Source organism: Fodinicurvata fenggangensis DSM 21160, assembly GCF_000686045.1.
GTDB classification, from domain to species: Bacteria; Pseudomonadota; Alphaproteobacteria; order Kiloniellales; family DSM-21159; genus Fodinicurvata; species Fodinicurvata fenggangensis.
In genome coordinates, this window is the sequence record NZ_JMLV01000002.1 from 393,550 (window position 1) to 449,826 (window position 56,277).

The 56,277-nt window shown below is 62.5% G+C and carries 54 protein-coding genes (1 of these 54 only partly in view); 30 read left to right on the plus strand and 24 right to left on the minus strand.

Annotated elements, in window-relative coordinates:
- Positions 1-153: 153 nt before the first annotated feature.
- From BP38_RS0105055 to hisB, 6 genes are read right to left on the minus strand one after another with little or no spacing between them, the layout of a single operon-like run.
- The gene (locus BP38_RS0105055; RefSeq protein WP_026986846.1) at positions 154-483 is read right to left on the minus strand and encodes a phosphoribosyl-ATP diphosphatase; all 330 of its coding nucleotides are present in this window, start codon (positions 481-483) and stop codon (positions 154-156) included.
- Positions 484-497: 14 nt separating this feature from the next.
- On the minus strand, positions 498-1,274 hold the full coding sequence (gene hisF / locus BP38_RS0105060) for an imidazole glycerol phosphate synthase subunit HisF (RefSeq protein WP_026986847.1): 777 nt from the start codon (positions 1,272-1,274) through the stop codon (positions 498-500).
- Positions 1,274-2,023, minus strand: a complete 750-nt coding sequence (gene hisA, locus BP38_RS0105065) for a 1-(5-phosphoribosyl)-5-[(5-phosphoribosylamino)methylideneamino]imidazole-4-carboxamide isomerase (RefSeq protein WP_026986848.1) — start codon at positions 2,021-2,023, stop codon at positions 1,274-1,276. Before hisA ends, hisF begins: the two co-directional genes overlap by 1 nt.
- Positions 2,024-2,042: 19 nt before the next feature.
- Positions 2,043-2,603 (minus strand): GNAT family N-acetyltransferase, encoded by a 561-nt coding sequence (locus BP38_RS0105070; protein ID WP_081816461.1) that lies wholly within the window; start codon positions 2,601-2,603, stop codon positions 2,043-2,045.
- Positions 2,600-3,244, minus strand: coding sequence for an imidazole glycerol phosphate synthase subunit HisH (gene hisH / locus BP38_RS0105075; protein ID WP_026986850.1), 645 nt, complete (start codon positions 3,242-3,244; stop codon positions 2,600-2,602). Before hisH ends, BP38_RS0105070 begins: the two co-directional genes overlap by 4 nt.
- 17 nt (positions 3,245-3,261) lie before the next feature.
- A complete protein-coding gene (hisB, locus tag BP38_RS0105080; protein WP_026986851.1) occupies positions 3,262-3,849 on the minus strand; it encodes an imidazoleglycerol-phosphate dehydratase HisB in 588 nt (195 codons plus the stop codon).
- Positions 3,850-3,992: 143 nt separating this feature from the next.
- Between hisB and hslV the strand changes: the two genes are divergently transcribed.
- From hslV to BP38_RS0105120, 8 genes are all read left to right on the plus strand, one after another.
- Complete coding sequence (gene hslV / locus BP38_RS0105085; protein ID WP_026986852.1) at positions 3,993-4,556, plus strand: ATP-dependent protease subunit HslV; 564 nt, start codon at positions 3,993-3,995, stop codon at positions 4,554-4,556.
- 1 nt (position 4,557) lies between these two features.
- The gene (hslU, locus tag BP38_RS0105090) at positions 4,558-5,922 is read left to right on the plus strand and encodes an ATP-dependent protease ATPase subunit HslU (protein ID WP_051608985.1); all 1,365 of its coding nucleotides are present in this window, start codon (positions 4,558-4,560) and stop codon (positions 5,920-5,922) included.
- Between the two features lie 266 nt (positions 5,923-6,188).
- Positions 6,189-8,876 (plus strand): aconitate hydratase AcnA, encoded by a 2,688-nt coding sequence (gene acnA, locus BP38_RS0105095; RefSeq protein WP_026986854.1) that lies wholly within the window; start codon positions 6,189-6,191, stop codon positions 8,874-8,876.
- 332 nt (positions 8,877-9,208) lie between these two features.
- A complete protein-coding gene (locus tag BP38_RS0105100; RefSeq protein WP_155992202.1) occupies positions 9,209-10,045 on the plus strand; it encodes a hypothetical protein in 837 nt (278 codons plus the stop codon).
- A gap of 17 nt (positions 10,046-10,062) precedes the next feature.
- The gene (locus BP38_RS0105105) at positions 10,063-10,743 is read left to right on the plus strand and encodes a hypothetical protein (protein ID WP_026986856.1); all 681 of its coding nucleotides are present in this window, start codon (positions 10,063-10,065) and stop codon (positions 10,741-10,743) included.
- The gene (locus BP38_RS0105110; RefSeq protein WP_026986857.1) at positions 10,740-11,408 is read left to right on the plus strand and encodes a hypothetical protein; all 669 of its coding nucleotides are present in this window, start codon (positions 10,740-10,742) and stop codon (positions 11,406-11,408) included. Before BP38_RS0105105 ends, BP38_RS0105110 begins: the two co-directional genes overlap by 4 nt.
- Positions 11,409-11,557: 149 nt before the next feature.
- Entirely contained in the window at positions 11,558-12,256 is a 699-nt protein-coding gene (locus BP38_RS0105115; RefSeq protein ID WP_155992204.1) for a hypothetical protein, read from the plus strand.
- Between the two features lie 9 nt (positions 12,257-12,265).
- On the plus strand, positions 12,266-12,925 hold the full coding sequence (locus BP38_RS0105120; protein WP_155992206.1) for a hypothetical protein: 660 nt from the start codon (positions 12,266-12,268) through the stop codon (positions 12,923-12,925).
- A 101-nt stretch (positions 12,926-13,026) separates the two neighbouring features.
- Here BP38_RS0105120 and BP38_RS0105125 read toward each other — a convergent pair whose 3' ends face one another.
- Positions 13,027-13,353 carry a DUF3253 domain-containing protein gene (locus BP38_RS0105125; RefSeq protein WP_051608986.1) on the minus strand — a complete coding sequence of 109 codons (327 nt, stop codon included), beginning with the start codon at positions 13,351-13,353 and terminating at the stop codon, positions 13,027-13,029.
- Positions 13,354-13,547: 194 nt separating this feature from the next.
- Between BP38_RS0105125 and nth the strand changes: the two genes are divergently transcribed.
- A complete protein-coding gene (gene nth, locus BP38_RS0105130; RefSeq protein ID WP_026986861.1) occupies positions 13,548-14,186 on the plus strand; it encodes an endonuclease III in 639 nt (212 codons plus the stop codon).
- Positions 14,187-14,198: 12 nt separating this feature from the next.
- On the opposite strand, the gene BP38_RS19110 is transcribed toward nth, so the two are convergent.
- The 4 genes from BP38_RS19110 to BP38_RS0105150 all read right to left on the minus strand — a co-directional run bounded on the left by BP38_RS19110 (position 14,199) and on the right by BP38_RS0105150 (position 16,819).
- The gene (locus BP38_RS19110; RefSeq protein WP_155992207.1) at positions 14,199-14,546 is read right to left on the minus strand and encodes a hypothetical protein; all 348 of its coding nucleotides are present in this window, start codon (positions 14,544-14,546) and stop codon (positions 14,199-14,201) included.
- Positions 14,547-14,603: 57 nt separating this feature from the next.
- Positions 14,604-15,299 (minus strand): bactofilin family protein, encoded by a 696-nt coding sequence (locus BP38_RS21640; protein WP_051608987.1) that lies wholly within the window; start codon positions 15,297-15,299, stop codon positions 14,604-14,606.
- 56 nt (positions 15,300-15,355) lie between these two features.
- On the minus strand, positions 15,356-16,069 hold the full coding sequence (locus BP38_RS19120; protein WP_162175122.1) for an EI24 domain-containing protein: 714 nt from the start codon (positions 16,067-16,069) through the stop codon (positions 15,356-15,358).
- A gap of 87 nt (positions 16,070-16,156) precedes the next feature.
- On the minus strand, positions 16,157-16,819 hold the full coding sequence (locus tag BP38_RS0105150; protein WP_026986862.1) for a Fe2+-dependent dioxygenase: 663 nt from the start codon (positions 16,817-16,819) through the stop codon (positions 16,157-16,159).
- Positions 16,820-16,940: 121 nt separating this feature from the next.
- Between BP38_RS0105150 and BP38_RS0105155 the strand changes: the two genes are divergently transcribed.
- The 6 genes from BP38_RS0105155 to BP38_RS0105180 all read left to right on the plus strand — a co-directional run bounded on the left by BP38_RS0105155 (position 16,941) and on the right by BP38_RS0105180 (position 25,539).
- The gene (locus tag BP38_RS0105155; protein ID WP_026986863.1) at positions 16,941-17,828 is read left to right on the plus strand and encodes a 4-helix bundle domain-containing protein; all 888 of its coding nucleotides are present in this window, start codon (positions 16,941-16,943) and stop codon (positions 17,826-17,828) included.
- Positions 17,829-17,967: 139 nt separating this feature from the next.
- Positions 17,968-18,966: an adenosine kinase gene (locus BP38_RS0105160; protein WP_026986864.1), complete on the plus strand. Its 999-nt coding sequence runs from the start codon at positions 17,968-17,970 to the stop codon at positions 18,964-18,966.
- Positions 18,967-19,006: 40 nt separating this feature from the next.
- Entirely contained in the window at positions 19,007-20,827 is a 1,821-nt protein-coding gene (gene typA / locus BP38_RS0105165; protein ID WP_035723882.1) for a translational GTPase TypA, read from the plus strand.
- Positions 20,824-22,143 (plus strand): AmpG family muropeptide MFS transporter, encoded by a 1,320-nt coding sequence (locus BP38_RS0105170; protein ID WP_026986866.1) that lies wholly within the window; start codon positions 20,824-20,826, stop codon positions 22,141-22,143. Before typA ends, BP38_RS0105170 begins: the two co-directional genes overlap by 4 nt.
- A gap of 55 nt (positions 22,144-22,198) precedes the next feature.
- Positions 22,199-22,723, plus strand: coding sequence for an O-acetyl-ADP-ribose deacetylase (locus tag BP38_RS0105175; protein WP_026986867.1), 525 nt, complete (start codon positions 22,199-22,201; stop codon positions 22,721-22,723).
- A gap of 80 nt (positions 22,724-22,803) precedes the next feature.
- Positions 22,804-25,539: a bifunctional acetate--CoA ligase family protein/GNAT family N-acetyltransferase gene (locus BP38_RS0105180; RefSeq protein ID WP_026986868.1), complete on the plus strand. Its 2,736-nt coding sequence runs from the start codon at positions 22,804-22,806 to the stop codon at positions 25,537-25,539.
- Positions 25,540-25,552: 13 nt separating this feature from the next.
- On the opposite strand, the gene phoB is transcribed toward BP38_RS0105180, so the two are convergent.
- From phoB to BP38_RS0105220, 8 genes are all read right to left on the minus strand, one after another.
- The gene (phoB, locus tag BP38_RS0105185) at positions 25,553-26,245 is read right to left on the minus strand and encodes a phosphate regulon transcriptional regulator PhoB (protein WP_026986869.1); all 693 of its coding nucleotides are present in this window, start codon (positions 26,243-26,245) and stop codon (positions 25,553-25,555) included.
- The gene (gene phoU, locus BP38_RS19125) at positions 26,242-27,012 is read right to left on the minus strand and encodes a phosphate signaling complex protein PhoU (protein WP_051608989.1); all 771 of its coding nucleotides are present in this window, start codon (positions 27,010-27,012) and stop codon (positions 26,242-26,244) included. Before phoU ends, phoB begins: the two co-directional genes overlap by 4 nt.
- A gap of 30 nt (positions 27,013-27,042) precedes the next feature.
- A complete protein-coding gene (gene pstB / locus BP38_RS0105195) occupies positions 27,043-27,852 on the minus strand; it encodes a phosphate ABC transporter ATP-binding protein PstB (protein ID WP_026986870.1) in 810 nt (269 codons plus the stop codon).
- A 24-nt stretch (positions 27,853-27,876) separates the two neighbouring features.
- The gene (gene pstA, locus BP38_RS0105200) at positions 27,877-29,193 is read right to left on the minus strand and encodes a phosphate ABC transporter permease PstA (protein ID WP_026986871.1); all 1,317 of its coding nucleotides are present in this window, start codon (positions 29,191-29,193) and stop codon (positions 27,877-27,879) included.
- Entirely contained in the window at positions 29,186-30,574 is a 1,389-nt protein-coding gene (pstC, locus tag BP38_RS0105205) for a phosphate ABC transporter permease subunit PstC (RefSeq protein ID WP_026986872.1), read from the minus strand. Before pstC ends, pstA begins: the two co-directional genes overlap by 8 nt.
- A gap of 70 nt (positions 30,575-30,644) precedes the next feature.
- On the minus strand, positions 30,645-31,688 hold the full coding sequence (locus tag BP38_RS0105210; RefSeq protein WP_026986873.1) for a substrate-binding domain-containing protein: 1,044 nt from the start codon (positions 31,686-31,688) through the stop codon (positions 30,645-30,647).
- Positions 31,689-31,884: 196 nt separating this feature from the next.
- The gene (locus tag BP38_RS19130) at positions 31,885-33,336 is read right to left on the minus strand and encodes an ATP-binding protein (RefSeq protein ID WP_051608990.1); all 1,452 of its coding nucleotides are present in this window, start codon (positions 33,334-33,336) and stop codon (positions 31,885-31,887) included.
- 155 nt (positions 33,337-33,491) lie between these two features.
- Positions 33,492-35,768 carry an NADP-dependent malic enzyme gene (locus tag BP38_RS0105220; protein ID WP_026986874.1) on the minus strand — a complete coding sequence of 759 codons (2,277 nt, stop codon included), beginning with the start codon at positions 35,766-35,768 and terminating at the stop codon, positions 33,492-33,494.
- 227 nt (positions 35,769-35,995) lie between these two features.
- Between BP38_RS0105220 and BP38_RS0105225 the strand changes: the two genes are divergently transcribed.
- The 10 genes from BP38_RS0105225 to BP38_RS0105270 all read left to right on the plus strand — a co-directional run bounded on the left by BP38_RS0105225 (position 35,996) and on the right by BP38_RS0105270 (position 44,583).
- On the plus strand, positions 35,996-37,102 hold the full coding sequence (locus tag BP38_RS0105225) for an S-(hydroxymethyl)glutathione dehydrogenase/class III alcohol dehydrogenase (protein ID WP_026986875.1): 1,107 nt from the start codon (positions 35,996-35,998) through the stop codon (positions 37,100-37,102).
- A 68-nt stretch (positions 37,103-37,170) separates the two neighbouring features.
- Positions 37,171-38,010, plus strand: a complete 840-nt coding sequence (gene fghA, locus BP38_RS0105230; protein WP_026986876.1) for an S-formylglutathione hydrolase — start codon at positions 37,171-37,173, stop codon at positions 38,008-38,010.
- A 111-nt stretch (positions 38,011-38,121) separates the two neighbouring features.
- Complete coding sequence (locus tag BP38_RS0105235; protein ID WP_026986877.1) at positions 38,122-39,705, plus strand: OpgD/OpgG family glucan biosynthesis protein; 1,584 nt, start codon at positions 38,122-38,124, stop codon at positions 39,703-39,705.
- Entirely contained in the window at positions 39,702-40,673 is a 972-nt protein-coding gene (locus BP38_RS0105240) for an NAD(P)/FAD-dependent oxidoreductase (RefSeq protein WP_035723635.1), read from the plus strand. The genes BP38_RS0105235 and BP38_RS0105240 overlap by 4 nt, the downstream gene beginning before the upstream one ends.
- Before the next feature lie 142 nt (positions 40,674-40,815).
- Positions 40,816-41,124, plus strand: coding sequence for a BufA1 family periplasmic bufferin-type metallophore (locus tag BP38_RS19135; RefSeq protein WP_051608991.1), 309 nt, complete (start codon positions 40,816-40,818; stop codon positions 41,122-41,124).
- Between the two features lie 23 nt (positions 41,125-41,147).
- On the plus strand, positions 41,148-42,032 hold the full coding sequence (bufB, locus tag BP38_RS0105250; RefSeq protein ID WP_051608992.1) for an MNIO family bufferin maturase: 885 nt from the start codon (positions 41,148-41,150) through the stop codon (positions 42,030-42,032).
- Positions 42,022-42,762: an HvfC/BufC N-terminal domain-containing protein gene (locus BP38_RS0105255; RefSeq protein ID WP_026986880.1), complete on the plus strand. Its 741-nt coding sequence runs from the start codon at positions 42,022-42,024 to the stop codon at positions 42,760-42,762. The genes bufB and BP38_RS0105255 overlap by 11 nt, the downstream gene beginning before the upstream one ends.
- Positions 42,763-42,787: 25 nt before the next feature.
- Complete coding sequence (locus tag BP38_RS0105260; RefSeq protein WP_081816463.1) at positions 42,788-43,306, plus strand: DoxX family protein; 519 nt, start codon at positions 42,788-42,790, stop codon at positions 43,304-43,306.
- A gap of 80 nt (positions 43,307-43,386) precedes the next feature.
- Positions 43,387-44,046, plus strand: coding sequence for a peptide-methionine (S)-S-oxide reductase MsrA (msrA, locus tag BP38_RS0105265; RefSeq protein WP_026986882.1), 660 nt, complete (start codon positions 43,387-43,389; stop codon positions 44,044-44,046).
- 15 nt (positions 44,047-44,061) lie between these two features.
- Positions 44,062-44,583 (plus strand): GNAT family N-acetyltransferase, encoded by a 522-nt coding sequence (locus BP38_RS0105270; RefSeq protein WP_026986883.1) that lies wholly within the window; start codon positions 44,062-44,064, stop codon positions 44,581-44,583.
- Between the two features lie 91 nt (positions 44,584-44,674).
- Here BP38_RS0105270 and BP38_RS19140 read toward each other — a convergent pair whose 3' ends face one another.
- From BP38_RS19140 to BP38_RS0105295, 5 genes are all read right to left on the minus strand, one after another.
- Positions 44,675-45,598 (minus strand): hypothetical protein, encoded by a 924-nt coding sequence (locus BP38_RS19140; protein WP_155992209.1) that lies wholly within the window; start codon positions 45,596-45,598, stop codon positions 44,675-44,677.
- 122 nt (positions 45,599-45,720) lie between these two features.
- Positions 45,721-47,808 carry a membrane protein gene (locus BP38_RS0105280; protein WP_026986884.1) on the minus strand — a complete coding sequence of 696 codons (2,088 nt, stop codon included), beginning with the start codon at positions 47,806-47,808 and terminating at the stop codon, positions 45,721-45,723.
- A gap of 2 nt (positions 47,809-47,810) precedes the next feature.
- The gene (locus BP38_RS0105285; RefSeq protein ID WP_026986885.1) at positions 47,811-50,552 is read right to left on the minus strand and encodes a DUF4159 domain-containing protein; all 2,742 of its coding nucleotides are present in this window, start codon (positions 50,550-50,552) and stop codon (positions 47,811-47,813) included.
- The gene (locus BP38_RS0105290) at positions 50,552-51,481 is read right to left on the minus strand and encodes a DUF58 domain-containing protein (RefSeq protein WP_035723638.1); all 930 of its coding nucleotides are present in this window, start codon (positions 51,479-51,481) and stop codon (positions 50,552-50,554) included. Before BP38_RS0105290 ends, BP38_RS0105285 begins: the two co-directional genes overlap by 1 nt.
- Positions 51,482-51,494: 13 nt before the next feature.
- A complete protein-coding gene (locus BP38_RS0105295; RefSeq protein WP_026986887.1) occupies positions 51,495-52,505 on the minus strand; it encodes an AAA family ATPase in 1,011 nt (336 codons plus the stop codon).
- A 34-nt stretch (positions 52,506-52,539) separates the two neighbouring features.
- On the opposite strand from BP38_RS0105295, the gene BP38_RS19145 reads away from it, so the two are divergent.
- The 5 genes in view from BP38_RS19145 to modB are tightly spaced (at most 42 nt apart) and all read left to right on the plus strand, a layout consistent with a single transcriptional unit that may run on beyond the window.
- The gene (locus tag BP38_RS19145) at positions 52,540-53,148 is read left to right on the plus strand and encodes a DUF1285 domain-containing protein (protein ID WP_035723640.1); all 609 of its coding nucleotides are present in this window, start codon (positions 52,540-52,542) and stop codon (positions 53,146-53,148) included.
- Positions 53,082-53,789, plus strand: coding sequence for a CoA pyrophosphatase (locus BP38_RS0105305; RefSeq protein ID WP_026986888.1), 708 nt, complete (start codon positions 53,082-53,084; stop codon positions 53,787-53,789). Before BP38_RS19145 ends, BP38_RS0105305 begins: the two co-directional genes overlap by 67 nt.
- A 33-nt stretch (positions 53,790-53,822) precedes the next feature.
- Positions 53,823-55,067 (plus strand): CCA tRNA nucleotidyltransferase, encoded by a 1,245-nt coding sequence (locus BP38_RS0105310; protein WP_035723643.1) that lies wholly within the window; start codon positions 53,823-53,825, stop codon positions 55,065-55,067.
- A 42-nt stretch (positions 55,068-55,109) separates the two neighbouring features.
- Complete coding sequence (modA, locus tag BP38_RS0105315) at positions 55,110-55,940, plus strand: molybdate ABC transporter substrate-binding protein (RefSeq protein WP_081816464.1); 831 nt, start codon at positions 55,110-55,112, stop codon at positions 55,938-55,940.
- 9 nt (positions 55,941-55,949) lie between these two features.
- Positions 55,950-56,277, plus strand: partial view of a molybdate ABC transporter permease subunit gene (gene modB, locus BP38_RS0105320; protein ID WP_026986891.1) — the beginning only. It continues 341 nt past the right edge of the window; 328 of the gene's 669 nt are visible here — the first part of the coding sequence; the start codon lies at positions 55,950-55,952; its stop codon lies off the right edge, out of view.

Below are 56,277 nucleotides of genomic sequence, written 5' to 3' on the forward strand. Positions count from 1 at the left end.
TGGCTGTGATCCGCGTCGGGCCAGTCTCGACCCGCAGGAAGCGTAGCACGCCCAGCTATATGGGGAAATCTGCAAGAAAACACCACCCCGTCGCGAGAACGGGGCTGGCAGGAAGCTGTGGCTTTTTCCGGACCCGATTAGGGTCCTCAGGGCTTATTCCGGCTTGCGGGCGGCCTTTTCGGCGAGGCCGGATGTGCCCTTGCGATCCTGCAGCTTGTTCCAGACCTCTTCGGGGTCGATGCCTTTTTCCGCCCAGAGAACCAGCAGGTGATAGAGCAGGTCTGCGCTTTCCGAGGCCAGGGCGGCTCGGTCCTCCTTCAAGGCCGCGATCACGGTTTCCACGGCTTCTTCGCCCAGTTTCTGGGCGATCTTCGTTTCGCCCTTGGCAAAGAGTTTTGCCGTGTAGGAGATTTCGGGGTCGGCGTTCCGGCGGGCTGCGATGACCTCGTAGAGTTCGTCCAGCACATGCCTGTTGTCGGGCATTTGGTCCTGCTGGGTCATGATCCGGCCTCCTCCATCGGGCGTACGGGAATGCCGGCGGCCGCCAGGTGGGCCTTGGCCTCGGCAATGCTGTGGGTGCCGAAGTGGAAGATCGAGGCTGCCAGCACGGCGGCGGCATGTCCGTCGCGGATTCCCTCGACCAGGTGGTCCAGATTGCCCACACCACCCGAAGCGATGACGGGAACCTCGACCGCGTCGGCTACCGCGCGCGTCAGCTCCAGGTTGAAGCCCGTCTTAGTGCCATCCCGATCCATGGAGGTCAGCAGGATCTCGCCGGCGCCGTAGTCGGCCATGCGCCGGGCCCAGCTGACGGCTTCCAGGCCGGTGGGCTTTCGTCCGCCATGGGTGAAGATCTCGAAATCGCCGCTGTCGCCAAGCTTTGCGTCCACGGCCACGACAATGCACTGGGTACCGAACTTCTCGGCGGCCTCGCGCACGAATTCGGGATTGTGAACGGCGGTGGTGTTGATGGAGACCTTGTCGGCCCCGGCCAGCAGCAGTTGGCGGATGTCCTCCAGCGTGCGCACACCGCCACCTACGGTCAGCGGCATGAAGCACTGTTCGGCGGTGGCGCGGACCACGTCCAGGATCGTACCGCGGTTCTCGTGACTGGCCGTGATATCCAGAAAGCAAAGCTCGTCGGCCCCGGCGGCGTCATAGATACGCGCCTGTTCCACGGGATCTCCGGCATCGCGCAGGCCGACGAAGTTCACGCCCTTCACCACGCGCCCGTCCTTAACGTCCAGGCAGGGTATGATCCGGACCTTCAGCATCAGGCACCTGTCCTTTCGCGCAGCAGCGCCAGGGCTTCCTTCGGATCCAGGCGTCCGTCATAGAGCGCACGGCCGCAGACAACACCGGCTATGGCTGTCTGCGCCGGCTGCTGTCCGACCTCTGCCAGAGCAGCGATATCCTCTAGCCCGGCCACACCACCCGAGGCGATGATTGGCAGGTTGACTGCCTGGGCAAGTTCGGCCGTCGAGGTGACGTTCACGCCCTGCAGGGCGCCATCGCGGTCGATATCGGTATAGATGATGGCGCTGACCCCGGCGTCCTCGAAACGCCGCGCCAGGTCACTGGCCAGCAGGTCCGAGGTCTCGGCCCAGCCCTCGACGGCCACGCGGCCGTCTCGAGCGTCGATGCCCACGGCGATGCGGCCGGGAAATCGGTGACAGGCCTCGATCACCAGGTCGGGATCCTTGACCGCCACGGTGCCCAGGATCACGCGGGCCACGCCGGCGGTGAGCCAGCGCTCGATGGTCTCAAGCGAACGAATGCCGCCGCCAAGCTGGATGGGAAGGTCGATGTTGCCGGCAATGCGTTCCACGGCCTCGGCATTGACCGGCTTGCCCTCGAAGGCGCCATTCAGGTCCACCAGGTGCAGCCAGGCAAACCCCGCCGCCTGGAAAGCGCGTGCCTGGTCCAGAGGGTCCTTGTTGAAGACCGTGGCCTTGTCCATGTCGCCGCGCAGCAGGCGCACGGCCTGGCCGTCCTTCAGGTCAATGGCGGGATAAAGAATCATGCTGGGTCCGTTCTCGTCTTCAATCCTGTTTGGTCAGGTCCTTATAGTAATAATATCCCTCAAGCCAGCGGCCCTCGGCATAGGCGTAATAGGGGTGCGTGCCCCAGCGTACGAAGCCCATCTGTTCATAGACCTGGATCGCACGGGTCTGGGTCGCGCGTACATCCAGGTTCAACACCTCGAACCCCGCCTCCCGCGCGGCGGCTTCAACACGGCCGACCAGCTTCGGCGCCAGGCCGTGCCCACGTGCCCAGGGCGCTATGAAAAAGGTGGTCAGGCTGCCGCAGGCTGCGCCCGCCTCGTTGTTCTTGGGAGGCTGCAGCAGCTGGGCTGAACCGGCAATCACACCATCCAGGCGGGCCACGAAGATCATACGTTCGGGGATCAGCAGCATGCCCTTCCAATAGGACTCCATGACCTCGCGGGGCGGTGGTTTCAGCCAGCCAAAACCTCCGCCATCAACGATCGCGGCTTCCGCGGCATCGCAAAGATCGTGCAGATCGGATCCGGTAAACTCCGTCAGGCTTTCCACACGGGTTTTTGCGGGCTTGCCCGGATTGATGAAGGAGTTGTTGCTCACGGTGTCCACCTCAGGAAATTTGCTAGCAGGCGCAGGCCGGCGGCCTGGCTCTTCTCGGGGTGAAACTGCGTTCCGATCAGGTTGTCCCGTCCCACCACGGCCGTGATGTCTGTACCGTAGTCGGTCCAGGCCAGGACCTGGTCCGGGTTCTCGGCACGCAGGCTGTAGCTGTGCACGAAATAGGCATGCACCCCCTGTTCCAGCCCATCCAGTACGGGATGGCGCGGACCCGGGCTGAAGCTCAGGTCGTTCCAGCCCATATGGGGAATCTTGTAGCCCGCGGGCACCTCGATCCGCTTCACTTCGCCGCTGATCCAGCCCAGCCCCGGATAGGTGCCATGTTCGACACCCCGTTCGGCCATCAGTTGCATGCCGACGCAGATGCCCAGGAAAGGCTTTCCCTTCTGCCGGACTTCCTCCTCGAGCGCCTCCATCATGTCGGGCACGGCCGCCAGGCCCTGTCGGCAGTCGCCAAAGGCCCCGACACCGGGCAGGACGATACGCTCGGCCTGCGCCAGGTCCTCGGCACGGTCGCTCACCTTGATGGCGATACCAAGGCTGTCCTGCGCGGCTGCGCGTTCCAGCGCCTTGGCGGCCGAGCGAAGATTGCCCGAGCCGTAGTCGATGATTACACAGGTCATTCGGCGATTATCCGAAACTAGAGACTGCCCTTCGTCGAGGGAATGTCCTCGGCCTTGCGCGGGTCGATCTCGACGGCCTCGCGCAGGGCCCGTGCGAGTGCCTTGAAGCAGGATTCGATCATGTGGTGATTGTTGGTGCCATACAGCGTCTCCACATGCAGCGTCAATCCGGCCTTCTGGGCGAAGGCCTGGAACCATTCCTTGAAGAGTTCCGTGTCCATTTCGCCCAGCTTGTCGCGGGTAAAGTCCACTTTCCAGATCAGGTAGGGCCGATTGGATATGTCCAGGGCAGCGCGGCTGAGCGTTTCATCCATGGGAATCAGGGCCGAGCCATAGCGGCGAATGCCGCGGCGCTCGCCCAGGGCCTGTGCGATGGCTTCGCCCAGGGCCAGGCCGCTGTCCTCGGTGGTGTGGTGGAAATCGATGTGCAGGTCGCCATCAGCGCGCAGCGTGATGTCGATCAGGCTGTGACGTGACAGCTGTTCCAGCATGTGATCCAGGAAACCAATACCCGTGGCGATGTCATAATTGCCATTGCCGTCCAGGTTGACGCTGGCGGAGATCCTGGTCTCCTTGGTGTTTCTCTCGACTTGGCCTGTGCGCATGGCCTGCATCCCGCTTTCCAGTATGAGCGGTTCGATCATGAACCGGCGCGGTTTTACCAAGCCGTGGCCGGAAAAGCCACCTCCGCGAAAAAGCGTGACTTGATATCTTGATCCGTCGGCCCTCTGCTGCCATTTGAGGGGCCATGTCGAGTGAAGCAGAACAGAACGGTCCCGCATCCTGGCGGGGCACCACCATCCTTTCCGTACGCAAGGGCGACAAGGCTGTCATCGCAGGTGACGGGCAGGTCAGCTTTGGCAACACGGTCATGAAATCCAACGCGCGCAAGGTCCGGCGCCTGGGACGGGACGGCGACGTGATCGTCGGCTTTGCCGGTGCCACGGCAGATGCCTTCACGCTGTTCGAACGCCTGGAGGCCAAGCTGGAAAACCATCCGGGGCAGTTGATGCGCGCTTCGGTGGAGCTTGCCAAGGATTGGCGCACCGATCGCTACCTGCGCCGCCTGGAAGCCATGATGGCCGTGGCCGACAACGCGACCTCGCTGGTGCTGACCGGCAACGGCGATGTCCTCGAGCCGGAAGACGGCCTGATCGGCATCGGTTCGGGTGGGGCCTATGCGCTGTCCGCCGCCCGCGCCCTGGTGGACATCGACGGCCTGGAAGCCGAAGAGATCGCCCGTAAATCCATGTCCATAGCTGCCGGGATCTGTATCTACACCAATGACAACATCATCGTTGAAAGCATCTGACGTGCAGGAAGAAACCGCCTACCACCCCGAAGCACAGGCGCCCGAGACCAGCGCCAATGCCTTCAGCCCGCGCGAGATCGTCTCGGAGCTGGACCGCTACATCGTCGGCCAGCGCGAGGCCAAGCGCGCCGTGGCCGTGGCCCTGCGCAACCGTTGGCGCCGCCAGCAGCTGCCCGAGGACCTGCGCGACGAGGTGCTGCCCAAGAACATCCTGATGATCGGTCCGACCGGCGTCGGCAAGACCGAGATCGCGCGCCGGCTGGCCAAGCTGGCACAGGCGCCCTTCCTGAAGGTCGAGGCCACCAAGTTCACCGAGGTCGGCTATGTGGGCCGTGACGTGGAATCGATTATCCGCGACCTGCTCGAGGCCTCGCTGAACATCACGCGTGAGCGCATGCGGCGCGAGGTTCATGCCCGGGCCGAACTGAATGCCGAGAGCCGCCTGGTCGAAGCTCTTGTCGGTGAGAAGGCGGGCGACGAGACCAAGGACAAGTTCCGTCGCATGTTGCGCAATGGCCAGCTGGACGACAAGGAAGTCGATCTGGAGGTCCAGGACAGCGCCGGCATGCAGATGCCGACCATGGACATTCCTGGCATGCCGGGTGGCCAGATGGGCATGATCAACCTGAACGACATGTTCGGTAAGGCTTTTGGCGGGCGCACAAAGTCACGCCGCATGACCGTGGCCGATTCCTACGACGTCCTGATCGCCGAGGAGAGCGACAAGCTGCTGGACGAGGAAAAGGTGACGGCCGAGGCGATCCGGAACGTGGAGCAGAACGGCATCGTCTTTCTGGACGAGATCGACAAGATCACCGCGCGATCCAGCCAGCAGGGCGGCGGCGACGTCAGCCGCGAGGGCGTACAGCGCGACCTGCTGCCGTTGATCGAGGGGACGACGGTCACCACCAAGCACGGCCAGGTCAACACCGACTTCATCCTCTTCGTGGCCTCGGGCGCCTTCCATGTGGCGAAGCCCTCGGACATGCTGCCCGAACTCCAGGGGCGCCTTCCCATCCGGGTCGAGCTGCAGGCGCTCACCCGCGACGACTTCAAGCGCATCCTGACGGAGCCGGAGAACAGTCTGATCCGCCAGTACAAGGCCTTGATGGACACCGAGGGCGTGGACCTGGTCTTTTCCGACGAGGCCATCGACGCCCTGGCGGACCTGGCCGCCGAGATCAATTCCTCGGTGGAGAACATCGGCGCGCGGCGTCTGCACACCGTCATGGAAAAGCTGCTGGAGGAAATCTCCTTCACGGCCAGCGATCGCAGCGGCGAGCACATCGAGATCACCGCCGAGATGGTTCACAGTCATGTGGCCGAGCTGGCGCGCAATTCCGACTTGACCAAGTTCATCCTGTAGCCCCTCCCTCCGGGTCTTCGGTTCGGATGGGGGCTTGGCTGAACAGGCCGTGATGCGTATATAAGGCGCATAAATCGTACAAAGCGTCATCCCGCAGACATGGTCGCTACCGGTTGCGGGGCGCTGCGCGGCTCTTGGCAGGCGCCTTTGGCGGCCTGCCCGGCACAACCGGACGAGCCAGCGTGAGCGACCCACTGATACCGGATCGAGGCGACGGGCCCTTCCTGCAGTTCCCGATCCGGCGTCAAGAACGAAGGAGAGATTTCGTGAGCCTCGGACAGGACACCCTCAAGACCCGCCGTACGCTTTCCGTAAAGGGAAAGGACTATGACTATTTCAGCCTGAAGGCTGCCGAAGAGACGCTGGGCGATGTTTCCCGCCTGCCGTCCTCGCTGAAGGTTCTTCTTGAGAACCTGTTGCGCCATGAGGACGGCCAGTCCGTAAAGGTCGATGATATCAAGGCCGTGGCCCAGTGGCTGAAGGACAAACGCTCGGACAACGAGATCGCCTATCGGCCGGCCCGTGTGCTGATGCAGGACTTCACCGGCGTGCCGGGCGTGGTCGATCTGGCCGCCATGCGCGAAGCGATGACCGAGCTGGGCGGGGATCCGCGCAAGATCAACCCCCTGTCTCAGGTCGATCTGGTGATCGACCATTCGGTCATGGTTGATGCCTTCGGCAATGACACGGCCTTCAAGGAAAACGTCGATCACGAGTTCGAGCGCAACGGCGAACGCTATGCCTTCCTGCGTTGGGGCCAGAATGCCTTCGGCAACTTCCGTGTCGTGCCCCCGGGCACCGGCATTTGCCACCAGGTGAACCTGGAGTACCTGGCCGAGGTGGTCTGGAACAAGGAAATCGACGGCAAGCGTGTTGCCTATCCGGATACCCTGGTCGGCACCGACAGCCACACCACTATGGTCAACGGCCTTTCCGTCCTGGGTTGGGGCGTTGGCGGCATCGAGGCGGAAGCCGCCATGCTGGGCCAGCCGGTCACCATGGTCATTCCCGAGGTTGTCGGCGTGCGCCTGACCGGTGCGTTGAAGGAAGGGGCCACGGCCACCGACCTGGTGCTGACGGTTACGGAAATCCTGCGCAAGAAGGGCGTGGTCGGCAAGTTCGTGGAATTCTTCGGTCCGGGCCTTCCCAGGCTGACGCTGGCCGACCGTGCGACCATCGGCAACATGGCCCCCGAGTATGGCGCCACCTGCGGTTTCTTCCCCATCGACGACGAAACTCTGCGCTATCTGGCCTTTACCGGCCGTGACGAGGAGATCGTGGCGCTGGTGGAAGCCTACGCCAAGGAACAGGGCCTCTGGTACGATCCCAGCGAGCCCGAACCGGTCTTCAGTGACGTGGTCGAACTGGACCTCTCGAGCGTCGAACCCTCCCTGGCCGGGCCGAAGCGCCCGCAGGATCGCGTGGCGTTGTCCGACCTGTCCAACAATGCGCGGACGACCATCACGGAGTCCAAGGCCGACCCCGCCAAGTCCGTGCCGGTGGAAGGCGCCGACTACAGCCTGGACAATGGCGCCGTGGTGATTGCGGCCATCACGTCGTGTACCAATACCTCCAATCCCTCGGTCCTGATCGGCGCCGGCCTTCTGGCCCGCAAGGCGCTGGAGCTGGGCCTTGAGACCAAGCCCTGGGTGAAGACTTCGCTGGCACCGGGAAGCCAGGTGGTGACCGATTACCTGGAAGCCGCCGGCTTGCAGGACGATCTGGATGCCCTGGGCTTCGAGCTGGTAGGTTATGGCTGCACCACCTGCATCGGCAACTCCGGCCCGCTGCCCGAGCACATCGCCAAGGCGATCGATGAGGGAGACATGCATGTGGCCGCGGTGCTGTCCGGCAATCGCAACTTCGAGGGCCGCATCCATCCGCAGACACGGCTGAACTATCTGGCGTCGCCGCCGCTGGTGGTGGCCTATGCGCTGGCCGGCAATACCTTGATCGACGTCTTCAAGGAACCGCTGGGCAAGGGCAAGGACGGACAGGACGTCTATCTGAAGGACGTCTGGCCTAGCAATCACGAGATCGAGGAGGTTCTCCGGAAAAGCCTGACGCCGGAGATGTTCCGCAGCCGTTACAGCAATGTCTTCGAAGGTCCCGAGCAGTGGAAGAGCATCAAGACGGCAACCGGCATGACCTATGACTGGGACGACGGAAGCACCTATGTGCGCTTCCCGCCGTTCTTCCAGGACATCTCGCCGGAGCCGGGCAGCTTCTCGAATATCAAGGACGCCCGCCCGTTGGCGATCCTGGGCGACTCGGTCACCACCGACCACATCTCGCCGGCCGGGGCCATCAAGAAGGACAGCCCCGCCGGGCAGTACCTGATGGAGCACCAAGTGCGCCCGCAGGATTTCAATTCATACGGTTCGCGCCGCGGCAACCACGAGGTCATGATGCGCGGCACCTTTGCCAACATCCGCATCCGCAACGAGATGGTACAGGGTGTCGAAGGCGGCGTGACCCTCCACCAGCCCGATGGCACGCAGATGCCCATCTATGATGCCGCCATGAAATACCAGGCCGAAGGGACCCCCCTGGTCGTGGTGGCCGGCAAGGAATACGGCACTGGTTCATCCCGTGACTGGGCGGCCAAGGGCACGCGCCTGTTGGGTGTGAAGGCGGTGATCGCCGAATCCTACGAACGTATCCACCGCTCGAACCTGGTGGGCATGGGCGTCCTGCCCCTGCAGTTCGAGGAAGGCACCACCCGCGAGACCCTGGGCCTGAAAGGCACCGAGACCTTCGACATCCAGGGCCTGGAAGAGGGCATCGAGCCACGCAAGAAGATGCCGGCGCAGATCCACTACGCCGACGGCCAGACAAAGGAGGTCTCCCTGCTTTGCCGCATCGACACGGAGGACGAGGTGGAATACTTCCGCCACGGCGGCATCCTGCACTATGTGCTGCGCAACCTGATGAAGTCCGACAAAGCGGCCTGATACGGCCGTGAAGTCAACCTGAGAACAGGGGCGGATGCGGTGAAGGCATCCGCCCCTTTTTATGGATCTGTTCTCGTCCGTGCTGCCCGTTAAGTTTATCTGTCGCGATTGCCATCACTCTGTGGGATAAGGATAAAAAGGCCTTTAGTGTCAGGGGCACATAATCAGGGGGCATTAGCCACATGAGACAGAGTTCGTCGCATATCATCATCCGATATATGAAAGCAGCGTCGCGTTGGCATCCACATATTGTTGCGCTTTTGATCGCGATTTTCCTTCTCGGGCAGACTGCCGATGTCCGGGCGGAAGATTACAAGGATGCGGTCGCTGGCATGGCCGACCTCTTGGCCCACGAGGAGGTTGATAATCCACGAATCAAGGAGCGGCGATGGCGCGCGCTTGAGGAAAGGGCAAGCGGACGTGATCGGGGATCGGCCATCTACATTACGCCCAAACATTCGCGCTTCGATATGATGACGGCCAACCTCAGATCCAGGGTCCGTTTCGATTTGCCGTCCAAGTGGCTGGATATCCGGGATGGCGGCGACAGGGTCCTGGAGCAGATTGCGGACTGGGGTGATGCGGTCGTTGGGGAATACGAGACCAATCCGGACGGTCCGTTCCTTCCGCCCTTTCCGACGGCACTGGCGGATGCCATGGAGAAATGTGCTGAACTGGGATACGTCAAGCGATCGGAGGATGGCAGAAAACAGCGCGCCTTGTGCTTGTACGGGCAGTCCGTCGGGAAGACCCTCCTGCAATTCAGTTCCTTAGTGCACAAAACGGTACTTGAGAGGCGTGAGTTCTATCTTGCCCGCTTTGAAGGACTCAGACTCGAAGATCAGGCAAGTGAGGATACAACCGAATTTGCGACCCTGTCGCCAGAACAGGCCTGTACCAAGACAGATGGTTTTGCCGTTTGCGCGAGCTGCCACAAGTCCTTCTCGCAGATTGCCGGCGGCAAGTCGGGCCGTGCCATGCCATGTGATCGCGATGATCAGATCATCGCCCTGGATGTCACGGTTTCCTATAGCAAGTTTGCCTTTAATCTTTCCCGGATGCAGGACCCGCGCATTTCCCTGATATTCCGCAAGGACAACGGTGAAAAATATACGCTCTGGTATCGGGTTGACGGCCTCATGGACGCACTCCTTGCGGCAAGAAATTAAGCCTATCTCAAGGAGTAATGATGGTCCGCACCCTGCTGGTGCTTCTTTCGCTGGCGGTCTTTACGCCGAGTTTCCCGCTCGCCGATGATCGGATTCATGGCTACTGGTTTCTCTCTGGTCGCGACGGTTTCCCCGACTTTGCCCGGACAGATACCCTACATGCCCTTCATCCTGATGGACGCCTAGCCATACTTCCAAGGGCCCTGTCTGCTGATGCGGAGTCGATCGCATTCATGGATGTCGAGATCCAGGGTAACATAGCTGTCTTCACCTCATCCGAGGTTCTGTATGACAGCGAATACTACTATGAGCCGCTCAATGCAGATCTGATCCACTTCGTAAACATGAAAGGTGAGTTCTTCCTCCGGCGAATGCCAGAGGATGCACACCTGCATGCTGCTCTTCTGCGTCTGGCCTTGACCGGCGAGGTGGCGCGATACCAACCCGCTGTCACGGATGACTTTTTCGGAGACGCGGAGAGGGTTGTTGTCGATCTGAAAGACGATAATGGGCGGCTTCTGCTGGTGCATATGCCAAATGCTCGACTGGAAGGGGCCATCGAGATTGATGAGGCGCCTTGGGGGAGGCCCCTCGGTCCGAACGTCATGGCCTTCTGGCTCACTCCCGGTTCAGCACCGGCGAAGGTGACGCGCCTGCTTTCCGAAGCCTCGCGTCCTCTTCTCCCGGAAGATGAATGATCAAGGTGAAACGCCGTGCACTGGCGATTGCACTCTGTCTCTTCGCAATGGGGGTCAGTGCCAACGAGGGCATCCAGGGTGCGTGGTTTCGCGTTCCTGATGGGGCGGGGCCCATTGTAGAGAATGCCGAATACATCATGGTGATGAGACCAGGTGGAAACCTGGTCGAGATCTTCATTGACCCAAGCAACCGCATGGAGATCTTCACCGAGAGCCGCTTCGAGGTTACCGGGAAGGATTTGACTTTTGCCTTTCCGGACAGGGACCAAAGCCACCATCAGATCGGGTTCGAGGGGGAGGATACCCTGGTCCTCTCATCGGGTAGTGATCGTTCGATGGAATTCCATGCGCTCTCCGGGAAAAGCGGTTTGTGGTCGGCCGCAGTGAAGCTTGCCGAAAGCGGTGAAGTGCGTTCGATCCAGCTCCTGAACGGCGATGGCCGGCATATTCTGGGGGCACCAAAGGCAGCGCGGGTCTACCTTGATTCTGTGAGGGGGTCGATCCTCCTGCTGGGCTTCGAGGGGGCGCGGAGTGATGGCGCTGTCACACGCCAAGGGCACGATTGGGTGGTTCCGGTCTCACATGATGTCGTCGCGCTGGCCCTTGGACCGGAAAGCTTTCTGCCACGTTTCGAGCGGCTGGTCAGAGGGTTATCGACCCGCTAGGGCATGCCTTGTCTTCATGACAGGCTTCAGTGCCAGAGGGCAAAGATGTGCCATATCCATTTGCCCTGAAGACTGGACTTTTCTCCGGGGAGCTGTAGCTTGTCCGTTGAAATCGAACAAAAAAGGGGTAGGGCTTAATGAGGGGTTTGTTGGGGAGTCTTCTTGTCTGGCTGGCATTGCCAGTATTGACGGCACAGGCCGATGAACAGCTTCTGGGGTATTGGTATCTCGAAGAGGGGGCGCCTGGTTTCACAATAGACGACGTCCATATCGGGGCCCTCTATGCTGATGGTACGATCCTAAACCTGAGCTCCGACGGCAAAGAAGTGAGCAGCTACACCTCTGCAGAGTACAGTGTTGAAGGTGATGAAATCACATTCATCTATCCGCGTGGATCGGATGAGGAGCCTGAACGCCATCCTTACAGATACGAACTCATCGATAGTGATACCCTGCTCTATACGGATGAAGCCGGGGATTATGAAAACCCTGAAGATGCCAAGACGTATTACAGGCGGCTTCCCGATAATGCACATCTAACCCTGGCTCTTCTGGGACTGGCCGAAAACGGCCAGCTCGAGGAAGCGGAGCTCGAGGTCGACAGCGACTTTGGGGAACGTTCCGTACTGGTGACCACTGAAGATCCATTCGCGCAATTCATCCTGTTCAGCGACAGACGTCAGGCCTTCCGCGGGCAAATCAACCGGAATGGCGTGCCTGTGGTTTCCACTGTCTCTAGGCATCTTGCCGCCTTCAGATTGGGCACGGCCTATCCAGACGAAGCCTTCGACGAGATGATCATGATCATGCAAGAGAGCATTGCATCGGCGCAGAAAGCTGCAGACTGAGGAATGGACATGAAAAACTTTGTCAAATTCGCACTTACGACATGCCTCGCGTTTGCGGCCATGCCCGTTCTGGCCGATGAGCGTTTTCAAGGCTATTGGTACGATTCGACAGGCTCAGAAGAATTCGATCTGAGCGAAATCTATTTGATTGAATCACTTGGCGCTGATGGCAGCCTACGTGGCCTTGATGTCAATGTTGATCGGGCGAACGGATTTTCTGGCGGGCATTATGAGGTATCCGGGGATCGCATAATAATCACCTATCCCGAAGATGAAGGTGAATTTACATTAACCTACGAATTCCTGGACGAGAATAGGGTGGTTTATCGCAATGAAGAGGAGGACTTTCAGGCTGTCTTCAAACGGTTGCCCGAGGATGCCTATCTTTCCCAGGCGCTTATGCGGCTTGTCGATACAGAACGCCCGTTACAGGTGAGCCTTGGCGAGAATCCGTCCATCGGCTCTATTATTGCCTTGGTTTCGCTCGACAATGAAGAGGCCAACTTCGAGATAGGCATGGATAAGGCGGCCGTGTACGAGGGTGAAATGACGCAAGGTGGCGATGTCCTGCTTACTGCCCTCCATGATCATCTTCTCATGATACGCACCAATGCGGAGTATCCTGCGGAGCAGTTCTCGGAAATAGTGGAGCTCTTACGCGCCAGGTAGCGTTCCGTTTCCAATGCCTTCTTCAAAGTCTTCAATCAGACCCAGCCTGACTATCTGTATCTGGGGTCTCCAGGAGCCGGGGTTAGCTGCCCGAATTCGGATCACTGCGCCGGAGTGGCCAGTCCCAGGCGGATCAGGCCCTTGATCGGTGCATGCGGGTCCTGGGGGGTGCCGCGGCGATAGATGACGATGTCGCCACGCCGTGCCAGGAACAGCGCCTGCTGCCGTGCGGCCGGCAGGTATCGGCGCCAGAGTTCGCGGCTCTTCTTCGCTTCGGGACGGGTGGCGGCATAGGCGCGCGCGGCATCTGTCGGCGTGATCCGGCCGTCAGGGCCCTTTTCCGCCAACAGCGCCAGAATGGTCTCGGCCAGCGGGTCGAGGCCGTCCTCGGAGGAAGCGTCTTCGTGCCGAGCTGTCTTGTCGTTCATGTGGATCCCGTTTCCTGCTGAGAGCTCCGGAGGTAAAGGAAAGGCAAGCAGGCTGCAAGGCCGACAATCATGCCGGCAATCCGGCCAGGCCAGCGACCGTCCCTGCAGCCCTGCCGCCAGGGGTTTGAACAAGCCGCCATTTCCTGCTCTAAAGGTCTTGGACCAGGGCTGTTGTAACTCAGGACGAATGACCCATGCGCAAGGCTGATATCGCTGCCTTTTTCGACCGACTGGCAGAGACCACTCCCGCACCCAAGGGCGAACTGGAGTTCGTCAATCCCTATACCCTGCTGGTGGCCGTGGTGCTGTCGGCCCAGGCCACCGACGTCGGAGTCAACAAGGCCACGAAACCGCTCTTTGCCGTGGCCGATACGCCCGAGAAGATGCTCGACCTGGGTGAGGAACGGCTGCGCGACTACATCAAGACCATTGGCCTGTTCAACACCAAGGCCAAGAACGTGATCGCGCTCTCCCATCAGCTGGTTGAAGAGCATGGCGGAGAGGTCCCGCGGGACCGTGCGGCACTGGAAAAGCTGCCCGGCGTGGGCCGCAAGACCGCGAATGTCGTCCTGAACATCGCCTACGGCGAACCGACCATTGCCGTGGACACTCATATCTTCCGCGTCAGCAATCGCACGGGCCTGGCGCCAGGCAAGACACCGCTCGAGGTCGAGAAGAAACTGGAAAAGATTGTTCCCGAAGACCGCAAGCAGCACGCTCACCACTGGCTGATCTTGCATGGACGCTATGTCTGCAAGGCGCGTCGGCCGGATTGTGCGGTCTGTGTGGTTGAGCCCTATTGCAGCTACAAGGCAAAGACCACGGCCAACTGACAGCCGATCACGTCAGGTTTTCCGCAGGACCGACTTCATGCAGCGGTCCATTGCCACCGCCTCTGCCAGGTTGTTGCGGCTTTCCAGGTGCTTGACCTTTTCTGCCCCGCCGGGCGCTTCATAAAGGAAGACATCCAGGACACAGCTCTGGCTGCGGTACTGCCAGATCTCGGCTGGAGCTTCGTGGCGCAGCATGCGCGGCTCACCCAGAGTCGAACTCAAGCTTGTCCGGTCCAGGCCGATCAGGCTTTCTGGCTGGTTACGCAGTGTGGAAGCGGGAACCCCCGGGGCTCCTGCTGATCCGGGATCCTGTGTCGTTGCGGCGCAGCCCCCCGCCAACAGCAGGAGGACAAGGGACAAGACGGGGAACTTCACAATGAACGACACTACAGACCCGATCCACGCCTCTGGTTGTTGTTAGCTGGCCGCTGTTGCCTTCTCGTCCTTGCCGGCATCGCTGCTATCCGCAGCAGCAGCGGCCGGTTTGCTGCCGGATGGTGCTTCGCTGCCGCTTGTCTTGGCCGTGGCCGTTGCATTGGCCTTGCTGGACTTTTCTTCGCCCTCGGACACCTTGCCACGAATGCGGCCGCCACGTTCGACCTCGATCTCGGCATAGTGGAGCTCGCCATCGATCTGGCCACTGGAATGTAGCAGAAGGCGGTCGCGAACGGTCAGTTCACCCTCGAAGGTTCCACTGATCTCGGCATAGTCCACCATGGCGCGGCCGCGGAAAAGCCCGTGTTCCGAGATTTCCAGAACCTGGGCCCCACTGAGGTCCGCTTCGACTTCGCCTTCGACCACCAGTTTCTCGCACGCGTTGATCTCGCCAGAGAGCTTTATGCCACGGCCTACGATCAGCTTCTTGCCTTCACCTTCCGCGTTTTTCATCTCGGTCACGTTCCCTTCCCTGGCTTCTGCCTGTTCCGCTCCACGACGCTCGGCGCCGCCACTCTGCTCCGCTGGCCTGCGGACAGGCGGGACCGGCTGGCGGTCGAGAACGGCGGAAGCATCCGGTCGGCTTGAGGTGCGTCCCTTTGCGCCCCCCTGGTTGCGGGGATCTGCAGGCCCCGGCCTTGTGCCGGTTTCTGCCTCGTTCTTTCGCTTTCCGAACATCGCTGTACCTGTCTCCTTCTGGATGAAAGGCCGATCACCGCATGGGATCCACGCGGCTATCGGATGGAATAGCCCTCCCGCCGCCGAATCTTCTCGACAACATGCAGCATGAAGGCAATTGCCACGATTGGCATGACGATGTTGATGACGGGAAGAGTCAATAATATGGCTATGACGACCCCCGTCAGGAAAATGCGCCCCTGCTGCCTTCGCCGCAGCCGATTGGCCTCCTGCGAGGACATCCGGCGCACGGCCGCAATCTCAAAGAACTCCCGTCCCAGAAGATAACCGTTCACGCTGTAGAAGACCAGTAGATTGAAGGGCGGAAAGAACAGCAGAATCAGATAGAGCGGCAGTGCGGCAAGGTTGATCAAGACGATGACCAGCGTCATGCGCAGGGCATCGCCCGTCATTTCCATGACGGGCTGTTCCCGTGCCGGCGGCAGTTCCGGGTAATGCTTCCTTTCCACGGCATCGCAGATCGGATCCAGATAAACCGAGAGAACCAGGCCGATGACGGCCGGGAACAGCAGGAAACTGACGATCAGGACACCGCTGACCGCGGCCGTGGCATAGAGGAAACGGATAATGCTCAGCCAGAAGTCGCCCCAGCCCTGGGCATTGGCCCAGTCATAGACATACTCGCCGAAGGCGCTCAGCCCGAAGGTGGCGGCGACCCAGAGCACAATGAAGGTCAGCAGTGTCAGGCCAAAGGAATTGCGCATGACCCGGCGCGATTCCGGTTCGGTCAGGATGCCCAGCGCTTTCATGAAATCGGAAATCATGACGCGAAGGCTTAGAATGCCCTTTCGCCGCAGGCAAGTAGGAATATGGGCAGGTCGAGGTCGGTAATGGCCTTAATCATCGCACCATTGACGTAGCAGATTGCTGCGGGTGCGGGCCAGACGATCGAACAGGCTGCTCTTGCCCTCGCGCTGGTAGACTTCCTTGAGCGAGGTTTCCAGGTCGAACAGGATGGCACGCTGATCATCCCGGCGGATGTAACTGCGCACCCAACCTACCACGGCCAGGCGCAGTCCCTGCTCTACCGGCGCCACGCGATGCAGGCTGTCGGAGGGATAGAGCACGAGCTGGCCCACCGGCAGTTTTACCGCACGTTCCAGGCTGCTCTCCGTGATCATCAGTTCGCCACCGCTGTAATCCTGGGGATCGCTCAGGAACAGGGTGAAGGAGAGATCCGTGCGCTGGCCGCCCATCAGCGCATCGTCCACGTGAAGCCCGTATTCCATGCCAGGCTCGTAGCGGCTTGCAAGCAGTTTCACGAAGCGCTTGGGCCAGGCCGCGGCCCGGAACACCACATGCCGCGAGAGCGCCTGCTCCACCTTTCGGACCATCCCATCGCGCTGCGCACCGCCCTTCAGCTGTCGGTTCTTCTTTACCTGACGGGCATGCCAGCCGGCGCTGTTGCGCCCATCCTCGAACAGGGCGGGATCGTCCATGGCCTCCTGCATGGCCTGGCATTCCGCCGTCGAGAGAATGTTATCGATGACGTAGAGCATGGGAAGGCCTGCCGGATGCACGGAACATGACGTCAGTATTGATATTGATTATCATCATCAATTATGGTCTTGCTTTAGCATGTCCTTCGATATTCCGAAAGACTGAGAAAGGATTCCTGCCATGAAAGAACAACTCAAGGTATTTACGGCATTGGGCATGGCCGCCGCGATGGGCACGGGGCTTTCAGCCCCCGCCTCCGCCGCGTCCGACAACTCGGTATCTATGAAAGGTGAGGACTTGAAAGTCCGGACCGCACTTACCTCCGTCCAGCTTGCCGAAGGCGGTGAAGGCGGTGAAGGCGGTGAAGGCGGTGAAGGCGGTGAAGGCGGTGAAGGCGGCGAAGGTGGCGAAGGCGGTGAAGCCGCCGCGGCCGTCAGCGACGATGCCGCCTATCTGTCCACGCTTGCCCTGATGCGGGGTCACCTGAAGGTCGGCGTCGATCTCTATCGCCAGGGCCATCAGGAGGCGTCCGTCACCCACATGAAACATCCCGAGGACGAACTTTACGCCGATTTCGTTCCGGCGCTCGAGGCCAGGGACGCCGAAGGCTTTGCGGAGGAATTGCAGGCGCTTGCCGAGGCGGTCGAGGCGGAGAAGCCGGTCGATGAGGTGGAAAGCCGCTACGAATCGCTCCTGGCGGCCATATCCGAAGCCGAAGCCGAGGCCGGTCAGGTCGGCCTGGATACGCGTCTGGCCGTAATTCACCGTCTGTTTGCCACTGCGGCCGAGGAGTATGATATCGCTGTGGAGGATGACGGGCGCGTCTCCAACGCCCATGAATACCAGGATGCACTTGGCTTCGTGCGTGTGGCCGAGGACATGCTGGACCAACTGTCCGAGGAACAGCGCGCGCAGGCTGGGGACGCTCTCGGACGGATCGAGGAGCAGATCGCCGCGGTGAAGCCGCTCTGGCCGTCCCTGGTTCCCCCCGAAAGCGTGGATCAGCAGCCCAGTATCCTGCACGGCGCGGCGGCAAAGGTGGAGATCGCAACTCTTTCGGTGGAGTAGATCGACTTTTACGTTCCATCTGCACACCCTGTCCGGCGCCTGACCTGGATGGCCGGACAGGGGTTGCAGGCTGGACGCTAGCGGGGGACAGGTGTAGGTTGGCGCCGCTAACCAATCAAAGTCGCTACGGACCCCTCGCATGACGGACAAGAACTTCGACGTGGTGGGCATCGGCAACGCCATCGTCGACGTCATTTCCACGTCCAATGAAACCTTCCTGGAAGAACAGGAACTGCCGAAGGGCGGCATGACCCTGGTGGATGCCGACCGTGCGCGCCGGCTTTATGCCGCAACAGGCCCGACCACCGAAATGTCGGGCGGTTCGGCGGCCAATACACTTGCCGGTCTGGCCTCGCTGGGCGGGCAAGGCGGTTTCATCGGCAAGGTTCGTGATGACCAGTTGGGTGAAATCTTCCGCCATGACATCCGTTCCACAGGCATAGCCTTCACCACCTTGCCGGCTGAGGAAGGTGCACCAACCGGTCGCTGCCTGGTTTTCGTGACGCCGGATGCTCAGCGTACCATGGCCACGCATCTCGGCATTTCGGTGACTCTGGGACCAGAGGACCTGAATCATGAGCTGATTGCCGAGGCGCGGGTCCTGTATCTCGAGGGCTATCTCTGGGATGCCGAGGCAGCCAAGCAGGCTTTTCTGGAGGCTGTGGAGACGGCGAAGGCGAACAACACCAAGGTGGCCCTGTCTTTGTCAGATCCCTTCTGTGTGGAGCGGCATCGTGACAGCTTCCTGGAGCTGATCGCCGACCATGTGGAACTGCTTTTCGCCAACGAGCAGGAGGCCAAGAGCCTTTATCTCTGCGAGTCGCTCGAGGATGCGCTCGCCCAGCTTCAAGACCATTGCGAAACGGCGGTCGTCACGCGCAGTGCGGCGGGCTCCATGATCCTGCAGGATGGCAGCCGCTTCGAGGTCCCCGCCGAAGCCCTGGGCGAGGTGGTGGACAGCACCGGTGCCGGCGACCTCTATGCCGCCGGTTTTCTTTATGGCTATACCAGGGGGTACCCTCCATCGACCTCTGGGCGGATCGGGGCCCTGGCAGCCGGCGAAGTGATTTCCCATGTCGGCCCCAGACCCCAACAGAATCTCGGCGCGCTGCTTGCCGCCCGAGATCTGGATATCTAGACCCCTGGACAGCCGACAACGGACATAAATCGTGACCCCAATTGAACATCTGAGAAATATCGCCATCATCGCACACGTCGATCATGGCAAGACCACCCTGGTGGACGAACTTCTGAAACAATCTGGCGCGGTGCGCGCCAACCAGCAGGTGGCTGAACGCGCGCTTGATTCCAGCGATCTGGAGCGTGAACGCGGCATCACCATCCTGGCCAAGTGCACCTCGGTCGAATGGCAGGACAAGCGATTCAACATCGTGGACACGCCGGGCCACGCCGATTTCGGCGGCGAGGTCGAGCGCATCCTGTCCATGGTGGACGGCGTGGTTCTGCTGGTCGATGCCTCCGAAGGCCCCATGCCGCAGACCAAGTTCGTCACGATGAAGGCGCTCAAACGCGGCCTGAAGCCCATCGTGGTGATCAACAAGGCCGACAAGCCGGATGCCCGACTCTACGAGGTGCAGGACGAGGTGTTCGATCTCTTTGCCGCACTTGAAGCCGACGAGGAACAGCTGGACTTCCCCACGATCTTCGCTTCGGCACTCAATGGTTGGGCGATAACCGACCCGGACGCCCCGCGAGAGAACATGCAGCCGCTGTTCGAGACCATTGTCGAGCATGTTCCGGCGCCGGTGGCGCAGCAGGAAGGCCCGTTCCGCATGCTGGCGACCACACTGGAAATGGATCCCTATCTGGGCCGCATGCTGACCGGACGCATCTATTCGGGGCGAGCCCGCATGAACATGACGGTGAAGGCCCTCTCGCGCACCGGCGAGCGTCTGCAGGAAGCGCGTCTGACCAAGCTGCTGGCATTCCGCGGGCTGCAGCGCGTGCCCGTGGAAGAGGCCCAGGCCGGGGATATCGTGGCCGTGGCGGGGCTCGAAAAGCCCACCGTTGCCGACACCATCTGCGAGACCTCGGTGGACGAACCCCTGCCCTCGCTGCCCATCGATCCGCCGACGCTGGCCATGACCTTCTCGGTCAATGATTCGCCGCTGGCAGGCCGCGAGGGCGACAAGGTGACCAGCCGCATGATCCGAGATCGCCTTTTACGCGAGGCCGAGGGGAACGTGGCTCTCCAGATCACCGAAACCGAGGACAAGGACGCCTTCCAGGTGGCCGGCCGCGGCGAACTGCAGCTGGGTGTCCTGATCGAGACCATGCGCCGCGAAGGCTACGAACTCTCCATCAGTCGTCCGCGCGTGCTGATACAGCAGAATGACGGCCAGCGCCTGGAGCCCATCGAGGAAGTCCAGGTCGATGTGGACGAGGACTACAGCGGCGCCGTGGTCGACAAGATGAGCCAGCGCAAGGCGGAGCTGCAGGAAATGAAGCCCTCCGGCGGCGGCAAGGTGCGCCTGAGGTTCCTGGCCCCGGCCCGCGGGCTGATCGGCTATCACGGGGAATTCCTGACCGATACGCGCGGCACCGGCATCATGCACCGTGTCTTCGACGGATATGCGCCCTACAAGGGTCCGATCCAGGGCCGGCGTAACGGGGTTATCATCGCGGACTCACCTGGGCAGGCGGCATCCTATGCGCTGTGGAATCTGGAGGAACGCGGGATCATGTTCATCACCCCGGGTACGCCGGTCTATGAAGGCATGCTCATCGGTGAACACAACCGCGACGTGGACCTGGAAGTCAATCCGATGAAGTCCAAGCAGCTGACGAACTTCCGGGCCAGTGGCAAGGATGAAGCCGTGCGCCTGACGCCACCGCGGGAAATGTCGCTTGAACAGGCGCTGTCCTATATCGAGGATGATGAACTGGTCGAGGTGACGCCCACCTCGATTCGTTTGCGCAAGCGCCTGCTGGACCATCACGCCCGCAAGCGCCAGAGTCGTCAACGCGAGGCCGTATGACCCTTCTGAGCAGATGGGCCGCCGCTGCGGCGGTCTACAACGACCGCCGCATGCTGGCGATCCTCCTGATGGGATTCTCCAGCGGCCTGCCCCTTCTGCTCGGCTTCTCCACCCTGTCCTACTGGCTTTCGACAGCCGGGATCGACAGAACCACCATCGGTCTCTTTGCGGCGGTCTCCACCCCCTTCGCACTGAAGTTTCTCTGGGCGCCGCTGATCGACCACGTGAAGCTGCCGGTCATGAGCCGGGCTTTTGGCCGGCGTCGGGGCTGGGCGCTGTCCGTCCAGGTCCTGCTGGCGGGCGGCATCCTGCTACTGGGAACCAGCGATCCGGAGAACGCGCCCTTCGTCATGGCGGCCTATGCCCTGCTGGTGGCGTTCCTCTCGGCCAGCCAGGATATCGTGATCGACGCCTATCGCATCGAGGTGCTGGAGGAAAACGAACAGGGGGCGGGTGCGGCCGTCACCCAGACCGGCTACCGTCTGGGCATGATCGTGGCCGGGGCCGGCGCCCTGGCACTCAGTGACTTCGTGGCCTGGTTCTGGGTATATGCCGCCATGGCCTCACTGGTCGTGATTGGCATGATCGGTGTGCTGATCGGTCCCGAACCCGCCGTGCCCAAGGCAGCCACGGAGCCCGTGGGCACGGCGCAGGACAGCCGCTTCGAGCGAATTGTCGCCTGGCTGAAGCGTGCCGTCATAGATCCCTTCGCGGAATTCCTGACGCGGCGTGGCTGGGTGGCTATCCTGCTGTTCGTCCTGCTCTACAAGTATGGCGACGCCATTGCTGCGACCATGACCAATCCCTTCTTCAATGAAATCGGGTTCAGTGGGGTGGAAATCGGCAGTGTCACAAAGTTCTTCGGAGTTTTCGCCACGCTCTTCGGCATTTTCGTGGGCGGTGTGTTGGTGGCGAAGATCGGTGTGCTGAAGGCGCTTTTCATTGGCGGCATCCTGCAGGCCGTCACCAACCTTTTCTTCGCCTGGTTGGCCGTCCATGGGCCGGATCTCTGGCTTCTGGCCGTGGTGGTCGGGGTCGACAACTTTACCGGAGGCCTGGGGTCGGCGGCCTTCGTGGCCTATCTGTCCAGTCTCTGCAACGTGGCCTTCACCGGCACCCAGTACGCGCTTTTGACCTCGCTGATGGCCTTCGGGCGCACGCTGATGTCTACAGGCAGCGGCTGGCTGGTGGACCAGATGGGATGGGTCCTGTTCTTCATGTCCACGTCCTTGATGGCCATTCCGGGTCTCTTGCTGCTCATCTGGATCAGCCGGCTGTATCCCACGGGGCAATTGCGACCGGCCGCCGCCGAATAGCGCGCGGCAACGCAGTTGATTTGACCGTCACTCTGCCGCTGCTAGACTCGCGTGCATGGCGGACCAGAAACTGGAACTGCATCAGGGTGACATCACCCAACTCACGGTCGATGCGATCGTCAATGCGGCCAACAGCGAGTTGCGTCCCGGCGGCGGTGTCTGTGGTGCCATTCATCGGGCCGCCGGTCCGGAGCTCGCCGAGGCTTGTCGGCAAGTGGGTGGTTGTCCCACCGGTGAGGCACGGATCACGCCCGGTTTCTCCCTGCCCTCTGCCCATGTGATCCATGCCGTGGGACCTGTCTGGCAAGGCGGGAGCCAAGGTGAGGACGAGGCGCTGGCCAATTGCTACAGGAACAGCCTGCGCCTGGCGGATGAAAACGGTCTGGACTCCATTGCCTTTCCGGCCATCTCGACGGGTATCTTCGGGTTTCCGGCGGATCGGGCGGCCGAGATCGCCGTTTCCAGCGTACAGCGGGAACTGAGGGCGCGTGAACGCCCCACCAGGGTGATCTTCTGCGTTTTCGATGCGGATACGGCTGCAGTCTATCAAGACCTGCTTCCGTCAGGTTCCACGCAATGACACTTGCACGGCTTCGCCCAGTGTTTATGCTGCAGTGCAGCATGACGTGACCATACCCTCAGGGACAAGGAAAGCTCGCTGTGACGACGCGCAATCTTGAAGCCTTTTTCCACCCCCGCAGCGTGGCTCTGATCGGGGCCAGCGGGCGCAAGGGGTCCGTCGGCCATTTTCTTGCCCGGAACCTGTTCCACAGTGGCTTTCAGGGTCCCATCATGCCGGTCAATCCGCGACGGGAATCCATCGAGGGTGTCCTGGCCTATCCCTCCGTTGCGTCCCTGCCGCGTGTCCCTGACCTGGCCATCATCTGCACACCACCGGATACCGTGCCGGACCTGACCCGAGAGTTGGCCGAGCGTGGCACGAAGGCTGTCGTGGTCGTGACCGCGGGTTTCGGTGAAGGTGGCCAGGAGGCGGGACAGAGCCTGCGCCAGGCCATGCTGGATGCAGCGCGGCCGCATACGTTGCGCGTTGTCGGGCCCAATTGCGTGGGCCTTCTGGCCCCGCACCAGGGGTTGAACGCCAGCTTTGCCCACCAGGCCGCCCTGCCCGGAGACATGGCTTTCGTCACCCAGTCGGGGGCTATCGTGACGGCCATGCTGGATTGGGCCACAGGGCGCGGCATCGGCTTCTCCCATGTTGTCTCCCTGGGTGACATGGCGGACGTGGATTTCGGGGACATGCTGGACTACCTGGCGGTGGACCCTCAAACGCGTGCCGTAATGCTCTATGTCGAGGCGGTCACTGACGCGCGCAAGTTCATGTCGGCGGCTCGGGCCTGTGCACGCATCAAGCCGGTCATCGTCATCAAGGGCGGCCGCAATGCCGAAGCGGCGAAGGCTGCAACCTCGCATACCGGCGCCCTGGCAGGTGCGGACGAGGTCTATGACGCGGCCTTCCGGCGGGCTGGCGTGTTGCGCGTTTTCACGCTGGAGGAACTGTTCGATGCGGTACAGACACTGGCGACATCCACACCGCTGCGGCATGGGGACCGTGATCGGCTGGCCATCCTGACCAATGGCGGCGGCCTGGGCGTCCTGGCCACCGATGCGCTGATCGAACACAAGGGTCACCTGGCAGAGCTTTCGGACGAGACAATGCAGGGCCTGGAAGCGGCCCTTCCGCCTACCTGGAGTCACGGCAACCCCGTGGACATCGTCGGGGATGCGGATCCGGAACGCTATCGGAACGCAACGCAGAACCTGCTGGAAGACAAGGGCGTGGATGCCCTGCTGGTCATGCATTGTCCCGTGGCGGTGGCGGACCCGAATGCCGTGGCAGAGAGCGTTATTGAAACCGTTCAAGCGCGACCGTCCCGGAAACGAAAGCCGATCTTTACCGCCTGGCTCGGTGACCAGGCCGTGGCCGAGTCACGTTCGCTCTTCGCCGAGAGCCACATTCCTACCTATGATACGCCGGAGCGGGCAGTACGGGGCTTCATGCACCTGGTGCGTTACCGCCGCGGCCAGGAAGAGCTGATGGAAACGCCAGCCAGTCTGCCGGATGAGAAGGATCCGGACCGTGAATCGGTGCAGGCCTTGCTGGAAGAGGCCCTGGCCGAAGGCCGCGAATGGTTGAGCGAGCCTGAAGCCAAGGCCCTGCTGTCCTGCTATGGCGTTGCCACAGTGGAAACCCGTAAAGCTGCTGATCCGGACGAGGCCGTGCGCCAGGCCGAGGAAATCGGCTTTCCCGTTGCCCTCAAGATCCTGTCCCCGGACATCACGCACAAGAGCGATGTGGGCGGCGTGAAGCTGGACCTGGCCAACAGTGACCGGGTGCGGATTGCAGCCGAAGAAATGCTGAAACGCGTGCGCCAGGCCCGGCCCGAGGCCCAGGTGGATGGCTTCAGCGTACAGGCCATGTGCCGGCGTCCCGGGGCTCAGGAGTTGATCCTGGGCTTGACCGAGGATCGCCAGTTTGGCCCGGTGATCCTGTTTGGTGAAGGGGGCACTGCGGTCGAGGTTATCCGTGACAAGGCGGTTGGCCTGCCGCCGCTCAATATGGCGCTGGCCCATTCGCTGATGGCCGAGACCCGGATTTACGACCGCCTGAAGGGTTATCGCGATCAGGCGCCTGCCGATCTTGACGCTATTGCAGCGGCATTGATGCATCTCTCGCAGATCGCGGCCGAACGGCCCGAAGTGCGCGAAATCGACATCAATCCCTTGTTGGCCGACGAAAAGGGCGTGATTGCCCTGGATGCCCGCGTTCGGCTGATGCCACGCGACGCGGTGGACAACAGCCGTGGTCCCGCCTATCGCCTGGCCATCCGGCCCTATCCGCGCCTGCTGGAGCAGTGGGGGCACTTGATGGATGGGACAGAGATCTTCATGCGGCCGATCCGGCCCGAGGACGAGCCGGCCTTGAATGAGCTCTACAAGCACCTGACGCCAGACGATGTGCGCATGCGCTTCTTCTCGCACATGGCCGAGTTGAGTCATGAGTCCGCCGCGCGCTTTACCCAGATCGACTACAATCGCGAAATGGCACTGGTCGCCATCTCTCCGGAGAATCCGGAGGATTTGTGGGGCGTGGTGCGCATTGCGGCCGATCCTGAGAACGAGCGCGCGGAATATGCCGTGGCGGTGCGCTCTGACATCAAGGGGCGGGGACTTGGTTACCTGCTGATGCGGCGCATCCTGGATTATGCCGCTCGCCGCGGCATTCAGGAAGTCTGGGGGGATGTCCTGAGCGAGAATGCGCGCATGCTTCAACTGGTCAAGGATCTGGGCTTCGATCGTCGCCTGCTGGCCGAAGACACCAACGTTGTTCGTGTGAGCCGGAAGCTGGAGCCGGCCAAATCCCAGGGCGGGGCTTGATCAGATCCGGCTTTCAGGAGCTGGGTGAATCCAGGGAGTAGCCGGCCGAGCGTACCGTGCGGATCAAGTCGCTCTGCTCGCCCTCGTTCAGGGCCTTGCGCAGACGGCGTATATGCACGTCCACGGTGCGCGGCTCGACGTAGACATCATGACCCCAGACGGCATCCAATAGCTGCTCGCGGCTGAAGACCCGGCCGGGATGCTGCATGAGGTGGCTGAGCAGGCGGAACTCGGTGGGACCCAGGTGAACGTTGCGTTCGCCCCGGCGCACCCTGTGGGCGTTGAGATCCACGGAAATGTCCGCGAAACTCAGGGTTTCTCCCGAAGTTGCAGGCACCGCGCGTCGCAGGACAGCGCGCACACGGGCCAGCAGCTCCGCAGGTGAGAAGGGTTTGGTGATATAGTCGTCTGCGCCGCTTTCCAGACCGCGTACCTTGTCGGTTTCCTCGCCGCGCGCGGTCAGCAGGATGATGGGAATTTCGCGGGTCTCGCGATCGCGGCGCAGCTGGCGGCAGACCTGGAGTCCGGACATGAGCGGCAGCATCCAGTCCAGCAGGATCAGGTCAGGCTTCTCTTCCTGGGCGACGGTCAGGGCCTCCTCGCCGTCCCGGGCCTTGAGCAGGTCATAGCCTTCGCGTTCCAGGTTGTACCGCAACAGGGTGACCAGCGCTGCTTCATCCTCGACGATCAGGATGACCGGCTTCATTTTTGTTCATCTCCGTTGTTGGATCCCGACCCGGCGGTCTTGTCCTCGTTCGGCGGTTCGACAACCGCGAAGCTGGAGGTATCACCCTTGGGGCGGTCGATCATGATCTGGTTGCCGGTGGCCATGAAATAGACGATCTCGGCGATATTGGTTGCGTGATCGCCGATGCGCTCGATGTTCTTGGCGATGAACAGCAGATGGGTTCCCGATGTGATGCTGCGCGGATCCTCCATCATGTAGGTCAGAGTCTCGCGGAACAGGCTGGTGTACATCTCGTCGATTTCCTGGTCACTTTCCCATACGTTCAGCGCCATGTTGGCGTCTCGCTTGGCATAGGCGTCCAGGACCCGCTTGATGTTGGTCTGCACCAGCTTGGCCATGCGCGGCAGGGAGCGCACGGGATCCAGCGGCTGTTGCTGGTGCAGGGCCACGGCCCGCTTGGCCACGTTGGCGGCATAGTCACCGATGCGTTCCAGGTCGCTGGCCACCTTGAGCGCCGAAATGACCATGCGCAGATCGGAGGCCACGGGCTGGCGCAGGGCCAGCATCCGCACGGTGTAGGCATCGAGCTCGTGCTCGATCTCATCGATCTTCTCGTCGTTGCGGATGGTGCGCGTGGCCAGTTCCTGGTCGTTGCGCACCAGGCTGTCCACGGCGTCGGCCAGCTGGGTTTCCGCCAGACCGCCCATGCGGGCGATCAGTTCCTTCAGGTGTTCCAGTTCCTCATCGTAGGACCGGATGATGTGGTCGCCTTGCTCTGAAGTCATCGTAACTCTCCGCGGATAGGGCCAGGGGCATCAGCCGAAGCGGCCCGTAATATAATCCTGTGTGCGCTGGTCGCCGGGGTTGGTGAAGATCTGCTCGGTCTCGCCAACCTCCACCAGGTTGCCCAGATGGAAGAAGGCGGTGCGGCGCGAAACACGCGCGGCCTGCTGCATGTTGTGAGTGACGATCACGATCGTGTAGCTCTGCTTGATCTCGTCGATCAACTCTTCGATCAGGGCCGTGGCAATGGGGTCCAGCGCCGAGCAGGGCTCGTCCATCAGGATCACTTCCGGATTGACCGCAATGGCGCGCGCGATGCACAGGCGTTGTTGTTGGCCACCCGACAGGCCTGTGCCGGGCTCGTCCAGGCGGTCGTGCACTTCCTTCCACAGGCCGGCGCGGCGCAGGCTGGTTTCCACGATCTGCCGCAGCTCCTCCTTGTCACGTGTGAAGCCGTGAATGCGCGGACCGTAGGCCACGTTGTCGAAAATCGACTTGGGAAAGGGGTTGGGCTTCTGGAAGACCATGCCGACCCGTGCGCGCAACTGGACGGGATCGATGGAGCGATCGTAGATGTTCTGGCCATCCAGAGTAATCTCACCGCTGATCCGGCAGATGTCGATGGTGTCGTTCATGCGATTCAGACAGCGCAGGAAGGTCGACTTGCCACAGCCCGAGGGTCCGATCAGCGCCAGAACCTCGTTGTGGCGAACGTCCAGGTTCACGCCGTGCAGGGCCTCGGTGTCGCCGTAGCTGACCCGAACGTCACGGGCCTGCATCTTCGTTTCGCCGATGTTCTCAGCCGCCATAAGTTTTTCCGCCGTCTTGGTCTCGTAATTCATGATCGTCGCTTTCGTTCGGCCCTGTTACCAGCGTTTCTCGAACCGCTTGCGCAGGAAGATCGCTGTTGCATTCATGAGGATCAGGAAGCCGAGCAGCACCATGATACCTGCCGAGGTGCGCTCGACGAAACCACGCTCGGAGGAATCGGCCCAGATGTAGATCTGCGAGGGCAGCGCCGTGGAGGGACTGAACATCGAGTCCGGGGCCGAGGTGATGAAGGCGTTCATGCCGATCATCAGCAGTGGAGCGGTTTCTCCCAGCGCCTGTGCCAGGCCGATGATGGAGCCGGTCAGGATACCCGGCAGGGCCAGCGGCAGCACGTGATGGAAGACCATCTGCATCTTGGAGGCACCCAGCCCGTAGGCGGCCTCGCGGATCGAGGGCGGGATGGAGCGCAGGCTGGCGCGCGCGGCGATGATGATGGTGGGCAGGGTCATGAGCGTCAGGGCCAGGCCACCGACCAGGGGCGCCGAGCGCGGCAGCCCGAAGACCTGGATGAAGACCGCCAGGCCCAGCAGGCCGAAGATGATCGAGGGTACGGCCGCCAGGTTGTTGATGTTGATCTCGATGAAGCTGGTCAGGCGGTTCTTCGGCGCGAACTCCTCCAGATAGATGGCGGCGCCAACCCCGAGGGGGATCGAGAGAACGGCAACAACCAGCATCAGATAGAACGAACCGACGATGGCGCCCCACAGGCCGGCCTGTTCCGGCTGCCGGCTGTCGGCCTGGGTGAAGAGGTTGGAGTTGAAGCTGGTGGAGATCTGCCCCTGGTTCTCCAGGTAGTCCATCCATTCGTACTGCAGGTTGCTGACGCGCCGGCGTTCCTCAGGGACGTCGCGGGGTGTGTTGCCCTTGAAGGCCTGGTCGATGTCGCTGCTGGCCAGGAAGGACATGGACACGCGCTGACCGATCAGTGAGGGATCCGCCAGCAGGGTCTCCCGCAGTTGCCGGTAGGCCTGGCCGCTGAGGATGCCGCGCAGATCGCGCGCCGCACCGGGAGCGTCGGCATCCGGCAGGTTTTCCTGGAGGGCGCTGGAGAGCAGGTTGCGGTAGTTTCCAGCGCCGATTTCCTCAGACGTGGGAGTCGTCCCTTCGAAGCTGAAGTCGGCGGGATCGACATAGACCTCCAGCTCGATCTCCGTGTTCACGAAGGCGGTATAGCCCTGGCTGACGATGGTGAAGAGCAGCACAGCAAGCACGCCTAATGCCGCCACGATCGCGGCGATGCCATAGAGCCGGAAACGCCGTTCGGCGGCATAGCGACGGCGCATGCGGGCCTGGGCTGCCGCCGATGTGTGCAGGCCGTGCGTCGTGAAGGAGCTCGGGGTCGTATCAGTCATATTTCTCGCGATATCTACGGACCACCAGGATGGCCATGACATTGAGGCAGAGCGTGGTCAGGAAGAGCATGAAGCCCAGCGCGAAGGCGGACAGCGTCTTGGCGCTGTCGAAGGCCGTGTCGCCGGTCAGGTTGGCCACGATCTGGACCGTCACCGTAGTGACCTGCTCCAGCGGGTTGAGTGTCAGGTTGGCAGACAGGCCGGCGGCCATGACCACGATCATGGTCTCGCCCACCGCGCGGCTGACGGCCAGCAGGATGGCACCGACAATACCGGGCAGGGCGGCCGGAAAGATCACCTGGCGGATGGTTTCGGACTTGGTTGCGCCCAGGCCGGCGGAGCCTTCGCGCAGGGACTGCGGGACCGCCCGGATCGCATCGTCCGACAAAGAGGACACGAAGGGAATGATCATGATGCCCATGACCGAGCCGGCGGCCAGAGCGCTGTTGGCCGAGACCGGCAGGCCCAGGATCTCGCCGACCTGCCGAAAGGCCGGCGCTACTGTAAGGGCGGCGAAGAAACCGTAGACGATGGTCGGAATGCCGGCCAACACCTCCAGAACGGGTTTGACCGAGCCGCGGATGCGCGATGGGGCATACTCCGAGAGGTATATGGCGCTCAACAATCCGATGGGTACGGCCACGGCCATGGCGATGGCCGCGATCAGCATGGTGCCCATGAAGACCGGAACGGCCCCGAACGCCCCGGAGGAGCCCACCTGGTCCTCGCGTATGGCGGTCTGCGGACTCCACTTCAGCCCGAAGACGAAATCTATGATGGAATAGCGCTCGAAGAAGCGCAGGGATTCGAAGAACAGCGAGATCACGATGCCGAAGGTCGTGATGATGGCGATCACCGAGCAGAGGATCATCAGCACTTGGGCCGTGCGTTCCACGCGATGGCGTGCCTGGAACTGCGGGGCGAGATGGCGCGCGGCGAAGGCCAGCGCCATGAGGGAAAGCGCCAGTGCCAGAATGCCGACCGCCCATTGGCCGCTCGCCTGCAGACTGTTCATGTACTCGGCCGCGGCAATGATAACCGGGTCGTCCGAGGCGAAGCCCCCTCCGAAAGCCGTGTTCTTGATGGTCGCGAGCAACAGGCCGCGTTTGCCTGCGTCCGCGCCTTCCAGACGTTCCGCGGGCAGGGAGTACAAGGCCATCTGATCAATGATGGCCTGTCCGAAAAGGCTCCAGCAGAGCAGGACCACCAGGCTGGGCAGGGCCGCCCAGAGTGCGACATAAGACCCGTGATAGGCTGGCAGGGAGTGCAGCTTGCCAGCCACCGCGCCATCGCCAGCCAGTTTCCAGGCGCGGCGCTTGCCCAGGAAATAGCCGTAGATGGCCAGCAGAATGACGATCAGGGCGACGGTGGTCAGAGGCATTCGGAGTACCTGTCAGATAGGAACGGCGGCGTGAGGCCGAGGAAGCCTCACGCCGCCGGATAAGGGATCCTTACTCGTAGCGGCTCATGTGCTCGCCGTTGCGCACGGCCTCACGGGTTTTGGCCCGCTGGTCTTCCGGGGCCGGCACCAGGCCGATGTCGGTGAGGTAGCCGCCCGGTCCGCTCGCGGCCTCGCTGGTGGCTTCCTCGATGAACGCTTCCATGCCAGGAATGACCTCGCGGTGCGCGTTCTTGTAGTAGATGAAGATCGGTCGGGAAACCGGATAGGACCCGTCGGCGATGGTGGCTTCCGCGGGCTCGACGCCCTCGATGGACACCACCTGCAGGCTGTCCTGGTTCTCATAGAAGAAGGAATAGCCGAAGATGCCGTAGGCTGTCGGATCGGAGTTGAGACGCTGGACGATCAGGTTGTCGTTCTCACCTGCCTCGATGAACTTACCGTCCTCGCGCATGCGCTGGCAGACTTCCTCATAGCGAACCTCGTCGCTTTCGTGCAGGGCTTCGATGGCCTCGAACTCGCTGCATCCTTCTTCCATGACCAGCTCGACCCATGCATCGCGCGTGCCGGAGGTCGGCGGCGGACCCATGACCTGGATTTCGGCATCGGGGAAATCGGGATTCACGTCCGCCCAGGTCTCGTGCGGATTCTCGACGATCTCGCCGTCGACTGCGACTTCCGCGGCCAGGGCCTGGTGCAGTTCGGCCAGGGAGATATCGAAAACCTTGCCGTCACGGCTGGTGGCCAGGGCAATGCCGTCGAAGCCGAGGACCTGTTCGCTGATGTCGTCGACACCATTGCCGACGCAGAGTTCGTATTCCGATTGCTTCATGGCACGCGACGCACCGGTCAGATCGGGATGGTCCACGCCAACGCCCTGGCAGAAGATCTGCATGCCACCGCCGGTGCCGGTGGACTCGATGACCGGGGCCGCATTGCCGGTCATGTTGGCGAACTCTTCGGCAATCATCGTGGAATAGGGAAAAACGGTCGAGGAACCTACGCCGCGAAGCTGTTCGCGGGATTGGGCCTGGGCGCCGGAGGCTACAGCCAGGGCCGCGGCCGCCAGGGTGCTGGCAAGAAGAACCTTTTTCATGAGTCGCTCACCTCCTGAAGGGTGCAGTTTCAGATTTGGATCCCTTGAGGCGCAGGCCACGGTGCCGGCGGGCCTCAATGATGTGGCTGACCCTATCCAGACTTGAAAAAGGTTATATGACTTTTGTGTTACGGTTTTTTGAAACCCGGACGTTTTTTTCGTTACCGACGCAAGACCGGGATTCCATACGCAAGGTCTAGTCGGATTGGAGATCTTCCAGGCTTTCCTGTTCTGCTCGACTTTCGGCAGGCAGGTAGACGGTAAAGGTGGAGCCTCTGCCTACTTCACTGTCCACCTTCAGGAAGCCGCGGTGGCGGTTGAGAATATGCTTCACGATGGCCAGCCCCAGGCCGGTGCCCCCCAGTTCGCGCGAGCGGGCGGTGTCCACGCGATAGAAACGTTCGGTCAATCGCGTCAGGTGTTGACGCGAGATGCCCTCGCCCTGGTCGATGACATGAATGGCCAGCCCTGACCGCCCCAGGCGCCGCGCCCCGGCATCGCTGTCGGGCTGCACGATTGCGCCCCTGATCTTCACTTCGCTGTCGGGACGGCCGTACTTGATCGCGTTGTCGATGAGATTCTGGAAAACCTGGGTCAATTCATCCGCGTCGCCCACCACCGGCGGCAGGTCCGGAAGTTCCACCTTCAGGCGAATGTTCTTGTCTCGAGCCCTGAACTCCAGGGTCTGGAGGAGCTTTTCCAGCAAGGGATTCAGGGCGATTTCGCTGGAGGGCAGGGAATGCTCGCGCATTTCGATGCGCGACAGGCTCAACAGGTCTTCCACCAGCCGGATCATGCGGCTTGCCTGGTCCTGCATGATCGTCAGGAAGGACTCCCGGGCTTCGCTGTCATCCCGGGCCGGGCCGCGCAGGGTTTCGATGAAGCCGATCAGGCTGGACAGGGGTGTTCGCAGCTCATGGCTGGCGTTGGCAACGAAGTCGGCGCGCATGCGTTCGGCGCGATAGGCGGCCGTGAGGTCATGCAGGGCCACGATGGCGATGGTGCCGTCGGATGCGGGCGTTTGGAGCGGCACGACCCGGGCGCTGAAGTGTCGCTCTACATCGTCGTGCAGCTGGAAGTCCACTTCCTGCTCCGCTTCGCCGGCGATGACGGCGTCGGCAGCCGCGACAAGCGAAGGATGGCGCACGACAGAGAGCAGGTCGCGGTTGACCAGATCGCTGCCCAGCAATTTCAGAGCAGCCTCGTTGGCACCCAGGATGCGACGTGTCCGGTCCAGCATCAGCAGGGGGTCCGGCAGGGCGGAAAGGATCGCCTGGCTGTTGGCGGTTACTTCCTGCAGCTCCTGCTTCTGCCGTTCGCGTTCACTGGCCGTGTGATAGATGGCGGCATCCAGATGCGGGGAAAGGATGTCCGCGCCAGCCGATGGCGGGCGGGGCAATATGCCTCGGCGCGGTCGATGCGAGGGCTGGCGAATGGATTCAAGGTAATCGTACAGACTGTGGAGGTGCCGGAAATGCTGGCGCAGAAGGACTCCGGTTCCCAACAGGACGGCCAGGAAAGCCAAGAAGGCCCAGGTCCAGGGCAGGATACCGATGATGAGAAACAGCAGCAGCACCAGCCCCGCCGGGGTCGACAGGGCGAGGGTGGCAAGCGGCAGATAGCGCCAGAGCTGGGCCTTGCGGGACATCCTGTCCTTCCCTGAAATTGCTGATACGACCCCCTAGCCCGAGCCCGACGTGGTGATCACGTCGAGCCGGAGCCTAGCAGACGACTGTTACAAAACCGAGACAGACCGATTGCATTCGAAGTCTCCGGACAGGCTGCCAGTGGAAGGCCAGCACGTCAGTCGCCGCGGTTCTGGATCGCGCCATGCGCCGCAAGGGCCGCCGAGGTAACCAGGTCGCTGACGGTTGAGCCCAGGCTGACGATCTGAGCCGGCTTGGCAAGGCCCATGAGCAGCGGGCCGATCATGGTTCCTGAGCCGAGCTCCTTGACCAGCTTGGTAACGATGTTGGCTGAGTGAAGGGCCGGCATGATCAGGACGTTGGCGGGTCCCGAGAGGCGACAGAAGGGATACAGTTCCATCATCAGGTCATGGTTCAGTGCCACGTCGGCCTGCATCTCACCGTCGTACTCGAAATCCGGCTGACGTGCGTCCAGCAGATCCAGCGCTTCGCGTACGCGTACGGCCTTCTCGCGCGGTGGATTGCCGAAGTTGGAGAAACTGAGCAGGGCCACGCGGGGTTCATGGCCCATGGCCCGGGCCGTCTCGGCGGCCTGTTCGGTGATGTCCGCCAGGACTTCGGCAGGCGGCAGTTCGTGAATCTGTGTGTCCGCGATGAAGATGGAACGGCCGCGATAGACCATGATGTTCAGGCAGTAGACCTGGTGGTTCGGACGGCTGTCCAGGCAGAGCCTGAGGTCATCGTAGGCGATGTTGAAGGGGCGCGTGAGCCCGGTCACCAGAGCGTCGGCCTCGCCACAGGCCAGCATGCAGCCGGCGAAGACATTGCGGTTCTGGTTGACCATCCTCTGGCAATCCCGGAACAGCTGGCCCTTGCGATTCAGGCGATTATAGAGGAACTCGGTATAGCGTTCCCTGTGATTTCCGATCGCTGCATTGACGATCTCGGCGAAATCGCCCTGTAGGCCGATGGCCTGCATGGTTTCCTTTATGCGTTCCTCGCGCCCCACCAGGATCGGCGTGCCGAAACCGGCGTTGTAGTAGGACAGGGCGGCACGGATCGTCGTCTCCTCCTCGCCTTCCGCGAAGACCACGCGGCGCGGAGAATGGCGGACCTTCTCGAAGATGTTCTGCAGGCTGGAGGCGGTGGGATCGAGCCGTCCGGTGAGCTGCTGGACGTAGCCCTCCATGTCCTCTATCGGCTTGCGGGCGACGCCGCTGTCGACGGCTGCCTGGGCCACGGCCAGTGGAACCTTGACGATCAGGCGGGGGTCGAAGGGGGCCGGAATGATGTACTCCCGGCCGTACCGCAGGCGGCGGCCGGAGTAGGCGCGGTCCACCTCGTCGGGCACATCCTCACGGGCCAGCGCCGCCAGCGCGTCGGCGGCGGCCACTTTCATCTCCATGTTGATGGTCGACGCGCGGACGTCCAGGGCCCCGCGGAAGATATAGGGAAAGCCCAGCACGTTGTTGACCTGGTTGGGATAGTCCGAGCGGCCGGTTGCCATGATCGCGTCGTTGCGCACCTCGGCCACCTCTTCCGGCGTGATCTCCGGGTCGGGATTGGCCATGGCGAAGATAACGGGATTGTCGGCCATGGACTTCACCATGTCCTGGGTCAGGGCGCCCTTCACCGACAGTCCGAAGAAGATGTCCGCCCCCTCCAGCGCCTCGGCCAGGGTCCGGCGATCCGTCTTGACCGCATGGGCCGATTTCCATTGGTTCATGCCTTCCTTGCGGCCCTGGTGGATCACGCCCTTGGTGTCGCAGATGATAACGTTTTCGGGCTTGAAGCCCATGGCCTTCACCAGTTCCGCACAGGCGATGCCGGCCGCTCCGGCTCCGTTGATGACCATCTTCGCTTCGGACATCTCGCGTCCGGTAAGATGCAGGGCGTTGATGATGCCGGCCGCCGCGATGATGGCCGTGCCATGCTGGTCGTCATGGAAGACCGGGATGTCCAGCAGTTCCTTCAGCTGCTGTTCGATGATGAAGCACTCGGGGGCCTTGATATCCTCCAGGTTGATCCCGCCGAAGGAGGCGCCCAGGAAGCGCACGCAGTTGATGAACTCGTCCACGTCCTCGGTGGAAACCTCGAGATCGAAACCATCCACATCGGCAAAGCGCTTGAAGAGGACGGCCTTACCTTCCATCACGGGTTTGGAAGCCGCGGCCCCGAGGTTGCCGAGACCCAGGACAGCGGTGCCGTTGGATATGACCGCGACCAGGTTCCCCTTCGCCGTGTAATCATAGGCCAGGGAGACGTCATCGGCGATGCGCAGGCAGGGTTCGGCCACGCCCGGGGAATAGGCCAGCGACAGATCGCGCTGTGTGGTCAGCGGTTTCGTGGGCGTGATTTCAAGCTTTCCGGGCCGTCCCTGCGCGTGGAACTCCAAGGCTTCGGCTGCGTTCGTCCGGGGCGTCTTCTTTTCCATTCCCAGTCTCTTTTCTTGTTTTACTCAAGCCGCAAAGCGTTGCGATGCTTTATCCGGACGCGGAATGTTAGTGCAAGTCGATGCCTGTGGAAACGATGAACCGGCCGGCTGTCGCATAGCGCCGAATTTCCGGCGGCGCTGTGATTGACGCGTGCTCGTTCGACAGGAAATGATAGGCTTTCGCATCGTTTACCTTGAGTCGCCCGCAAGAAGGAAGAGAGGAAGGCATGAAGACAAGAGCTGCCGTCGCATTCGAGGCCGGAAAGCCGCTGGAAGTCACCGAGGTTGACCTGGAGGGGCCGCGCGAAGGCGAAGTGCTGGTCGAGATCAAGGCGACGGGTGTCTGTCATACCGACGCCTTCACGCTGTCCGGATCGGATCCGGAGGGTCTCTTTCCGACCATCCTGGGTCACGAGGGTGCCGGGGTCGTTGTGGAAACCGGACCGGGCGTGAAGGACCTGAAGCCCGGCGACCATGTGATCCCGCTCTATACGGCGGAATGCCGGGAGTGCAAGTTCTGCCTGAATCCCAAGACCAACCTCTGCCAGAAGGTGCGGGCCACACAGGGCCAGGGCCTGATGCCCGACGGCACCAGCCGCTTTTCGCTGGATGGCAAGCCGTTGCACCACTACATGGGCTGCTCGACCTTCTCCAATCATACGGTCCTGCCGGAGGTTTCGCTGGCGAAGATCCGCCAGGACGCGCCCTTCGACAAGGTCTGCTACATCGGCTGCGGGGTCACCACAGGCATCGGCGCCGTGGTCTTCACGGCAAAGGTGGAGCCCGGCGCGACCGTTGCCGTCTTCGGCCTGGGCGGCATCGGCCTGAATGTCATCCAGGGTGCGCGCATGGTGGGCGCCGACCGCATCATCGGTGTCGACATCAATCCCGACAAGAAGCCCTTGGCCGAGAAGTTCGGCATGACCGACTTCGTCAATCCCAACGATGTGGACAATGTCACCCAGGCCATCGTCGAGATGACCGACGGCGGCGTCGACTACAGCTTCGAGTGCATCGGCAATGTCTCCGTCATGCGCCAGGCGCTGGAGTGTGCGCACAAGGGCTGGGGCCAGAGCATCATCATCGGTGTCGCCGGCGCCGGAGAGGAAATCTCGACCCGCCCCTTCCAGCTGGTCACCGGCCGGACCTGGAAGGGCAGTGCCTTTGGGGGCGCACGCGGCCGCACGGATGTGCCGCGCATTGTCGACTGGTACATGGACGGCAAGATCAATATCGATGACATGATCACCCACACCATGCCGCTGGATAAGATCAACGACGCCTTCGACCTGATGCACGAAGGCAAGTCGATCCGCAGCGTGATCACGTACTGACCATCTCAAGCCGGGGCCGTCCTTCAAGGGGCGGCCCTGCTGCTTCAGCCTTTATCGGGAGAGCAAACATGACCCTGGAAATCCGGGCCAGCAGCCGTTGTTTCGGTGGCGAGGTGCGTTACTGCAGTCATCCCTCCACTGCCACCGGCACCGAGATGCGATTTTCGGCCTACCTGCCGCCAGGTGAAGGCCCCTTCCCTGTCCTGCTCTGGCTGTCGGGCCTGACCTGTACCGAAGACAATTTCACCAGCAAGGCCGGCGCCTATCGCAAGGCGGCGGAACTGGGACTGATGGTGGTGGCTCCGGACACCAGCCCCCGTGGCAAGAGCGTGGCCAATGACGATAGCTATGACCTGGGCCAGGGAGCCGGTTTCTATGTGGACGCAACAGAGGCGCCCTGGGCCCCGAATTTCAGGATGGACAGTTATGTCACGCAGGACCTGATCGCAGTCGTCCAGCAGGAACTGCCGGCGCGCAAGGGCCCCATGGCGATCTCGGGACACTCGATGGGTGGTCATGGCGCCTTGACGCTGGCCCTGAACAATCCCGGGCTGTTCACCTCGGTTTCGGCTTTTGCGCCCATTGCCTCGCCAACCCGCTGCCCCTGGGGCGAGAAGGCCCTGGGGGCCTATCTGGGCCCCCGCTCGGAAGCCTGGAAGCGGCATGACGCCTCGTTGCTGATCGCAAGAGATGCAGCTTCAGGACATTTTGATGACATTCTTGTGGATCAGGGCACGGCCGACGGCTTCCTGGAAGAGCAGCTGAAGCCCGAACTGCTGGAGGAGTCCGCTTCCAAGGCGGGGCAAAAGCTGACTTTGCGCCGCCAGCCGGGCTATGATCACTCCTATTTCTTCATCTCCAGCTTCATCGACGATCATCTGTCCTTCCATGCCCAGAGACTCAAGTGAAGCCTGAAGGTTCAGCCGGCAATTGAAACCGGGCGGCGGCGTACAAGATTAGGCCAAGGTTCTGTCCTACAGGCAGGCTATTCAGGTAGACAGTCGAAAGGCTTGGTTTATATGGCTCATCTTACCCGCCGCCATATGCTGCAGTCGGCAACCGCCACGGCAGTGCTGGCTTCTCTGGGTGTTCCTTCAGGTCCGCTCTGGGCCAATACGGCGTTATCGTTTGCTTCCGCCCAGGACTTCAGTTTCGAGGCCCTGATTGCGCGCGCCCGCCAATTGGCACAGGAGGACTATCAGGCCCCGTATGAGCCGGCGCCCGAGGTCGTCCAGGAAATCGACTATGATGCCCATGGCGCGATCCAGTTCGACCGCGATGCGGCCCTGTTTGCCGAAGGGCCCGGTGTCTATCCCGTTACCTTTTTCCATCTGGGCCGCTTCTTTCCCAAGCGCGTACGCATGCATATGGTCGAGGATGGTAAGGCCAGAGAGATTCTCTACGATCCGGACTACTTCGAGATGCCGGACGACAGCCCTGCGAAGGAGTTGCCCGAGGACAGCGGCTTTGCCGGCTTCCGCCTGCATGAAGCCCGCCAGCGCGACGACTGGAAGACCCAGGACTGGGCGGCCTTCCTGGGTGCGTCCTATTTCCGCGCCATAGGGGCGCTGGGCCAGTACGGCTTGTCGGCACGCGGCATCGCCGTTGATACGGCCACGGCGGGCCCCGAGGAGTTCCCGGATTTCACCGAGTTCTACATTGCCTCGGCCCCCAACCAGCAAGAGGCTGTGCAGGTTCATGCGCTGCTTGAGGGCCCCAGTGTCACCGGTGCCTTCCGCTTCGAAATCCGGCGCAATGATGGCGTGGTCATGGAAGTGGACAGCCATCTGTTCACGCGACAGCCTATCGAACGCTTTGGAATCTCGCCGCTTACCTCGATGTTCTGGTATGGCGAGTACAATCGCCCCAAGATGGTGGATTGGCGGCCCGAAGTGCATGATTCCGATGGGCTGGCGCTCTGGACCGGGGCCAACGAGCGGATCTGGCGGCCGCTCAACAATCCGTCCGAGCCCGTGGTCTCCAGCTTTGTGGACCAGGATCCGCGCGGTTTCGGGCTGCTGCAGCGGGATCGAAACCCCGAACATTACCTGGATGGTGTGAACTACCACCGGCGGCCATCGCTTTGGGTCGAGCCGCTGGATGACTGGGGTGCCGGCAGTGTGCAACTGGTGGAACTGTCCACCGATGACGAGATCCATGACAACATTGCGGCTTTCTGGGTGCCGGAAGAGCCCGTCGAAGCGGGACAAGCCTATCGTTTCCGCTATCGACTGCATTGGCTGGAAGACGAACCCTATGCGAACGAGGAACTGGCCCATGTCAGCGCCACGCGCATCGGGCGCGGCGGCAATGCAGGCACAGAGCGTCCGGAAGATGTCTGGAAGTTCGTCGTGGAGTTCGAGGGCGGTGACCTGGAGGGACGTGACCGGGACAGTCCCCCGGATATTGAGCTTTCGGCCGGGCGCGGCGCGCTGTCCAACCAGAGCACGGAGCCGGTGCTCGACAGCAAGCGCTGGCGCGCCCTGTTCGACCTTGAAATAGAGGGGGATGAATCTGTCGAACTGCGCTTGCACCTGAAGGATGACAGTGGCGTCCTGAGCGAAACTTGGCTGTATCAGTTCCATCCGCCGGAGCCTGCATGAAGGCGGAGTCCGACAAAGGCTTTCACCTGGCCGTGATCGGCGCAGGGATTGCCGGGCTGGCCTGTGCCCATGAGGTGCAGGCCGCCGGTGGCCGCGTCACCGTGTTCGAGAAGAGCCGCGGCACGGGCGGCCGCCTGGCGACCCGCTACCGCGGTGCACTGCGCTTCGATCACGGGGCACAGTATGTCACGGCACGCAGTCCGGGGTTCCGGCAGCTCGTGGACCGGGCGACCTGCGCGGGGGCGGCAGCTGTCTGGAGTCCGCAGGGCCTCCCGGTGCTGGAGGATTGGCATGTGGGTTGTCCCGGCATGAGCCAGCTGGTCCAGCCTCTGGCCGATCACCTTCAGGTCCATCTGCAGACGGCAGTGGCGCAGCTTGAGCCCGCCGGCACGCAATGGCGCCTGCTGGATGCCGAGGGTGGCGCGCTGGGCTGTTTCGATCAGGTGGTTGCGGCCATACCGGCTCCGCAGGCCCGCGCAGTTCTGCAGCCGCACAGCCCCCTGTTCGATGCCGCTGCCGACAGCATGCTCTCACCCTGCATGACGGCGCTGGTTGCTTTCGATGAAACCATCCGGGAGGGGCAGGACGTTATCTGTGATCGCGAGGCGGCCGTTCCCTGGGCGGCCCGGAACAGCTCGAAGCCGCAGCGGCCAACAGGGCCGGATTGCTGGGTGCTCCAGGCCGCCGCCGAGTGGAGCCAGTCCTTCCTGGAGGCCACGCCGGAAAAGCGAGCGGAGGCCCTGCTGGAACAGTGGCAATGGCAGCTTGGCGGCACCCTGCCCGAACCCTGTCATCTGGAAAGTCACAGCTGGCTTTACGCACGAGTCGAAACGCCCCTGTCCGCCCCGTTCCTGCTGGACACCGACAAGGGGCTGTCTGCCTGTGGCGACTGGTGCCTGGGGGCCCGTGCGGAGGCTGCCTGGGACAGCGGGCGTCAACTGGGTCACATGCTGGCAGCCTTTGCCTGAAGGCCGGAATGGCATGCCTCCTCTGCCGTCTCACAGGCTGCTCACGCTCATGTGAAAGGACTTGATTTCTCTTTGCTTCGCCCAGGGCCTAGCTTCCCTGGTAGCGCAAATTCCTGCGCAACAGGAACTAGGGAGAAATCATATGAGTATCAGCAAATCCGTATCCGCACTTTCCGCCGCCGCCGCATTGGCCGGTGTCATGGCCCTGGGCGGCCAGACCGGCATTTCCGAAGCGCAGGCCGATGACACGGTGAAGTGCTACGGCATTGCCAAGGCCGGTGAGAACGACTGTGCCAATTCTGCCGGAACGCATTCCTGCGCCGGACAGTCCACCGAGGACTATTCCGGCCAGGACTGGAAAGCCGCAGACAGCGAGGAAGCCTGCGAGGAGATGGGCGGTCAGACCCAGGCCTTCGAAGGCAGTAACGAAGAGAACGTGAAGGACTCCTGATTTTGGGGTTCGGGAGGATTGCCATGACTGTCTCATCGGTTACTCCCGCCCCGGCCGGCCGCTGGCCCCTTCCCGCTGCCGCGGGAGTGGGGTTGCGGCAGGGCCACGTGCCGGATTTCCTTGCAGAACGTCAGAAGGTCGCCTGGCTGGAAGTCCATTCGGAAAACTACCTTGTGAGTGGGGGGCCGCGCCTGGCTGAGCTGGAGTCCATCGCTTGCGACTATCCCCTGAGCTTCCATGGCGTCGGTCTCTCGCTCGGCTCGGCCGAAGGGCTGGATGAAGCGCACCTGGCGCGCCTGCGGCAGGCTTATGACCGCTTTGCCCCGGCCCTGGTGTCGGAGCACATTGCCTGGAGCGTCGTCGATGGCGTTTACCTGAATGACCTTCTGCCCCTGCCCTACAGCGAAGAAGCGCTCGAGGTGGTTTGCCGGAACGTGGATCGCGCCCAGGAAGCCTTCGGCCGCCGGATTCTGGTGGAGAATCCCTCGACCTATCTGGCCATTGCCGAAAGCGTCATCCCGGAGAATGCTTTCCTGGCCGAGGTGGTCCGTCGCACGGGCTGCGGCCTGTTGCTGGACGTGAACAATCTCTATGTCTCCGCCGTCAATCACGAACGGGATCTCTCCGAATGTTTCAAAGGCCTGCCGCTACAAGCCGTCGGCGAGGTTCATCTGGCCGGACATGCGCGCCGGACAGACGCCCAGGGAACACTGCTGGTCGACGATCACGGCAGCCGCGTCTGTTCCGAGGTCTGGGAACTCTATGAGAGGCTTCTCGAGCTCTCCGGTCCCCGGCCGACGCTGATCGAATGGGATACCGCCCTGCCACCGCTGCCCGTCCTGCTGGGCGAAGCGGACGGCGCCGCCCGAAGGCTCGCTGCAAGCGGAGCGGCCAGCCATGCTGCGTGATTTCCAAAGAGAGATGGCCCAGGCCGTGCTGGAGGGTACGGACAAGCGCCCCCTGAGCGTCACGGGTGTCGATCCGGCTGCGCGTCTGTCGGTTTACCGGGTAACGGTCCAGGATTCGCTCCGCCAGACCCTGGCCGCCGCCTACCCTTGCCTGGAAGGCGTGTTGGGGGCGCGGAACTTCGGGGTGCTCGCCCGCGCCTATATACGGGACCATCCGCCGCGCCAGGCCGTGCTTGCCGACTATGGCGAAGGACTGGCGCGTTACCTCGAGACCTATGCACATACAGCCGGCAAGTCCGCCCTCGCCGATCTCGCGCGCCTGGAGTGGAGCTGTCTGCAGGCGGCCTTTGCGCAGGATGCGGATGTACTCGACCTGCCGGCCTTGCAGGCACTGGCGCCCAAGGTCCTTCTGAGTTCAGGCCTGCCGCTGCATCCGGCCACGCACTTGCTTTGGCTGGGGCACGATGTGGACCGCTACAAGGCCGGGGAGAGAGCCTGGAACGAGGTCAGAGGCGAGACGCGACATCTGGCCGTCCTGCGCAAGGACCGTGAAGTGGCGGTCTGTGCGCTCGGCACCGGCGAAGCTGCCCTGTTCGCGGCCCTGGAGAAGGGGCTGGGCCTGGAGGCCGCCACCGAAAGCGCTTTCTTGGAGCAGCCGGCGTTCGACCTGCAGCGCTTCCTTGTGAAATTCCTGCCGCTGGGCGCCTTCACTTTCCCGGCCGGCAGATGAACGATTGAAAAGGGATAACGGGATCATGGACAGTTCAATGGAGCAGAGAGCGATGACACGCAGTGACCTCCCGGGCAGGTGGCTGCCGCACTGGCAGAGAGCGACGACGCAGTTGGAATTCCTGGGCATGCCGCTGTTGCTGCTCGCAGCGCGCATCTGGATCGGCCTGATCTTCTTCAATGCCAGCTGGGCGCGCATCACCAACTGGGGCAGTCAGGAGTTCCTCTTCACGCAGATTCACCCGGTTCCCTTCCTGCCGGCGGCCCTGGCAGCACCGATGATCACGGCCGGCGAACTGGGCCTGGCGATCCTGCTGATGGCGGGCCTTGCCGGCCGTTTCTCGGCCCTGGGGCTTCTGGTCATGACGGCCGTGATCCAGTTCGTCGTCGGCCAGACGCCGCAGGGGCAGGAAAACGCCATTGCCAATCCGGTGCACTATTTCTGGATGTTTTTGCTGCTGCTGGTCCTGATCCGCGGGCCGGGCCTGCTGTCCCTGGATGCCCTGCTGTGCCGCCTCATCCCCAGCTTTGGCCGGAAAGCGTAACGGACCGGATGAAATTCCCGGCAGGCGGGCCTATATTTCAGGGACTTCCATGGAATCTCTGACAATCAAAAGGGTCGACCATGTTTTTCCTGAAGCGCAGCGCGGAAATGCCCACGTCCGGCCGTGAACTGCCAGGACGTGATGAACCGATCGTCGAGCCCGGCAGGCACTTCGTGAATGGGCGCCCCTTGGCGCCGCCCTACCCGGAAGGCCTGGAGACCGCAGTTTTCGGAATGGGCTGCTTCTGGGGCGTCGAGCGCCTGTTCTGGCAGGTTCCCGGCGTTTACGTGACCGCGGTCGGCTACGCCGGCGGGGCTACGCCCAATCCGACCTATGAAGAGGTCTGTTCGGGCGGCACCGGTCACACGGAGGCCGTGCGTGTGGTCTACGATCCGACCCAAGTGAGCTACCGCGACCTGCTGAAGGTCTTCTGGGAGGAGCACGATCCGACCCAGGGCCTGCGTCAGGGCAACGATGTGGGCAGCCAGTATCGCAGCGCCATCTATTTCACCAGCCATGCCCAACGCCAGGAAGCCGAGCAAAGCGTGAAGGCCTATCAGGCGGCCCTGTCGGACAAGGGCTTTGGGGCCATTACCACGGAAATCGGTGAAGCCGGGCCGTTCTACTTCGCCGAGGATTATCACCAGCAGTACCTGGCGAAGAATCCCAACGGCTACTGTGGCGTGGACGGCACAGGCGTCAGCTGTCCGCTGCCGACGGGCAGCGCCGCCGAAGTCTGACGGTTCTGCCCGCGCATGTCCGCAGCTCTCAGCATACGCCGGCTCCTGCCCGGGGATGCCAAGGTTTTCCGGCGCCTGCGCGCCGAGGGTTTGACCCTGGAGCCGACCAGCTTCCGCCACGCCGTCGACGACGAGCAGGACCTGCCCTTGCAGTATACTGAGCAGCGTCTTGCCGAGACATACGTGCTCGGCGCCTTTCGCGACGACGAGCTGGTGGGCGTGGCAGGCTATGCGCGCCTGAGCGGCAGCAAGCTCCAGCACAAGGGCCTGATCTGGGGCATGTACGTGCGGGGCAGTGAGCGGGGGCAAGGCATTGGAAAAGAGCTGTTGCACCGGCTCATCGAATACGCGGCGACTGAAGTCTCCCTGCTGCTGTTGACCGTGGTCGCCGCCAATACAAGCGCGCTCCGGCTCTACCAATCCCTCGGCTTCCAAAGCTATGGCCGGGAACCGCGCTCGATCCGAGAGGGAGACGCTTACCTGGACGAAGAGTTGATGTATATCGATCTTGAGGCACGCAGTATGATGCCAGTCTAGCACACTTCGCGGTACCAGTTGGTGACTAGCTACCGAGGATCAGGAGCAGCTACGGGCGGGAACCCCTCTCGATCCGGGAGCTGGTTCAGCTTTATGAGTAATCATCGAAAATGTCCCCTTGTGAGGCTTGATTCCAAATCACTTTTTGTACTTCTGTGATTGTGTGTTTTACATCGATTAATTCGTTATCATGGCCGTAGTCGTGTTCTATGGTAACAAGACACTTGAGTGCGTCGCCTGGGCGGACATCAACATTGCGTGCCTGAAATTCCTTAAGCCAATCGGCATGCTCAATCTTTGCAGAAATCGGTATCTTCCCGTGTCGAAATTCCCATTTTGCATTCCCCAAATAATCTGGGCGCTTAACAATCAAATTCATTTCCATATTGTGAAATGTCTTTCGCTCTTTAATAGAAAAATCTGAAAGTTCTTGGCTAGTCCAATGAACTGATAAGTTAAAATCTACTGGCTTTTCCCCTCGGGCTTGGTATGTAATTTTATCAAACTCAGTGAGGTGGGACTTGGCCTGATCTATTTCTTTGGCAGTTTCAGCTAGTTCTTGAACAGATGGGGGAGCATAGTCGGGAAGGTGCTTTACGTCCGTCTCACTTGCGATATTCTTCAAATTCTTTGCAAGATCAATCAAGGATCCCCCTTCTTTATTTGACCAATTAATGTAAGCATATTTTGCTCGAACGAGATATTTTCCAATAACAGAGCGCCAATCTAGATCTTTTAATGCCTGATCATCAGTAGCTTCCAATGCGCTTTTTAGCCAAATCTTGATTGAGCCGCTTTCAATTTCTTCCAACATCATGATTGGCTCAATGTGTGTATCTACAGATATACACAGAGAATGATCTAAACGCTGCAATGCGCGGATCATTCCATCTGCTGCCTGGAAAACACGTTGCGGGCGTGCGGAATTTGGCTCGAAATCGATTATGAGTGCAAAGTCGGCATCATCGGGTTCACCTGGGTGATGAGACGAAATTGTTACTGTGCCATTGCTCATGCCGTTACCTCCGCCTACCAATATACGCGCCAGCGACTCCGAGGGGAATCCCTACCCGAAAGCGATCTGTAGGTGGGTTTGCTACATGTTGATGTATCTCAACATGAAAATGCGCTCCGCAGTTAGCGCCCCTCGCGGTACCAGGCGGCCATGAGTCCGCCCAGGATCAGCAACAGGAGCAACAGTCCGGGCAGCAGGGGCGTGCGCTCGACCCCGGTCACACGATAGCTCTGGCGATCCAGGACACCCATCCAACCGGCACCGTGACGGTCGCGCCCCTGGGCAACCTTGCGCAGGGCCGGCACGGCCTCCGCATGCAGCTCGGCCAGACCCCCGCCGCTTTCTTCGCGCAGAGGGTCCAGGATCTCCGCAGTTGCGCGCGGATCCTCGAATTCCTTTGCGTTGATGGCCCCCAGGGCCGCGAGGGCCAGCAAATCTTCCTGCTCGACGCGATAGAGACCCTGCTGGTCGATGGGCAGGCTGGCTTCAAAGCGGCCGGGTGCGCGCTGTTCCAGTGACAGGCTGCGGGTCTGTCCGTCCGGCAGCGTGACCTCTACGGGGTCCGTATCGTCGTCAAGCGTGCGCCGCGTGATCACAAGCCGGTCCTCGCGTGTCTCGGCCAGCAGGTCCTCCTCCTCCAGGTCGGGTTCCTTCATCAGCCAATGCGCAATCCGCCGCACCAGTTCACGCTGGGGTCCGCCGCCATCATAGCCCCGGCCCCAGAGCCAGATCTGGTCACTGGACAGCTGTGCCACCCGGCCCTGCTCCTGCCGCGAGAGCAGGAGGAGGGGTCTGTCGCTGGCGCCTGACATGAGGACGTCCGCGGCACCGGGATCACTGTCGATCAAGCGGAACCATTCGCCCCAGGCCGGTTGGCCGGTCTCGTCACGCGGGACCTGATCGAGCAGGCTGCTGGTGACGGGATGGCGCTCGCCGGTTTCCGTCAAATCCGGCCGATAAGGCTGCTCGAAGATCTCGCCCGTGGGGGCGGCGGGCAGGACGCGGCGCAAGCCGGTGCGCCAGAGGGACATGGGCGAGACATAGTCCGGACCGGAGACATCCAGCAGGGCGCCGCCGTTTTCCACATAGGCCGCAATGTTGTTGTAGTAGGCGGCCGGCAGGACGCCGCGCCGCTGGTAACGGTCGAAGACCACCAAGTCGAATTCCGGCAGCTTGACTTCGAAGAGCTCACGCGTGGGAAAGGCGATCAGGGACAGCTCGTCGATGGGTGTGCCGTCCTGCTTCTCAGGGGGGCGCAGAATGGTGAAATGCACAAGGTCCACGGAGGGGTCGGACTTCAGGATGTTGCGCCAGGCGCGGCTGCCCGGATGGGGTTCGCCGGAGACCAGTAGGACACGCAGGCGATCGCGCACGCCGTTGACCGTGGTGGCAACGCGGTTGTTGAGTTCGGTCAGTTCCTCCGGTGCGGCCGCAACTTCCAGTTCCAGGATCGAAGCGCCGCGGCGTTCCAGGGTGAAGGGCAACTCCCGGGTTTCGCCCACCGGGACCTGAAGCTGTTCCACCGGCTCCCCATTCAGGAAAAGCGTAACCTCGGCCTGGCCGTTGCCCTGGACGCCCCCCAGGTCCTCTACGCGAAAGCGCAGGCGTTCGCTCTGGTCCACCAGGGCGAAGGCGGGCATCTCCTCGACCGTGATCTGGCGGTCGCGTTCGTTTTCCCGTCCGGTTTTCAGATGATGGATCGGGACATCCACACCCAGGTTCTGCAGGGTTTCGGGCGTGTCGTGAATCCGGCCCTCGCTGAGCACGAAGATGGCCGAGACACGGTCGCGCCCAATGTCGGACAGGCTGTCGGATATATCCTGGAACAACTGCGTCCCGGCGGCGCTGCCGCTTCCTTCGCCACGGCTTTCCAGAACCTGGACGCGGGTGTTGTCCAGGCCGTCCAGTTGCTCTCTCAGTCGGGAAAGCGCGCGATCCGTCTGCTCGGGGCGCGGCGCAATGCGGCTCTGGCTGGCGCTGCGGTCGGCCACGACCAGCGCCACGTCATCACGCGCTTCACGATCTTCGTGGACCGCGGCGGGATTGGCCAGGGCCAGCAGCAGTATGGCCAGGACCAGGCTTCGCGGCAGCAGGCCGGAGGCCCGGCTGAAGAGACCAAGCAGCAGCAAGGCAAGCGACAGGACCGCGGCCGCCAGCAGAAGCCAGGATGGAATGACGGGAGCGAAGGTCAGCGAGAGTGCGTCCAACATGCCTATTGTCCCAGCCGTTCCAGGATAAAGGGCACGTGCACCTGGTCGGACTTGTAGTTCCCGGTCAGGGCATACATCACGAGGTTGACCCCGAAGCGGAAGGCCATCTCCCGCTGGCGTTCGCCGCCAGGGACCACGGCGGACAGCGGGCGGCCGCGCTCGTCCACGGCCCAGGCCGAAGCCCAGTCGTGGCTGCCAATGATCACCGTGGCAACGCCGTCATGTCGTGTTTCCTCGGTCTCCTCGACCCAAAGCGTTTCGCCTTCGTACCGTCCGGGGAATTCCTGCAGCAGGTAGAAAGCCCGTGTGAGCACATGATCGCCCGGAACGGGGACAAGGCGCGGTATCTCGATCCCGGAGAGCAAGCGTCGCAGCCGGTTGTCCCCGTCGAGGCGGCTGCCCCGGCCATCGCCCAGATCCAGCAGGAGTGTGCCGCCGTGATCGAGATAATCCTGCAATGCCCTTTCCGCAGCCCGATCCGGGGGGTCCTGCTGGCTCGAAACGGGCCAGTAGAGCAGTGGGTAGAAGGCCAGTTCGTCCTCGCCGGGGCGCACGCCCTTGGGCGGGCCCGGCTCGATTGTCGTGCGTCGCGTCAGGACCTGGCTTAGGCCGGTTAGCCCAGCCCGGCTGCGCTGGTCGAGCTCGGGATTCCCGGTTTGCACATAGGCCAGAGTGGTTTCCAGGCTGGCTTCCAGCGCACGCTGTTCCTTCTGCTCCGCCTGTGCCTGCGCATCCGGCGACAGGGCCAGGCCGCCCAACAGGGCGAAAGCCAGCAGGCCCGTGCCCTTTCGCAAGAGTACCCGGGACGGCAGGAGTCCTCGCATGCCCAGGGAGATCAGCAGGTCCAGCAGCGCCAGTCCCAGGGCCGCACTGAGCAACCAGGGCATCAGAGGCCGCTCGGGGCCGCTGTCGTAGCTGCGTTCCTCGCCGTAATCACCAAGCGAGGGCAGCGTTCCGGCTGCGGAGAGTGCAGGCGCCAGATTCAAGGCCTGGCGGCTTATTTCACCCCCGTAATACCCGGGAGGCTGGCGCGGCCCGATCCGGGCTGTGCCTGTGTCTTGCGGCAGGGGTCGCACCTCTGGCGCCGGATCCTGCAGTCGTCCGAATCCATCCAGGACCTGCCAGGCCGGCAGGGGGCCGTCCCCCGCTCCGCTCACACCGGCCGAGAAGGCAACAAGCCGACGCAGCAGTTCCACGTAAAGACCGGATAGCGGCAGGTTGCTCCAGGCCGGGCCGGCGGAGGTGTGTACAAGCACCAGCCAGCCCTCGCCACGCTGCTCAGCGGTGATCAGGGGAGTGCCATCTTCGAGTCGCGCCCAAGTCTTGTCATTCAGGCCAAGGTCAGGGCGTGCCAGGACCTGGCTGGAGACAGTGACTTCTTCCGGCACCTGCAGCCCGGCCAGTGGACTGTCTTCGGGGAAATCGTCCAGGGCAATCGGCTGGTCCCAGGTCAGGGTCCCGCCCAGTGTGCGGCCCCCCTGGCGAAGATCGACAGGCAGCAGCTGCCGGCTTTCCGACTCCGCCAGCCGTGGTCCGGCAAAGCGCAGGAGCAGGCCGCCCTGTTGGATCCAGGCGTCAAGCTGACGGGCTTCGCTTTCGTCCAGGACACGATCCGGCAGGGCAATCAATGCCTGGGGCGTTTCCAGAAGCTGCTCCAGGGGCGCCTCGGTTACCTGGGTGAAGGGCGACAGGGCCCGTGTCAGGTAGTAGCTGTCGCTCAGCAGCGGCTGGCGGCGTTCGCTGTCCCCGGCCAGAGGCAGACCCACTGGACGCCGACGCCAGCGCTCATCACTGAGTACCACAACGTTGGCGCCAGCTTCACCCTCCAGGCTGAGCCGTTCCACCCGGTTTCGCAACGTGAGCGGTAATTCCAGCGTGAGGGTGGTTTCCAGACTGGCCGGCGTGAAATTGACGGGCAGGCGTTCCAGAATCCGGCCTTCGCCATCCTGCACCAGCAGTGTGACACTCTCTTCAAAACCTTCGGACAGGCGCTGTATAGTGAGCTGCAGGTGACTTCCGGTTTCACGCGGCGGCTGCAGAAGGTGAGGCAGGCGTTCTTCTGCGGGCCGATAAACCGCCAGGTCGCCCAGGCGGTTCATGACTTCGCCCAGGCTGTCGACACCGCTTTGATCCGCGCCGTCGGTCTGGACGCCATCGCTGAGCCAATAGGGCACCACGTCGATGTCACGCGGGAATGCGCGAAGCGCGCTTGCCAGTGCTTCATGGCGCGGCGGCCAGGGATGGGGTTCAATCACGGCCAGACGTTCGCGGGCGGTGGCAACGTCCAGCGGCTCGAAGGCAGGGTCTTCTGCTCCGGGATCGGACCTCTCGGGATCGGCTGTCGTCAGGAGATAGACCGTACGGTTCTCGCGTTCGGCCTGTGTCAGCAGGCGTTCGGCCGCCGTCCGGGTCTGCTGCCAGTTACGGGCGGCCGACCAACCGTTGTCGATGACAATCAGGAAAGCACCGTCCTGGCGCGCAGCCGGCTGCGGATTCAAAAGCGGTTGTGACAAGGCCAGAATGACCAGCCCGGCCAGGAGGAAGCGCAGCGCCAGCAGCCACCAGGGAGTGCGGGCGGGTGTCTGTTCGGCGGGCTTGAGGCCAAGCAGCAGCCCGATCGCCGGAAAGGTCTGGTGACGCGGCGCCGGTGGCGTGACGCGCATCAGCCACCAGAGGGCCGGCAGGCCGAGAAGGGCCAGCAACAGCCAGGGACTGGCAAAGGCAAGGGGGCCGAGGGCGAGCATCAGAGCCCTCCCGCTGCCGGGCCGTCACTAAGGCCTTGATAAAGCGTTAAGAGTTGCTGCTCGGCCGAAGAGCCTGTGCTGTGCAAGCTGTAGCCCCAGCCAAGGGACCTGGCAGCGTCCGTCAGGCGGGCGCGCTGCTGCTCAAGGGCATGAAGGTAGTCCGAGCGCAGGCTCTCACTGCGATTGACCAGCCAGGAGGGTTCGCCCTCAAGGCCACGGAATCGGATGCGTCCCTGATAGGGAAAGGCAAGCTCGGCGGGGTCCAGAACCTGGACCAGCTGTCCCCGGATTCCGTTTTCCGAATAGCGCCGCAGATGGTCATGGACCTGGTCGTCCACCTTCAGGAAATCGCCGAACAGAAGCAGGCGTGCATAGCGTGGTACACGCGGGTCATGTGGCAGATCAGCGGCGGTGGCCGGTCCTGCCGAGGCCTGTCGCTGTTCAAGTTCCTGGCACAGGCGCGACAGGGCCGCCCGGCCCGTGGCCGGTGGGCGTGGCGAATCGAGCAGGGCCACGCGTTCACCGGCCTTGAGCAGCAGGCAGGCCAGCGCCATGGCAAGCAGATTGGCCCGCCCCTGCTTCGTGGGCAGCTGGCGCGCATCGGAGGTCCAGTTCATGGAGGCCGAGGGGTCGCACCACAGCCATACCGACTGTGCCGCTTCCCACTCCTGCTCGCGGACATAGAGCCGGTCGCTCTTGGCACTTTGCCGCCAGTCAATCTGTTGAAGGCGATCCCCGCTCTCATAGGGACGAAACTGCCAGAAGGCCTCCCCCTGCCCCGTGCGGCGCCGTCCATGCAGGCCCTGGGCGACCGTGGCGGCCACGCGCTCGGCGGCAACCTGCAAGGCCGGCAAGGGCCCGGACAGGCGTTCGGCCTCCTGCCTCAGCGGCGCGGCTGCAGGTCCCGTTCTTCCCGGCGTGGCGGCCATGACCTTTGCGTCCTTATGCGTAGGGTCGGCAGAGCTGTTCGATAATGTCCTCGACACCCACGCCTTCGGCTCGGGCCGCAAAGTTCAGGGCCATGCGGTGACGCAGGACTGGGGCCGCCAGGGCAACGACATCGTCCAACGAGGGGGCCAGGCGGCCATCCAGCAGGGCGCGGGCACGTACCGCCAGCATCAGCGCCTGGCTGGCGCGCGGCCCCGGGCCCCAGGCCACGTGACGGCGTACGTCCTCCAATTCGGTGCTTTCCGGCCGGCCTTGCCGCACCAGAGCCAGGATGGCCTCGACCACCTGTTCTCCCACAGGGATCCGGCGCACCAGGGCCTGTGCGGCCATCAGTTCCGCGGCATCGAAAACCTGGGGCGCTTCCGCCTTCTCAGCGCCGGTGGTGGCCAGCAACATCTGACGCTCGGAGTCCAGGTCCGGGTAGTCCACGTCGATTTCCATGAAGAAGCGGTCGAGCTGGGCTTCCGGCAGGGGATAGGTCCCTTCCTGCTCCAGGGGGTTTTGGGTGGCCAGGACGTGGAAGGGCTGCGGCAGGTCATAGGACTGTCCGCCGACCGTGACGCGCTGTTCCTGCATGGCCTGCAACAGGGCCGACTGCGTGCGCGGACTGGCGCGGTTGATTTCGTCGGCCATCAGGACCTGGGCAAAGATGGGGCCGGGCACGAAGCGGAAACTGCGGCTGCCATCGGCAAGCTGGTCCAGCACTTCGGAGCCGACGATATCCGCCGGCATCAGGTCGGGCGTGCACTGGATCCGACGATCCTCCAGGCCGAAAACAAGGCCCAGGGTTTCCACCAGGCGCGTCTTGGCCAGGCCCGGAACGCCGACCAGCAGGACATGGCCGCCGGCCAGGAGCGAAATAAGGGTTTGATCGATGACGGCCTGCTGCCCAAATATGACTTGTCCGACAGCGCTGCGCAGGCTCTGCAGCCGCCGTCCCAGGGAGTCGATCTCTGCGGCGACCTGCTCGGCCCCGGCTTCGGAAGGGGAAGCAGCGTTTGTCATCACGTTAACCGCGTCTCCTGTTCTGGCGAGTCTGATGGAGTGGTACAAGGCCATGACCTCGAATGAAAGCCCGGCAGCCTCAAGCATAGACGGACAGCAGGACTCTGGCGAGTCGCCTCAGCCGACTGCGGAGGACTTTCCGTCCTGTGGCGATTTCGACATGCGCATTGCCCGTGACGGCACCTGGTTCTATCGCGGCACACCCATCGGGCGCATGCAGCTGGTCAAACTCTTTTCCACTGTTTTGCGGCGAGAAGATGACGGTACCTACTGGCTGGTGACGCCCGTGGAGCGTGGCCGCATCGAGGTGGAGGATGCCCCCTTCATCGCCGAGGAAATGCAGGAAGAAGGGGATGGCCAGGCGCGCGTGCTCAGCTTCCGCACGAATGTCGATGACTGGGTTGTGCTGGACAGCGATCATCCTCTGCGCGTAGAGCAGGATGCTGAAACCGGTGAGCCCCGGCCCTATATAACAGTACGCGACAACCTTGAGGCCCGCCTGGCCCGTTCGGTCTTCTATCATCTGGTCGAACTGGCGGTGCCCGAAACATACAATGGGGAGGAAACACTGGGGATATGGAGCAGGAACACCTTCTTTCCCCTGGAGAAAGCGGCGCAGACGACCTCGACCTCGAAAGGGTGAGCCAGCGTCTGCAGCGACGCGCGCCCCTGGTGACCGGGAATGTCCCGAAACCCTCTGTACGTGCGCCCTCCCAATCCGATCACGGGCTACGCGGGGATCACGAGTTGAATCCCGACCCGGATTTCTATGATCCCTCCATGGAGTTGCGGGCCGCTTCCGTCCTGGTGCCCCTGGTGGAGCGCTCGCATGGCCTGAACATCCTGCTGACCCGTCGGGCCGACCATCTTTCCTGCCACGCCGGCCAGATCTCCTTTCCCGGCGGACGGCTGGAGGTGCGTGACAATGGCCCCCTGGCCTGTGCACTCCGCGAAACGGAGGAGGAGATCGGCCTGCCGCGCAGCCAGGTGCGTCCCCTGGGGCAGCTGGAAACCTACATCACGCGCACAGGCTTCGAGATCACACCCTTTGTCGGTGCCCTGGAGCCGCCGCTGGAGCTGAATCCGGATCCCGGCGAGGTGGAGGAAATCTTCGAGATACCGCTGTCCTTCGTATTGGACGAGCAGAACTGTCGCACTGAAAGTCGCGAGTTCCGTGGTCAGCAACGCTATTTCTACGTCTATCCCTATGGTGAGCGCTATATCTGGGGCGCCACTGCCGGTATGCTGAAAAACTTTTGCGAGCTGCTGCTCTTCGCTCGATAATGCCTGCCCGTTACCAGCATTCACGAGAGGTTCATGGAGGAAAGGCACGCAGCGGTTCGGCGAATCACGCCCCCGGTTCTGGGTGACCCTGACGCCGTGACAGAGGTCCTGGAGGCTCTCGGGGCCGCTGCGGTGGAGGTGCGCTATGTCGGCGGCTGTGTCCGCGACAGCCTTCTGGGGCGCTTCCTGAGCGATATCGACCTGGCGACTCCGGCGCCACCGGAGCGCGTCATGGAGGTGCTGCAGGCCGCCGGTGTGAAGGTCATTCCCACTGGCCTGTCCCACGGCACGGTCATGGCCGTGGTTCGGGGCCAGCCTTTCGAGATCACGACCCTGCGCCGAGACGTGGAAACCGACGGACGCCGTGCGGTGGTGGCCTTCACCGATTGCTGGCGCGCCGATGCTGCACGGCGCGACCTGACGATGAATGCCCTGTCCTGCGATCCCGAGGGCTGGCTCTACGACTACTTCGGCGGCCTGGAAGACCTTGAGGCCGGGCGGGTGCGTTTCATCGGCGACCCGGCCGTTCGCATTGCCGAAGATTACCTGCGCCTGCTGCGGTTCTATCGCTTCCTGGCCCATTACGGACGGACGCGGCCCGAGGAAACCGCCCTGCGTGCCACCGCTGAGGCGGCTCCACAGCTGGCCACGCTGTCGGGTGAACGCATCCGTGTGGAATTGCTGAAGCTGCTGGCGGCCCCGGAACCGGAGAACACCCTCACCTTGATGGCCGAACAGGGCATCCTGCCGCACCTGCTGCCGGATAGGCTGGACATCGCCAGCCTGGGGCGTTTGCGCGCGCTGGAGCTTGCGGCTGATTCCTTGCTGCGCCTTGCCGCTTTGCTGCCGGCCGCGCCTGAAGCCGTGGAACGGACAAGCCAGCGCCTGCGCCTGTCCCGGGTCGAGACCAGCCGCCTGGCAGCACTTTGCCAGGCCGACGCCTTCAAGCGCTATCCGCCGGATACACTGGAGTTGCGCCGGGCTCTGCACGAACGCGGCCCGCAATTGGTTGCCGATCAGTTGCGCGTGATTGCGGCGCGTTTGGACGAGCCACTTTCGGATGATGTGATGGCACGGGTTGATAACTGGACGCCCAAGCCCCTGCCCATAAAGGGGCGCGACCTCCTGGCCGACGGATTCGAGAAGGGGCCGGCGCTGGGGCGTCTGCTCAGTCAGTTGGAGGACTGGTGGCTTGAACAGGACCGCAAACCGGACCACCGGGACCTGCTTGAGAAGGCCCGGAGCCTTCAGCAGCGGCAAGACGGCGCAAGCAGGTGATCGAGGCTATGGACGTTGCGACTTCTGCGCTAGGCTTGGGCCATGATTCGGATTAGATGGCAGAGCCGCCGGCATTCTTGGCGCGGTCCCTTGCAGGTCCTGGCCTTGCTTGCAGGCCTGCTGCTTGCGAGCCCGGCCGCAGCGACCGAGGAGCGTGCCCTGGTTGCAGCGGCTTCGGACCTGCAGTTTGCGCTGGAAGCGGTGGCAGCGCGCTTCCAGGAGGAGAGTGGCCAGGAGGTTCGCCTGTCTTTCGGGTCTTCGGGCAATTTCGCCCGGCAGATTCGCCAGGGCGCCGGTTTCGAGCTGTTCCTTTCGGCGGACGAGGCCTATGTGGAGATGCTGGCGGACGCGGGCCTGACCCAGGATGAAGGTGTCCTCTATGCCCTGGGCCGGCTGGTCATCATTGTGCCGGGCAATTCCAGCGTGAAGGCCGATGCCGAACTGAATGAACTCGAGGCAGCCCTGGAAGATGGGCGCCTGCGCCGTTTTGCCATTGCCAATCCCGAACATGCGCCTTATGGGGCGCGGGCCGCCGAGGTTCTGCGGCATAAGGGGCTGTGGGAGGCCATCCAGCCGGCGCTGATCCTGGGTGAAAATGTCAGCCAGGCCGCACAGTTCGCCGTATCGGGCAACGCCGAGGGCGGCCTGGTGGCCTATTCCCTGGCCCGGTCCACGGCCCTGTCGGAACGGGGCGACTCTGCGCTGCTGCCCGAATCCTGGCACAGTCCCCTGCGCCAGCGCATGGTCCTGATGAAGGGTGCGGGTCCGACGGCCCAGGCCTTCTATGCCTATCTGCAGCAGCCGGAAGCGCGGCGCATCCTGGCCGATTACGGCTTTGAACTGCCACCGGATATGGACGAAAAGGATGGATAGGCCGTGCAGATGGACCTGACCGCCCTCTGGCTCTCGCTGCGCCTGGCCGCCCTGACCCTGCTGTTCCTTCTGCCCATCGGCATCCTGGCCGGGCGTTGGCTGGCCTATCGCTCCTTCCGCGGCAAGGGCTTCGTGGAAGCACTGGTCGCCCTGCCCCTGGTCCTGCCGCCCACCGTGTTCGGCTATTACCTGCTGGTGGCCTTCGGTGCGGCCTCACCCCTGGGCCAGTTCTGGCAGGCGGCATTCGGCCAGCCGCTGGTCTTTACCTTCGAGGGCCTGCTGCTGGCCTCGATCATCTTCAACCTGCCCTTTGCCATCCAGCCCATGCAGCGTGGGT

Bases quoted from the DNA above. Each gene is read 5' to 3' on its own strand.
- BP38_RS0105055 (WP_026986846.1), bottom strand. From the start codon at position 483: ATGCCCGACAACAGGCATGTGCTGGACGAACTCTACGAGGTCATCGCA.
- hisF (WP_026986847.1), bottom strand. From the start codon at position 1,274: ATGCTGAAGGTCCGGATCATACCCTGCCTGGACGTTAAGGACGGGCGC.
- hisA (WP_026986848.1), bottom strand. From the start codon at position 2,023: ATGATTCTTTATCCCGCCATTGACCTGAAGGACGGCCAGGCCGTGCGC.
- hisH (WP_026986850.1), bottom strand. From the start codon at position 3,244: ATGACCTGTGTAATCATCGACTACGGCTCGGGCAATCTTCGCTCGGCC.
- hisB (WP_026986851.1), bottom strand. From the start codon at position 3,849: ATGCGCACAGGCCAAGTCGAGAGAAACACCAAGGAGACCAGGATCTCC.
- hslV (WP_026986852.1), top strand. From the start codon at position 3,993: ATGTCGAGTGAAGCAGAACAGAACGGTCCCGCATCCTGGCGGGGCACC.
- BP38_RS0105100 (WP_155992202.1), top strand. From the start codon at position 9,209: ATGGCCGACCTCTTGGCCCACGAGGAGGTTGATAATCCACGAATCAAG.
- BP38_RS0105105 (WP_026986856.1), top strand. From the start codon at position 10,063: ATGATGGTCCGCACCCTGCTGGTGCTTCTTTCGCTGGCGGTCTTTACG.
- BP38_RS0105110 (WP_026986857.1), top strand. From the start codon at position 10,740: ATGATCAAGGTGAAACGCCGTGCACTGGCGATTGCACTCTGTCTCTTC.
- BP38_RS0105120 (WP_155992206.1), top strand. From the start codon at position 12,266: ATGAAAAACTTTGTCAAATTCGCACTTACGACATGCCTCGCGTTTGCG.
- BP38_RS0105125 (WP_051608986.1), bottom strand. From the start codon at position 13,353: ATGAACGACAAGACAGCTCGGCACGAAGACGCTTCCTCCGAGGACGGC.
- nth (WP_026986861.1), top strand. From the start codon at position 13,548: ATGCGCAAGGCTGATATCGCTGCCTTTTTCGACCGACTGGCAGAGACC.
- BP38_RS21640 (WP_051608987.1), bottom strand. From the start codon at position 15,299: ATGTTCGGAAAGCGAAAGAACGAGGCAGAAACCGGCACAAGGCCGGGG.
- BP38_RS19120 (WP_162175122.1), bottom strand. From the start codon at position 16,069: ATGAAAGCGCTGGGCATCCTGACCGAACCGGAATCGCGCCGGGTCATG.
- BP38_RS0105150 (WP_026986862.1), bottom strand. From the start codon at position 16,819: ATGCTCTACGTCATCGATAACATTCTCTCGACGGCGGAATGCCAGGCC.
- BP38_RS0105155 (WP_026986863.1), top strand. From the start codon at position 16,941: ATGAAAGAACAACTCAAGGTATTTACGGCATTGGGCATGGCCGCCGCG.
- BP38_RS0105160 (WP_026986864.1), top strand. From the start codon at position 17,968: ATGACGGACAAGAACTTCGACGTGGTGGGCATCGGCAACGCCATCGTC.
- BP38_RS0105170 (WP_026986866.1), top strand. From the start codon at position 20,824: ATGACCCTTCTGAGCAGATGGGCCGCCGCTGCGGCGGTCTACAACGAC.
- BP38_RS0105175 (WP_026986867.1), top strand. From the start codon at position 22,199: ATGGCGGACCAGAAACTGGAACTGCATCAGGGTGACATCACCCAACTC.
- phoB (WP_026986869.1), bottom strand. From the start codon at position 26,245: ATGAAGCCGGTCATCCTGATCGTCGAGGATGAAGCAGCGCTGGTCACC.
- phoU (WP_051608989.1), bottom strand. From the start codon at position 27,012: ATGACTTCAGAGCAAGGCGACCACATCATCCGGTCCTACGATGAGGAA.
- pstB (WP_026986870.1), bottom strand. From the start codon at position 27,852: ATGAATTACGAGACCAAGACGGCGGAAAAACTTATGGCGGCTGAGAAC.
- pstA (WP_026986871.1), bottom strand. From the start codon at position 29,193: ATGACTGATACGACCCCGAGCTCCTTCACGACGCACGGCCTGCACACA.
- pstC (WP_026986872.1), bottom strand. From the start codon at position 30,574: ATGCCTCTGACCACCGTCGCCCTGATCGTCATTCTGCTGGCCATCTAC.
- BP38_RS0105210 (WP_026986873.1), bottom strand. From the start codon at position 31,688: ATGAAAAAGGTTCTTCTTGCCAGCACCCTGGCGGCCGCGGCCCTGGCT.
- BP38_RS19130 (WP_051608990.1), bottom strand. From the start codon at position 33,336: ATGTCCCGCAAGGCCCAGCTCTGGCGCTATCTGCCGCTTGCCACCCTC.
- BP38_RS0105220 (WP_026986874.1), bottom strand. From the start codon at position 35,768: ATGGAAAAGAAGACGCCCCGGACGAACGCAGCCGAAGCCTTGGAGTTC.
- BP38_RS0105225 (WP_026986875.1), top strand. From the start codon at position 35,996: ATGAAGACAAGAGCTGCCGTCGCATTCGAGGCCGGAAAGCCGCTGGAA.
- fghA (WP_026986876.1), top strand. From the start codon at position 37,171: ATGACCCTGGAAATCCGGGCCAGCAGCCGTTGTTTCGGTGGCGAGGTG.
- BP38_RS0105235 (WP_026986877.1), top strand. From the start codon at position 38,122: ATGGCTCATCTTACCCGCCGCCATATGCTGCAGTCGGCAACCGCCACG.
- BP38_RS0105240 (WP_035723635.1), top strand. From the start codon at position 39,702: ATGAAGGCGGAGTCCGACAAAGGCTTTCACCTGGCCGTGATCGGCGCA.
- BP38_RS19135 (WP_051608991.1), top strand. From the start codon at position 40,816: ATGAGTATCAGCAAATCCGTATCCGCACTTTCCGCCGCCGCCGCATTG.
- bufB (WP_051608992.1), top strand. From the start codon at position 41,148: ATGACTGTCTCATCGGTTACTCCCGCCCCGGCCGGCCGCTGGCCCCTT.
- BP38_RS0105255 (WP_026986880.1), top strand. From the start codon at position 42,022: ATGCTGCGTGATTTCCAAAGAGAGATGGCCCAGGCCGTGCTGGAGGGT.
- BP38_RS0105260 (WP_081816463.1), top strand. From the start codon at position 42,788: ATGGACAGTTCAATGGAGCAGAGAGCGATGACACGCAGTGACCTCCCG.
- msrA (WP_026986882.1), top strand. From the start codon at position 43,387: ATGTTTTTCCTGAAGCGCAGCGCGGAAATGCCCACGTCCGGCCGTGAA.
- BP38_RS0105270 (WP_026986883.1), top strand. From the start codon at position 44,062: ATGTCCGCAGCTCTCAGCATACGCCGGCTCCTGCCCGGGGATGCCAAG.
- BP38_RS19140 (WP_155992209.1), bottom strand. From the start codon at position 45,598: ATGAGCAATGGCACAGTAACAATTTCGTCTCATCACCCAGGTGAACCC.
- BP38_RS0105280 (WP_026986884.1), bottom strand. From the start codon at position 47,808: ATGTTGGACGCACTCTCGCTGACCTTCGCTCCCGTCATTCCATCCTGG.
- BP38_RS0105285 (WP_026986885.1), bottom strand. From the start codon at position 50,552: ATGCTCGCCCTCGGCCCCCTTGCCTTTGCCAGTCCCTGGCTGTTGCTG.
- BP38_RS0105290 (WP_035723638.1), bottom strand. From the start codon at position 51,481: ATGGCCGCCACGCCGGGAAGAACGGGACCTGCAGCCGCGCCGCTGAGG.
- BP38_RS0105295 (WP_026986887.1), bottom strand. From the start codon at position 52,505: ATGACAAACGCTGCTTCCCCTTCCGAAGCCGGGGCCGAGCAGGTCGCC.
- BP38_RS19145 (WP_035723640.1), top strand. From the start codon at position 52,540: ATGGAGTGGTACAAGGCCATGACCTCGAATGAAAGCCCGGCAGCCTCA.
- BP38_RS0105305 (WP_026986888.1), top strand. From the start codon at position 53,082: ATGGAGCAGGAACACCTTCTTTCCCCTGGAGAAAGCGGCGCAGACGAC.
- BP38_RS0105310 (WP_035723643.1), top strand. From the start codon at position 53,823: ATGGAGGAAAGGCACGCAGCGGTTCGGCGAATCACGCCCCCGGTTCTG.
- modA (WP_081816464.1), top strand. From the start codon at position 55,110: ATGATTCGGATTAGATGGCAGAGCCGCCGGCATTCTTGGCGCGGTCCC.